Origin of the sequence: Paenibacillus sp. UMB4589-SE434 (assembly GCF_030226685.1) — a bacterium.
In the GTDB taxonomy this organism is placed as follows: Bacteria; Bacillota; Bacilli; order Paenibacillales; family Paenibacillaceae; genus Paenibacillus_B.
The window spans coordinates 1-57,671 of sequence record NZ_JASOYK010000004.1 but is presented as its reverse complement, the minus strand read 5'-3'; the positions used below and the strand labels follow the sequence as shown (position 1 = coordinate 57,671).

At 44.8% G+C, this 57,671-nt stretch carries 51 protein-coding genes, 1 riboswitch and 1 other annotated feature (1 of these 53 running past the window's edge); of the genes, 16 read left to right on the top strand and 35 right to left on the bottom strand.

Annotated features, from left to right (window positions below; translation table 11 throughout):
* On the bottom strand, positions 1-132 hold the start of the coding sequence (gene sufC / locus QP775_RS15540) for a Fe-S cluster assembly ATPase SufC (protein WP_239326237.1). 651 nt of this gene lie to the left of the window's left edge; only the first 132 of its 783 coding nucleotides appear in the window; the start codon lies at positions 130-132; its stop codon lies beyond the left edge, outside the window.
* Between the two features lie 405 nt (positions 133-537).
* Complete coding sequence (locus QP775_RS15535) at positions 538-978, bottom strand: Dps family protein (RefSeq protein WP_239326235.1); 441 nt, start codon at positions 976-978, stop codon at positions 538-540.
* A 347-nt stretch (positions 979-1,325) separates the two neighbouring features.
* Between QP775_RS15535 and mtnK the strand changes: the two genes are divergently transcribed.
* Both mtnK and mtnA read left to right on the top strand, forming a co-directional pair.
* A complete protein-coding gene (mtnK, locus tag QP775_RS15530) occupies positions 1,326-2,567 on the top strand; it encodes an S-methyl-5-thioribose kinase (RefSeq protein WP_285107376.1) in 1,242 nt (413 codons plus the stop codon).
* Positions 2,564-3,685 (top strand): S-methyl-5-thioribose-1-phosphate isomerase, encoded by a 1,122-nt coding sequence (gene mtnA / locus QP775_RS15525; protein ID WP_285107374.1) that lies wholly within the window; start codon positions 2,564-2,566, stop codon positions 3,683-3,685. Before mtnK ends, mtnA begins: the two co-directional genes overlap by 4 nt.
* A 36-nt stretch (positions 3,686-3,721) precedes the next feature.
* Here mtnA and QP775_RS15520 read toward each other — a convergent pair whose 3' ends face one another.
* Positions 3,722-4,024, bottom strand: a complete 303-nt coding sequence (locus QP775_RS15520; RefSeq protein WP_239326229.1) for a YunC family protein — start codon at positions 4,022-4,024, stop codon at positions 3,722-3,724.
* A gap of 182 nt (positions 4,025-4,206) precedes the next feature.
* On the opposite strand from QP775_RS15520, the gene QP775_RS15515 reads away from it, so the two are divergent.
* Positions 4,207-4,803, top strand: a complete 597-nt coding sequence (locus QP775_RS15515) for a hypothetical protein (protein ID WP_285107372.1) — start codon at positions 4,207-4,209, stop codon at positions 4,801-4,803.
* Positions 4,804-4,935: 132 nt separating this feature from the next.
* On the opposite strand, the gene QP775_RS15510 is transcribed toward QP775_RS15515, so the two are convergent.
* From QP775_RS15510 to QP775_RS15475, 8 genes are all read right to left on the bottom strand, one after another.
* Positions 4,936-6,909, bottom strand: a complete 1,974-nt coding sequence (locus QP775_RS15510; RefSeq protein ID WP_239326225.1) for a putative bifunctional diguanylate cyclase/phosphodiesterase — start codon at positions 6,907-6,909, stop codon at positions 4,936-4,938.
* 35 nt (positions 6,910-6,944) lie between these two features.
* Positions 6,945-7,319, bottom strand: a complete 375-nt coding sequence (locus tag QP775_RS15505; RefSeq protein WP_239326223.1) for a DUF423 domain-containing protein — start codon at positions 7,317-7,319, stop codon at positions 6,945-6,947.
* A 215-nt stretch (positions 7,320-7,534) separates the two neighbouring features.
* The gene (locus QP775_RS15500; RefSeq protein WP_239326221.1) at positions 7,535-8,221 is read right to left on the bottom strand and encodes a response regulator; all 687 of its coding nucleotides are present in this window, start codon (positions 8,219-8,221) and stop codon (positions 7,535-7,537) included.
* Positions 8,218-9,828, bottom strand: coding sequence for an ATP-binding protein (locus QP775_RS15495; protein WP_239326219.1), 1,611 nt, complete (start codon positions 9,826-9,828; stop codon positions 8,218-8,220). The genes QP775_RS15500 and QP775_RS15495 overlap by 4 nt, the downstream gene beginning before the upstream one ends.
* A 581-nt stretch (positions 9,829-10,409) precedes the next feature.
* The gene (locus QP775_RS15490; protein WP_285107370.1) at positions 10,410-12,014 is read right to left on the bottom strand and encodes a bifunctional metallophosphatase/5'-nucleotidase; all 1,605 of its coding nucleotides are present in this window, start codon (positions 12,012-12,014) and stop codon (positions 10,410-10,412) included.
* Between the two features lie 148 nt (positions 12,015-12,162).
* Entirely contained in the window at positions 12,163-13,731 is a 1,569-nt protein-coding gene (locus QP775_RS15485; RefSeq protein ID WP_285107368.1) for a motility-associated ABC transporter substrate-binding family protein, read from the bottom strand.
* Between the two features lie 294 nt (positions 13,732-14,025).
* The gene (locus tag QP775_RS15480; RefSeq protein WP_239326214.1) at positions 14,026-14,775 is read right to left on the bottom strand and encodes a CAP domain-containing protein; all 750 of its coding nucleotides are present in this window, start codon (positions 14,773-14,775) and stop codon (positions 14,026-14,028) included.
* Positions 14,771-14,899, bottom strand: a riboswitch (cyclic di-AMP (ydaO/yuaA leader). (Overlaps the previous gene by 5 nt.)
* A 127-nt stretch (positions 14,900-15,026) precedes the next feature.
* A complete protein-coding gene (locus QP775_RS15475) occupies positions 15,027-16,007 on the bottom strand; it encodes a phosphotransferase family protein (protein ID WP_285107365.1) in 981 nt (326 codons plus the stop codon).
* A gap of 192 nt (positions 16,008-16,199) precedes the next feature.
* Here QP775_RS15475 and yhbH point away from each other — a divergent pair, with 192 nt between their 5' ends.
* The 6 genes from yhbH (at position 16,200) to QP775_RS15445 (ending at position 27,498) form a co-directional block, all read left to right on the top strand.
* Complete coding sequence (yhbH, locus tag QP775_RS15470) at positions 16,200-17,348, top strand: sporulation protein YhbH (protein ID WP_285107363.1); 1,149 nt, start codon at positions 16,200-16,202, stop codon at positions 17,346-17,348.
* A gap of 310 nt (positions 17,349-17,658) precedes the next feature.
* Entirely contained in the window at positions 17,659-19,725 is a 2,067-nt protein-coding gene (locus QP775_RS15465) for a S9 family peptidase (protein WP_285107361.1), read from the top strand.
* Between the two features lie 534 nt (positions 19,726-20,259).
* Positions 20,260-20,946, top strand: a complete 687-nt coding sequence (locus QP775_RS15460; RefSeq protein WP_285107359.1) for a DNA-binding response regulator — start codon at positions 20,260-20,262, stop codon at positions 20,944-20,946.
* Between the two features lie 1,549 nt (positions 20,947-22,495).
* Positions 22,496-23,944 carry a SpoVR family protein gene (locus QP775_RS15455; protein WP_285107357.1) on the top strand — a complete coding sequence of 483 codons (1,449 nt, stop codon included), beginning with the start codon at positions 22,496-22,498 and terminating at the stop codon, positions 23,942-23,944.
* A gap of 647 nt (positions 23,945-24,591) precedes the next feature.
* Complete coding sequence (locus QP775_RS15450; protein ID WP_285107355.1) at positions 24,592-26,340, top strand: CotS family spore coat protein; 1,749 nt, start codon at positions 24,592-24,594, stop codon at positions 26,338-26,340.
* 21 nt (positions 26,341-26,361) lie between these two features.
* A complete protein-coding gene (locus QP775_RS15445) occupies positions 26,362-27,498 on the top strand; it encodes a glycosyltransferase family 4 protein (RefSeq protein WP_285107353.1) in 1,137 nt (378 codons plus the stop codon).
* 182 nt (positions 27,499-27,680) lie between these two features.
* Here QP775_RS15445 and QP775_RS15440 read toward each other — a convergent pair whose 3' ends face one another.
* The 3 genes from QP775_RS15440 to QP775_RS15430 are packed head-to-tail and all read right to left on the bottom strand — an operon-like array spanning position 27,681 to position 30,912.
* Positions 27,681-28,682, bottom strand: a complete 1,002-nt coding sequence (locus QP775_RS15440; RefSeq protein WP_285107351.1) for an NAD-dependent epimerase/dehydratase family protein — start codon at positions 28,680-28,682, stop codon at positions 27,681-27,683.
* Positions 28,646-29,938: a UDP-glucose dehydrogenase family protein gene (locus QP775_RS15435; RefSeq protein ID WP_285107349.1), complete on the bottom strand. Its 1,293-nt coding sequence runs from the start codon at positions 29,936-29,938 to the stop codon at positions 28,646-28,648. Before QP775_RS15435 ends, QP775_RS15440 begins: the two co-directional genes overlap by 37 nt.
* 2 nt (positions 29,939-29,940) lie before the next feature.
* Positions 29,941-30,912: a sugar phosphate nucleotidyltransferase gene (locus QP775_RS15430; protein WP_239326193.1), complete on the bottom strand. Its 972-nt coding sequence runs from the start codon at positions 30,910-30,912 to the stop codon at positions 29,941-29,943.
* A 192-nt stretch (positions 30,913-31,104) separates the two neighbouring features.
* Between QP775_RS15430 and QP775_RS15425 the strand changes: the two genes are divergently transcribed.
* Positions 31,105-31,860 (top strand): hypothetical protein, encoded by a 756-nt coding sequence (locus tag QP775_RS15425; RefSeq protein ID WP_285107346.1) that lies wholly within the window; start codon positions 31,105-31,107, stop codon positions 31,858-31,860.
* A gap of 94 nt (positions 31,861-31,954) precedes the next feature.
* On the opposite strand, the gene QP775_RS15420 is transcribed toward QP775_RS15425, so the two are convergent.
* The 7 genes from QP775_RS15420 to QP775_RS15390 form a co-directional block, all read right to left on the bottom strand.
* A complete protein-coding gene (locus QP775_RS15420) occupies positions 31,955-33,280 on the bottom strand; it encodes a D-arabinono-1,4-lactone oxidase (RefSeq protein ID WP_483312019.1) in 1,326 nt (441 codons plus the stop codon).
* Positions 33,268-34,470 (bottom strand): amino acid deaminase/aldolase, encoded by a 1,203-nt coding sequence (locus QP775_RS15415; RefSeq protein ID WP_285107342.1) that lies wholly within the window; start codon positions 34,468-34,470, stop codon positions 33,268-33,270. The genes QP775_RS15420 and QP775_RS15415 overlap by 13 nt, the downstream gene beginning before the upstream one ends.
* A gap of 187 nt (positions 34,471-34,657) precedes the next feature.
* Complete coding sequence (locus tag QP775_RS15410; protein ID WP_285107340.1) at positions 34,658-34,996, bottom strand: antibiotic biosynthesis monooxygenase family protein; 339 nt, start codon at positions 34,994-34,996, stop codon at positions 34,658-34,660.
* 144 nt (positions 34,997-35,140) lie between these two features.
* Positions 35,141-35,890, bottom strand: a complete 750-nt coding sequence (locus tag QP775_RS15405; protein WP_285107338.1) for an amino acid ABC transporter ATP-binding protein — start codon at positions 35,888-35,890, stop codon at positions 35,141-35,143.
* A gap of 52 nt (positions 35,891-35,942) precedes the next feature.
* The gene (locus tag QP775_RS15400) at positions 35,943-36,596 is read right to left on the bottom strand and encodes an amino acid ABC transporter permease (protein ID WP_239326181.1); all 654 of its coding nucleotides are present in this window, start codon (positions 36,594-36,596) and stop codon (positions 35,943-35,945) included.
* 73 nt (positions 36,597-36,669) lie between these two features.
* The gene (locus tag QP775_RS15395; protein ID WP_481857207.1) at positions 36,670-37,494 is read right to left on the bottom strand and encodes a transporter substrate-binding domain-containing protein; all 825 of its coding nucleotides are present in this window, start codon (positions 37,492-37,494) and stop codon (positions 36,670-36,672) included.
* Positions 37,495-37,702: 208 nt separating this feature from the next.
* Positions 37,703-38,218 carry a DUF5381 family protein gene (locus QP775_RS15390; RefSeq protein ID WP_285107335.1) on the bottom strand — a complete coding sequence of 172 codons (516 nt, stop codon included), beginning with the start codon at positions 38,216-38,218 and terminating at the stop codon, positions 37,703-37,705.
* A gap of 358 nt (positions 38,219-38,576) precedes the next feature.
* Between QP775_RS15390 and QP775_RS15385 the strand changes: the two genes are divergently transcribed.
* The gene (locus QP775_RS15385; RefSeq protein WP_285107333.1) at positions 38,577-39,242 is read left to right on the top strand and encodes a 3'-5' exonuclease; all 666 of its coding nucleotides are present in this window, start codon (positions 38,577-38,579) and stop codon (positions 39,240-39,242) included.
* A 78-nt stretch (positions 39,243-39,320) separates the two neighbouring features.
* Here QP775_RS15385 and QP775_RS15380 read toward each other — a convergent pair whose 3' ends face one another.
* On the bottom strand, positions 39,321-40,670 hold the full coding sequence (locus tag QP775_RS15380; RefSeq protein WP_285107331.1) for a sodium-dependent transporter: 1,350 nt from the start codon (positions 40,668-40,670) through the stop codon (positions 39,321-39,323).
* A gap of 131 nt (positions 40,671-40,801) precedes the next feature.
* Positions 40,802-41,061, bottom strand: a binding site (T-box leader).
* Between the two features lie 100 nt (positions 41,062-41,161).
* Positions 41,162-41,986 (bottom strand): aldo/keto reductase, encoded by an 825-nt coding sequence (locus QP775_RS15375; protein ID WP_239326171.1) that lies wholly within the window; start codon positions 41,984-41,986, stop codon positions 41,162-41,164.
* A gap of 367 nt (positions 41,987-42,353) precedes the next feature.
* Here QP775_RS15375 and QP775_RS15370 point away from each other — a divergent pair, with 367 nt between their 5' ends.
* The 4 genes from QP775_RS15370 (at position 42,354) to cysW (ending at position 45,558) form a co-directional block, all read left to right on the top strand.
* Positions 42,354-42,605, top strand: a complete 252-nt coding sequence (locus QP775_RS15370) for a YezD family protein (RefSeq protein ID WP_239326169.1) — start codon at positions 42,354-42,356, stop codon at positions 42,603-42,605.
* Complete coding sequence (locus QP775_RS15365; RefSeq protein WP_285107327.1) at positions 42,586-43,665, top strand: sulfate ABC transporter substrate-binding protein; 1,080 nt, start codon at positions 42,586-42,588, stop codon at positions 43,663-43,665. Before QP775_RS15370 ends, QP775_RS15365 begins: the two co-directional genes overlap by 20 nt.
* Positions 43,666-43,753: 88 nt before the next feature.
* Entirely contained in the window at positions 43,754-44,605 is an 852-nt protein-coding gene (cysT, locus tag QP775_RS15360) for a sulfate ABC transporter permease subunit CysT (RefSeq protein WP_239326167.1), read from the top strand.
* A 41-nt stretch (positions 44,606-44,646) separates the two neighbouring features.
* Complete coding sequence (gene cysW, locus QP775_RS15355; protein ID WP_285107323.1) at positions 44,647-45,558, top strand: sulfate ABC transporter permease subunit CysW; 912 nt, start codon at positions 44,647-44,649, stop codon at positions 45,556-45,558.
* A gap of 151 nt (positions 45,559-45,709) precedes the next feature.
* On the opposite strand, the gene QP775_RS15350 is transcribed toward cysW, so the two are convergent.
* The 3 genes from QP775_RS15350 to QP775_RS15340 all read right to left on the bottom strand — a co-directional run bounded on the left by QP775_RS15350 (position 45,710) and on the right by QP775_RS15340 (position 48,040).
* A complete protein-coding gene (locus tag QP775_RS15350; protein WP_239326125.1) occupies positions 45,710-46,846 on the bottom strand; it encodes an MGDG synthase family glycosyltransferase in 1,137 nt (378 codons plus the stop codon).
* Between the two features lie 141 nt (positions 46,847-46,987).
* Positions 46,988-47,368: a spore coat protein GerQ gene (gene gerQ / locus QP775_RS15345; protein ID WP_239327700.1), complete on the bottom strand. Its 381-nt coding sequence runs from the start codon at positions 47,366-47,368 to the stop codon at positions 46,988-46,990.
* Positions 47,369-47,614: 246 nt separating this feature from the next.
* Positions 47,615-48,040, bottom strand: coding sequence for a cell wall hydrolase (locus QP775_RS15340; protein ID WP_239331941.1), 426 nt, complete (start codon positions 48,038-48,040; stop codon positions 47,615-47,617).
* A gap of 172 nt (positions 48,041-48,212) precedes the next feature.
* Between QP775_RS15340 and QP775_RS15335 the strand changes: the two genes are divergently transcribed.
* Positions 48,213-49,310 carry a foldase protein PrsA gene (locus QP775_RS15335; RefSeq protein WP_239331943.1) on the top strand — a complete coding sequence of 366 codons (1,098 nt, stop codon included), beginning with the start codon at positions 48,213-48,215 and terminating at the stop codon, positions 49,308-49,310.
* 92 nt (positions 49,311-49,402) lie between these two features.
* On the opposite strand, the gene QP775_RS15330 is transcribed toward QP775_RS15335, so the two are convergent.
* From QP775_RS15330 to QP775_RS15290, 9 genes are all read right to left on the bottom strand, one after another.
* Positions 49,403-49,930: a hypothetical protein gene (locus QP775_RS15330; RefSeq protein WP_350338978.1), complete on the bottom strand. Its 528-nt coding sequence runs from the start codon at positions 49,928-49,930 to the stop codon at positions 49,403-49,405.
* A 131-nt stretch (positions 49,931-50,061) separates the two neighbouring features.
* The gene (gene pstA, locus QP775_RS15325) at positions 50,062-50,946 is read right to left on the bottom strand and encodes a phosphate ABC transporter permease PstA (protein ID WP_239331945.1); all 885 of its coding nucleotides are present in this window, start codon (positions 50,944-50,946) and stop codon (positions 50,062-50,064) included.
* Positions 50,943-51,896, bottom strand: a complete 954-nt coding sequence (gene pstC / locus QP775_RS15320; protein WP_239332379.1) for a phosphate ABC transporter permease subunit PstC — start codon at positions 51,894-51,896, stop codon at positions 50,943-50,945. Before pstC ends, pstA begins: the two co-directional genes overlap by 4 nt.
* Before the next feature lie 88 nt (positions 51,897-51,984).
* Complete coding sequence (locus QP775_RS15315; RefSeq protein ID WP_239331947.1) at positions 51,985-52,845, bottom strand: phosphate ABC transporter substrate-binding protein; 861 nt, start codon at positions 52,843-52,845, stop codon at positions 51,985-51,987.
* Between the two features lie 45 nt (positions 52,846-52,890).
* Positions 52,891-54,375, bottom strand: a complete 1,485-nt coding sequence (locus tag QP775_RS15310) for a hypothetical protein (RefSeq protein WP_285107316.1) — start codon at positions 54,373-54,375, stop codon at positions 52,891-52,893.
* A gap of 314 nt (positions 54,376-54,689) precedes the next feature.
* Positions 54,690-55,319 carry an NAD(P)H-dependent oxidoreductase gene (locus QP775_RS15305; RefSeq protein WP_239331951.1) on the bottom strand — a complete coding sequence of 210 codons (630 nt, stop codon included), beginning with the start codon at positions 55,317-55,319 and terminating at the stop codon, positions 54,690-54,692.
* Between the two features lie 125 nt (positions 55,320-55,444).
* A complete protein-coding gene (locus tag QP775_RS15300) occupies positions 55,445-56,662 on the bottom strand; it encodes an MFS transporter (RefSeq protein ID WP_285107312.1) in 1,218 nt (405 codons plus the stop codon).
* Between the two features lie 20 nt (positions 56,663-56,682).
* A complete protein-coding gene (locus tag QP775_RS15295; RefSeq protein WP_239331955.1) occupies positions 56,683-57,141 on the bottom strand; it encodes a MarR family winged helix-turn-helix transcriptional regulator in 459 nt (152 codons plus the stop codon).
* 128 nt (positions 57,142-57,269) lie between these two features.
* Positions 57,270-57,671, bottom strand: a 402-nt coding sequence (locus QP775_RS15290; protein ID WP_285107309.1) for a hypothetical protein, incomplete at its 5' end; no start/stop codon positions are given.

The following is a 57,671-nucleotide window of genomic DNA, read 5'->3' as shown; positions in this document are numbered from 1 at the left end:
ACTTTTACCAGTACCGTTTGGTCCCATGATAGCGTGAACCTCGCCACCCTTCATTTCCAAATTGATACCTTTTAAAATTTCTTTTCCTTCAATGGTCGCTTTCAGACCATCAATGACGAATTGAGTTGCCATGTGTCCTGTACCTCCAAATGTTCATGGTTTGATAGTTGCTTATAAATAACTTGAAGTGAATATGCGGTTCTTAAAACAGCCAAGCGTGAATTCTATAAAATTTATCACATTATAGTTATTATAAAGTGATTCTCAATGATTCTCAATATGATTTTAATTGTTTCAACTTACCATTTCAACCTCACTCCCCTATCATGACCCTTATAACACCAGTATTATCACGTTTTCGGCATTTACAATCTCTTTCCAAAATAAATAGTATTTATTTTATAAAGGCTAAAAATTTAAATTCTCGAAATAAAAGCGCATCCTTATACGGATGCGCTTGCTGATGTTGACTAAATTCTTAGTATTTTGATTGGAATTATATACTACCGAGTTGTATCCGTATGCTGTGAATTAAAATTAACCCATGTATGCATCAAGCATCCACACATGTTTTTCGAAGTCGGACTTAATGCCCAAGAACATATCACTTGTCGCCTCGTCTCCTGCTTCTTCTGCAGCAGCCATAGCTTCTTCAAACTCTTTATTTAATTGGTTAAAATCTGCAATCAACTGCTTAACCATCTTGTCTGCTGGAATAGCACTGTCACCTTCACCCAGTGTTGTATGTGCCAAATATTCTTTCATTGTTGCGTAAGGCTTACCACCAATGGTTAAAAGACGTTCTGCTACTTCATCCATTTTCAACGTAACATCGTTGTAGAGCTCTTCAAATTTCTCATGCAGGGTAAAGAACAAATGTCCTTTAACAAACCAATGGTAATTATGCAGCTTCACATACAGTACGTTCAAATTCGCTACCTCTTGATTTAATAATTTCTGAAGATTTTCTTTAGCCATGGGAAAAGCCTCCTATAAATTAAAGTGTGTGAAAATTAAATTTAATAACTACTTGTTGATAATTATTCTAATCTAATAATTACTTTTTATCAAGCGATTCCCGAAACTCGTTATGTAGTAATATTTTACACTTCCATAATCGCTTAATGGATCGCCACTGCCACTGTTACTGCATATTTTGCCAGCTGGCTTATATCATTATTTACCCTGTCTGCGTCTCATGAAACATCACTTTCAAAATTAGTATTTAAATAGGCAAAAAAATACTTTATACTATTCCGCAAGCATATAACATGTAAAACCTTCTATTGAAGGAATATTGTAACTCGGGAGGTGTCTTTTCGCCTATGATAAAAGCTACAACTTACCATCCCTTGTCCGTTGAAGACGCAATCGAAGTAGCGCGCAACCTAAAAGGGTTCTTCACCCCTGGTTCAGAACTGCGATGTGAAGAAATCGGCGACGGAAATCTGAATCTAGTGTTCCGAATTCAAGCCTTACACGCAAACGGAGACCTTAACAAAAGTATTATTATCAAGCAAGCTCTTCCTTATGCAAAAGTTGTAGGAGAATCTTGGCCGCTGACGATAGATCGTGCACGGATTGAAAGCGAAGCGCTCCTCTTGCAAGGAAAGTCAGTCCCAGAGCTTGTGCCGCAAGTCTATCTGTTTGATGCAGATATGGCGATGACTGTTATGGAAGACCTAAGTGATCATGTCATTATGCGCCAAGGACTTATAGCAGGTACCAAATATCCGCTGTTTGCAGAGCATATTTCGGAGTTTCTCGCCCAGACGCTGTTCAGTACGTCCGATCTCGGCATGAATCAGCAGGACAAGAAACGGCAAGTTGAAAAGTTCATTAACCCGGAGTTATGTAAGATTACCGAAGATCTCATTTTTGATGATCCCTATACGAACTCAAGTAATAATAATATAGATTCCGCCATATTGGACGAGCATGCCGCATTATGCAGCAATCAATCGCTTCAGTTCGAGGTCATGCTGTTAAGACAAAAGTTCTTGTCACAGTCACAGGCGCTGCTGCACGGTGATTTACATACCGGCAGCATCTTTATTACGCCTGCATCAACTAAAGTAATTGACCCTGAATTTGCGTACTACGGTCCGATGGGCTTTGATATCGGCGCAGTCATCGGCAATCTGCTCTTGAATGCGGCAGGTCAACAATACTGGATTCAAGATGTAACCAAGCGCGAGCAATATCGAGATTATTTGCTGACAACGATTCGAGACATTTGGAATCTGTTCGAAATGAAGTTCCGCACGCTTTGGAATCAACACGGCGTTGATCGCCTGTCAACGGCCCATGGCTATCAGGACCATTATTTGCTGGAAGTGTTAAGGGACACAGCAGGTTATGCTGGTTGCAAGATGATTCGCAGAATCGTAGGATTGGCGCATGTAGCTGACATTGACACGATTCCGGATACGTCCTCAAAAGAACAAGCTCAGCGTACAGCACTTTCTATCGGTAAGGCATTGGTAACATCTAATCGCAGCATCCATTCCATCGATGAGTTGATTGATGCTGCGAATCAAGCATTTAAAGGAGTACATGCATCATGAGCAACCAACAGGATCATACACTTGACCTATCCATAGAGCGTTATGAACCACTTGTATCCGTCCGTTGGACAGAACATTACGAGTTAGAGCTGCTAGACCAACGGCTCCTGCCTACTCAGATCGTGATGGAGCGACTGACTGAAGTCAGTCAGGTTTGGCATGCTATTCATGATATGGTCGTACGCGGCGCACCTGCGATTGGCATCGCTGCGGCATACGGCGTCGTGCTTGGCGCTCTTAATGACAAAGCAGCAAGCCCACTTGAGTGGCTTAAATCTGTAAATACACATGCAGACTACTTGGCGACATCCCGGCCTACAGCTGTAAATTTGTTCTGGGCATTGGATCGCATGCGCAATCGAGCCTCGCAATTAATGACAGTGAGCAACATTGCTGTGGCCTCACTGAATGAACTGCTGCTTGAAGAAGCGGTATTGATTCATCAGGAGGATGAGGAAGTATGCCGTCAAATCGGTGAGCATGCCCTCTCTTTATTCCATGATGGAATGGGTGTTCTTACCCACTGCAATGCAGGGGGACTTGCGACAGCCAAGTATGGCACAGCACTTGCACCTATGTATTTGGCTCAAGAGCGGGGCATACAATTAAAAGTATTTGCAGATGAGACCAGACCTGTCCTGCAAGGCGCACGCCTGACCGCATTTGAACTCCAGCAGGCCGGCATCGATGTAACTTTGATCTGTGACAACATGGCCGCCATGGTGATGCAGAAAGGTTGGGTTCAAGCCGTAATAGTCGGTACAGATCGGGTTGCAGCAAACGGCGATGTAGCTAACAAGATCGGTACTTACGGACTCGCTGTGCTCGCCAAGGCTCACGGGATTCCATTCTACGTTGCTTGTCCAACGTCTACGATCGATCTGAACACCTCTTCTGGCGAACTGATTCCGATTGAAGAACGGCATGAACGCGAGATTACTGAAGCATTTGGCTCACGCACAGCGCCTGAGAACATTAAGGTATACAATCCAGCATTTGATGTGACACCAAATGAGTATGTGACAGCTATTATTACGGAGCACGGCATCGTAGAGCCTGATTATGTAACCTCCCTTCAAGACATCATGAAGCGAGCAGCATTGCCGATTGCAGATTAATGTAAACTTTCAGGCTGCCTCACTGGCAGCCTGTTGTTATATCATGCGAAGCAGTGCTTCCTTACCTGGCATGCCAGCATGAATTCCAAGTTGCTCAGCTTCTAGCGTGACGGATTCGAGAGGTGCTTCCAGCAATTGTTCAAGTGTACGAACGCCAACAGCCCGCCCCGCTATAATTTGACGGTCTTTCAAGCGTTCATTCAACAGTGTCACGTCCAAGGCACCACACATAATGTAGCCGCGGTCAGTTGAGATGGAGAGCAGCGTCGTCTTTGGCAGCTGAACCTCTACCCCAACAACCGTATAACCTTCGATTTGAATAGGAACGATTTGAATCAAATCTCATCCCCCCTCACATAAGATTGCCGTATCATTTTATGCCGCTCTGTTGACGGAGTGCATACCGCTTTTATGCATTTTTTTCTATTTTTAATAAATAGTTCTTTAGAACTACTTTTATTGCGCGATGAGTCATAATATAATGATACTTAAATAGGTATAATGACTAGGTGGGGGATTAAATGACTATGCTTAACAATAACAACATGAATCGGTCTGCATACAAATTCAGTCTCGATATCCTAATTGAAAGCAGTTCCAACGCTGCAGCGTTAGAGAAGATTCTTCGGTTGTTGCAAAATGATCCTGATGTGCTGGATCTGCGCGTACAATCCGGCTCCCAGCTAGGCTCCATGCTGCAGCTTTTGGAATCTATGCAGAAGCAAGCACATACGACAACCCCCTTTGGTTCCGTATTGGTGTCTCGCCAATCCGCCCAAGCTAACGTTAACGGCAACAAGCAGCAGCCTCCTGTTCAGCCAGGTGCTGCAGCACCTAGCATACAATCGCCACAAGGACACGCTGCCACGAATAAATCAAATACGTCTGCTCCATCGTCAACCGGTCCGACATTGGTCATCGAGAAGCAGATCGAACAATATATTCAGCATCAGACGTTAACCCGCTTATCAATTAACAAAGGCAAAGGAATCAAAATGAGCTTGCCATGTCGTATTTTAAATTATGATTCTACTTCTCAGCTGCTCAATGTATATCACGTTGATGAGAAGCAGGTTTATGCTTTTCATCTGTATGAAATTGAAGAAATGACGACATAACTGACCAAACCAATACACATATTGGATAGCAAAAAGCCGTAGCTCAGCGCATTTAGCTGGTCTACGGCCTATTTGTGTATGTACATGGATAAATGGACGTATGTAGAGGTCATTTTATAGTATCAAATACTATCAAGCACTTTGCTTGCGCAGCATAACCTCAAAAGATTCCACTGGCAATGGCGGACTAAAGAAATAACCTTGAATTTCATCACAAGCATGATCTTGTAAAAATTGCAGTTGATCTGAATTCTCAACACCTTCAGCGATTACCTGCATGTTCATCGTATGTCCCAACGCAATAATTGCGGAAACAATCGCAGCATCGTTTGGATCCTGCTGTAAATCTCGCACGAATGAGCGATCAATCTTTAGTCGATGAATTGGGAAGTTCTTCAAGTAATGGAGCGAACTATAGCCGGTACCAAAGTCATCAATGCTAATACCGACTCCCATTTCTTTTAATTCGTTAAGTACATGTGTAGCTCGGGATACATCAAGCGTCATACTTTCGGTAATTTCCAGATCTAGATATTGCGGCATTAAACCGGTAAAAGCTAATACTTGCTCTACTGTTTTGGTCAGATTGTGCTGTTCGAACTGACGCACTGACAAGTTCACCGATACTGGGATTTGCGGCAATCCTTCATCCTGCCATCGTTTATTTTGATGACAAGCCTCCTCCAACACCCATTCACCGAGCGCAACAATAAATCCATTTTCCTCAGCCAACGGAATGAATTCTCCAGGTAATATTACCCCACGTTCAGGATGCATCCAACGGACAAGAGCCTCTACCCCTACGATCCGCTTCGTTCGCATATCCACTTGAGGCTGATAATACAACTGAAACTGGCCTTCAGACAACGCTTTTCTCATTTCGTGCTCTAGCGTCAGCCGTTCAAGCGGGCGATTGTTCATCTCGGGTGCATAGAATAAATAACCGTTTTTTCCCTTTTCTTTCACTCGGGACAAGGCTGTATCGGCTTGTTTTACCATCATGATGGCGCTATCAAGCGTCGCTTCGTTTACGCCGCTCAGGAACACGCCGACACTCATTGTCACATGTACAGGAACCTCGTTCAGCACAAACGGCTCCTCCATCGCGCTCATAAGTGCCTCTACACGTTCAGATGCTTCTACAGGCGAAGCGACATGCGTCATAAAACAGGCGAATTCATCACCTTCCATTCGGGCAAGCATATCGTTCTCAGTCATCACGCGCAGCAATCGTTCTGCAATCAGCATGAGCAGCATATCGCCAAAATCAGATCCAAAAGTATCATTAATCCGCTTAAAGCGATCCAGATCCATATAAACAACAGCCAGTGACGTAGGTACTGTCATGTTCATACGAGCTGATTCTTCCAGACGCTGCATAAACATACGTCGGTTCGGCAGACCTGTCATATCGTCGTAATAGGACATATAGTGAATCTTTTCTGCCATATGCCGATTCGAATTTGTGTCCTGTAAATAAACAATTACATAATCATTCTGGGTGCTAAATCCAACAGGACAAGGTACGAGTCTCGCCAGCCAATCTTGACGAAATCCTTCCTTATGATAGGCCGTTAACTCCAATTGCATATCTATCCGCTTGGAAGAGACGTTGTAAATCGCTCCCACCAAAGGAGAGAGATATCGATCCTCCAGCAACTCGGCCCAAGTTAAACCGTTATAATTAAACGATAATCCTATATGGTCTCGAAACGCCTTGTTTACGGTGACAATAACGCCATCAGCACGTGTCAGAACAGCCGACATCGGCAATTGTTCGTATAAAAGGTTCCACGATGAATAATCATAGGAAGCTGCCTGAGCAAACGGAGAGCTTCTTTCGGACTGCACAATATCCAGTTCTGTCTTAGTCTCATTAGTCGTACTCCAGGTTCTTCCACGCATCATCTGAGCCACGTAAATGAGTATTAATAAGGTCAATATTACAACAATTATTTCCTTAAAAGCCCCTGTCAACTGCCATAATACGAGGCATAGTATTGCAACGGTACCTATGAACGCTATCGACCACGCATTGGATTTATGAATAACCGCACTCCGTTGCGGCTTATGAGTACTCTGTCCATCCTTGGCTTTCAAACTCATCTTCCTTCCGGCATCGTAATCGCTCTTCTAATCCATTAGGAAGAACGTCGCGCAGCTAATGCGAGCATCACCCAGCCGGCAATAAATGCTACTCCACCAATCGGTGTGATCGCACCTAGAACCCCTTTACCTGATAAGCAAAGAATGTACAAACTACCCGAGAAAATAATTATGCCAATCCAGATAAGCCTTGCAGCCCATAATAGCTTCGCCGGGCTGTTCAAACGATCAGCCATTATGGCAATCAATAGCAGGGCAAGCGCATGAAACATGTGATACTGAACGGCGGTCTCCCATGTTGCCATTCTTTCGGGGGTCAATAAGGATTTCAGCAAATGTGCACCAAAAGCCCCCAACGCTACTGACAATCCAGCATTAATACTGCCCAACATAACATAACGTCGTAACATGATGTTAGCTCCTCCAGCATCTATTTCGACAATATTTTCTATACTGATTTTACGATTCTATCTTACTATGAACTGGCTTCGATTTACCATATGTTATTCCTGATTTCGGTCCTTAATTCATAATAACTCAACATTCCTTTCACAACTTCTTCTATAATACGTCAAATCAGTAAATAATCGAATATTTTTAGGTTCCATTTTCCACTGTTTCCTGCTCAAATTATACGATACACCCGCTCCGGACGCCCCACCGATCCATACTGCACATCGGCTCTTAACGCCCCTTCAGATACCAAGTATTCCAAATACCTCCGGGCTGTAGATCGACTAATACCAATACTCTGCCCCAATCGTTCGGCAGACAAGCCTTCGTCCAAATAACGCACATACGTTAATACCTTATCCAACGTCAGCTTATCGATTCCTTTCGGATAATAAGGGTCTTTCATCGCCAGCTCTATTCTGCCTCGCATCAAGGCATCAATTTGCTGTTGACTGACGTTGCTGTTGTGCTGACTCAACATCTTAATGTCATGCTGGTATTGCTTATACTTTTGGAGCGTTTCGAACATCCGCTCATAAATGACCGGTTTCATAATAAAGTCGAATACACCGCTTTGAATGGCTTCACGCACAGATTTCATATCTTTGGCTGCTGTAATCATTATGACATCAATATAACTTTGGCGCTGCTTCAGATAACGGAGAAAATCCATTCCCGACATATCAGGAAAATAAATATCAAGCAGCACAAGGTCAGGCATTAAAATTTGAAGCTGTTCCTTCGCCTGCTGCTCATCCGTAGCAATTCCTACCACTGAGTAGCCAGCTACTTTTTCCACCAAACGCCGATTAATTTCAGCAATTCGAACATCGTCCTCAATAATCAAGACTCGAATCAAGCAGATCCCCCCGCATCATCAGCTTTATAGTCCATTTTCGGGATAACAACGGTAAAAACAGTACCTGGTGCATCTTCTCGAGCGTGATGCATAAGCATCCCCCTTAACTCTTCTACCGCCTGCTTTACCAATATCAGGCCGAATCCTCGGTGTTCCCCTGCCTTTGTCGTAAATCCCAAGTGGTAAATCTGTTCTCCTACGCCGTTCGGAATCCCTACCCCCGAATCTTCCACCTCAATGATAACTTCTTGGCCCCAGTCGGTAATCATGACGTGTACAACTTTATCTTCACGCTCGTCCTGAAGCACCGCTTCAAGCGCGTTATCAATCAGGTTCCCAATAATAGTTACCAGCTTGAAGCGATCAATCTGCGCCGGAACATCCTTAAAACAGCTAGCAGGGTCCATAACCAGATTTACACCCACTTCATGCGCGCGATTAAACTTGCCAATCAACAATCCGCCAAGTATCGGATCTGGCAGTTCACTCATTATAAATTGTGTAAAACTTTCATGAATATCCGATTCCTTCGAGATGACATCCAGCGCCTCTTGATAGGATTCTAACTGTATAAGACCGGCAATAAGATGCAGCTTGTTTGAATACTCATGCGTCTGCGCTCTTAAACCGTCTGCGTAATTGCGCAGTTGGGATAATTGCTCCGTAAGATCATATAGATCTGACTTGCTTCTGAAACTGGATACGGCCCCAATCACTTGATTATTCGTATCGATAATCGGCACACGGTTAGCAACCAATACCCTGTCGGCAATCTTCATATCCACGTTGTACTGCGATTGTCCAGATTGAATGACATTCATTAAGCAGGTCTGTGGAAACAGCTCGTATATATGTGAACCAATTAACCGCCGTTCACGCAGCCCCATCAGCTCGAAAGCTGCTTGATTAATGGTTGTAATTTTCCCTTCCTCATTTACTGCAATAATACCTTCCTTAATAGACTCGATTAAAGTTTCTTTCTCGCGATAGAGTCGTCCAATCGCAGCAGGCTCCAAGCCATGAATAGACCTCTTCACATTTCTTGTTATGTAGATAGAGCCTAGACTACCAAGAAGAATAGCAAGCAGCGCCAGAATAACCATATAGGTCTGATAGGCAACCGCATCTTGTGATATCTCCGCCATGAGGAAGCCGACTGACACAACGCCAACAAGCTTATGGTCCATATTGTAAATTGGAACTTTGCCGCGCAATGAACGACCCATACTGCCCCAAGCATCCGATATGATGGACTTGCCTTGGAACACCTCTTCATTGTCGCCGCCGACCATAGGTTTGCCAATCCTGTCCGCAAGTGGATGGGCAATGCGGATACCCTGTCGATCTCCAACGACGATAAATTCTGCCCCTGTCTCCATACGTATGCGTTCAACAATCGGAAGTACAATCGAGGTAGGATTGTCGGAATCAAAAGCTTGGCGAATGTCATCGAGACTAGCTATCGTCTTCGCTAAATGAATGGCTTCTGTTCCGATCTTATTTTTAAGCGAGGAGGTCCATAAATGATGAAAGGTCCCGGTAAGAGCAATGATAACGATAATAAGCAGGGTGCAAATAAGCAGCATCAACTTCGTTTGTAAGCGCATTCCACTCTTCCTTCCATAAACCAAGCAAACAACAATTACTGCAGTACACTCTAATATAACTATATCATTTGTGTCGTTTTTGTGAATCAGTTAATTGTGTGAACTTTATGATTAATCTAAGTACAAAGTCCAGCAAGCGTAATATGTCCCTAAGCGATTTATCTGCCAGAATTACACGCTAGAATTCCAATTGAAAGCGTTGTCATAGTTTGACGGGAGAGGTTGTGATATGAGAAAGTCTTGGTAATTCACCCCGTAGATGACTTTCTACTCGCCTCGCTTATGCTTTGACTTGTGCTCGGATCGATGGTCAAAATTAATCTAAGGCGTGCGTTTACGGCATCGAATGGAGATTTTACAATATTGTGGCTGCACTATTTCTAGCCTAGGCCGTACTATGTCTCCTAATATCTCCTTTTCTTAAGAGGGGGAAGCAGGAAGATCATTGTTCAAGATGAAGGTTCGTGTTAATGAGGAAAAGCCGCTCACCCTCCTAAGCTGCTGTTATCTGGGGTTGTGACGGCTTCATCCTTTAGTGATACGGGACGTTACTGGCTTATTCCAAATGAGCAATTCTAATATCAGGTCACTACCCGCCAGTTATGATTTAGCGTCGAATATATAGTTCCTCGCTGCATAATATAATCCGCTATCAGCTCTGCAATATCTGTGGGCACATCCAACACTGTGAGCTTATTTGCAAACATGGCGTAATTGCCTCCGCCAGCAGCGCGATAATGGTTCATAGCGACGTCATAAGTACCGTGCACATCGATCTGTTGTCCACTACTGCTTACTAGAAGCTTCGTAATCCGCTCTCCCACTGCACGTGAGATGTCGATTTCATACTCAATGCCCTCCCACATGTCATAATTATAGTGCTGAGGCTTAGGATACAAATACGCTTCATTAATACGAATATGTTCACTGCCTTGTTCAGTACAATCAAAGTAAGACGCTGTCTGTTCAAGCGCATCCCAAATGTCTTGTCCTGTCACTCGAATCACCTTTAATGTATTCGCATAAATATAGTTCGCTAGTACTTGACGCATCGTAATACGCCCAACAAAGCCCGGTGCCGTATCATCAAACAGCGCCGTGTTGGAAATCGTTGTCTGGCCGTATTCCATCTGTACCCGATTAATAAATTCAATTAACGGATGATCTGATAATCGAACTTGGCCGGCATCTGTAACTGTCATATCACCTTCCACTTGACCGATCGACTGATCAAGCCACACCTGCACTTCGGCTTCGATCGGCGCTACCTGATCGATGATATGCTTGTCTGGGGTCATACCGGCAACCTCAATCCATTTTGAACAAACAGCCCTCACTATCCACTTCTCGTCAACACGCTCCATCTGCACTTCGATACAGCCAACACCTTGTCCGTGTGAACCCGGCTGTGCAATTACTACGCCCTGAATGCGTTCGTTTACAATAACCCGGTGCTGATGTCCAGTCAGCAATATATCAATGCCCTGCACTTCTGCAGCCAGCTTATAACCTTCGTTTTCACCCGTATCTGGTTCTGTTAACTCTCCGCTGTTCATATCACGCTCCAGACCCCCATGATACGACACGACAACCAGATCTACATGTTCTTCTTCACGCAATACCTTAACCCACCGTTGTGCAGCTCGTACAACACACTCAAAATCAATGCCCACAATATGCTGCGGCAGTTCCCAATTCGGGATATAGGATGTCGTCAATCCCAGCACTCCAACCTTTAATCCCGCGGAGAGTTCTTTAATCATATAAGGAACACCAAATATCGGTTCACCATTCGTCTCATCAAGCAAATTAGCGCTTAACCACGGAAATTTGGATTCTTTCATTGCTTGCCTCAAATAGGTAATTCCATAGTTAAATTCGTGATTGCCTACCACAGCAGCATCAGGCTGCAGCAAGTTCATACACGCTATTAATGGATTAGGCAGACTGGATTTCATACGTGCGTGATAATAGGTTAACGGAGTACCTTGCAGCAGATCTCCATTATCAACATATATCGTTTCTTCATATTGACGTCTTAATTGCTTAATCGCAGTAGATATTTTGGCAATACCTGCTTCTATCGGCATTTGATCCGCATATCGGTACGGCAGCACCGTCCCATGGATATCACTGGTGTGAAGAATTGCAAGCTTACCAGACTCATGATGTGGAATGTTAGACATGTAATAACTCCTTACTATATTAAAATAACTTCTCCTCACTAAGAATCCTCTTTACGAAGAAGCATCGACGTATGGTTGAATCTAAGTCGAAACAGCTGAAAGCCCTTATGGCCGCAGCAATAAGGGCTTTTCATGAGCTTCCGTTTAATCAGTTAATCGTTATGGAATCTGTTTGATATACTTTACTGCTGTCTTTGCGTAAACGTATGCTCGCAGCTCCCGTTTTTCCGCTTTGCGTCCGTACTTTAATAATTTGTGCTACGTTACCGCTGCTATCAGCCGTGAAAGTTCTTGCCGTATAGCCGTAGCCGCTTGGCCATGAGCCATCCGCATTTTGCACCTGACCAACTTGAACACCACCAACCAAATATACGCCAGTCTGAAGTGTTACCGAACTATTAGGTGCAAGACCTGTCACCGTAATCGTCACATCAAACGGCACACCTGCTTGCACCGTTGCAGGATGTGTCATCGAAGGTGTGCCTGTTGGTATTTCGCCTCCGTTATTACCTTGAGCACCATATGAGCCAGTTTTGAATGTGGTAGCATCCCACCACTTGTAACCTGCTGCTGGTGCAGCCCATGGTTCAGCTTGCGGTTCCGTACTGTTAGCAGGTGTCTCAAATGGATGCAAGCTTGTTGCTGTATCCAGTTGGAAGCCTGGAACTTGCGTAAAGCTTGTATACGTCTCCTTATTAGCTAACCAATCAATGACGTTCATCAACAGTACAGCATCGTCCTGCTCTTTATATCCGTCATACGTTTTTTTAGTCTGTCCGTTCTCTTCCCTTTTGTATTTAGGTGATACGTCTTCCACTGGAGAAGAATCTCCGATGACAACCGCTTTTCCTTGTCCAACCTTGGAAATCGTTACATATGCACCTTCCGCAATACCGCCGCCGTTGTATACGCCTTGATCAACCGCATTCGGCCATTTTTGGCTGCTTGAGAGGGTTGGGACATATACAATTCCTTTTGCAATGTTCGGATTGGTGATGGCAATCGTAGATCCCGCATGCATCGCCACACTGGCTACTTGATTTGTGATGCCAAACGATTGGCTTAAAGGTACGATCTGAGTAGCATTAACATCACCAAGCGCATTGTAACGAAGGCGAACACCAAAGTTGTCGGAAAGCCAGTCAGAGCTGGCAACGCCCTGCATAGCAGCAGAGCCTGCTTCTTCTGCACTCATTCCTTGGGCTGGATTGCTCCAAGCACCACGGCGATAGCCGTTAAACACTTCGGAAGCATCCCATCTGTTTTTGTTACGATCTGCATTATAGTGATCCGATACAAAGAAGATGCTGCCTCCACCTTGCACATATTGCAGCAGCGCGGCTTGCTCTGTTGTTTTAAATGGAATGTTTGCTTCAGGAATTACAAATACATCATAATCTTTGAGATCATTGTATGTAATCGCGGTTGACTTGCGCAGTTCCTTTACATCATAACCTTTATTCGCAATGCCGTTTGCAAAATCGGAAAACCCACCATCAATAACCCAGTCTGCAGCTCCAGCAGTTTGCGCATGTGTATTGTCAAACAACACTTTTTTGCCATTAGGCGTGCCTTTTGCATTAATGTAAGGTGCTGGATCGGATGGCCCCTCTGCATACACGGGCGGATTTGTTCCAAAGGAGAATACAGGTAATGTAATCGCGACTGCCAATACTAACTTGAACCAATGACGTTTCCATTTTGTCCGTACATTCATTATTCATCGCCTCCTCATCAATTATCAATCATTCCATATGCAGAACAGTTCATTCATGATAGAAGATATCCTGGGCCAGCTCCTGCATGCAGCAGCCTCTCGTGTGTTCTCTGACTATTTTATTATGAAAAACATTTGTTAATAGAACCGCATTATTATGAAAAGGTTATGTGAAGACCTCATGGAAATTGTGTAAATCGAAGAAAAAGGCTGCCCTATCCGCGACAAAATCGCAGTAGATGCAGCCTTTCTTATATCATACAGGAGGAGTGTAAAAGGTATTTAAAAGTAAGCTTAGCCCGTAAATTGCTGTACCCATTCACCATTATAATAGGCCACACCAATTGTAGTGAAACTTGAGTTCATAATGTTTTTGCGATGTCCGTCGCTGTTCATCCAAGCGTTCATGACCTCTTCTGGCGTACGTTGGCCTTTAGCGATATTCTCGCCGGCAGTACTATACTGGATTCCATTAGCTTTCATCATGTCAAATGGCGAACCATAAGTTGGCGATTGATGATCAAAGTAATTGTTATCATACATATCCTTTGCTTTCTTCATCGCAACTTCAGACAACTTATTGTCCAGCTTAAGTGGAGCTAGTCCTGCTGCAGCACGTTCCTTGTTCACGAGCTCAGCTACCTGCTTTGCAAACTCGGATACATTTGCAGCTTGCTCCTGCTTGTTCTGTTCTGTGCTGCCGTTAGGCGACTGCTGCTGGCCCTTATTTTCAGTTCCCCCTTGCTTAGGTTGTTCAACCTTCACTTGGCCGGAATTGTTATTGTTCCCTTGCTGTTGACCGTCTTGCTTGAACTGTGGGAACCACTTGGACAGTAGTGCAGACCAATCTTGTCCGTTGATGTTCCACTTCATCGTGTTCTGCGTACCCTGCTGCGAATTGCTATTAACCTTAATATTGTTATTAACGTTGCAATCTGCATTACTAGCTGGTGCAGCCATTACCGAGCCTGCGGATAATACTGGAGCAAGTGCAAGTGCACCCACGATTACGACTTTCTGCATCTGTTTCTTCAAAGATGTCATCTCCCTTTGCAGCCTACGAGGTTAGCTGACGGGTTCGGGTTAAGAGATTCCCCTATCGCATGTGCGATTTCACCCCAATGTTGGTTCCCCCGTGCTCATTCATGAGCTTCGGCTTTCGTTTTTTAATTCTTACAAATCGTAACATGTTCCACACCTGAATTCATTTAAAACTTAATGTAAACAGATGAATATTATTACAAATTCGTCATAATTAAAAAAACGTACCCGCTCAGTAACGGGTACGTTCTTGTTTACTTTCGAGATGAAGACCATGCTTCAAGACGGCCAAGCACATCCTCTCTTGCGTCTAGATAAGCTGGACTATTGTTGTATTCAACCTTAAATACATAAGCATTCATAACAGCAAGCAGCAGCTTGTAGCTTTCTCTTCGTGTTTGTGCAGCGATAGACATATCCAACGGTTTACCGTATCCCTCCATAAAGTCAGCATTATTGTCCCATAATACAAATTCATATTCAGGATCGGCATACATCGAGCGATCCGCATCAATAATCGCGGCAATCTCCCACACATTATGTTGTTCACTCACCAGAACATTGGGATCCCATAGGTCATTATGAACAAGCACAGGAGTTGTGATCTCATCAAAAATGCGCTCATTTGATCGGAAAAGGTTTAATAATACGTCCATTTCCTGTTGTTCAAACACCCCATGAACAATTGACTTTCCTGCTAACTCATTTACAAACTGCAAGATGACTTGTGACCAGCTCTCACTACCTCTAATACCTTGTCTTGAAGTTGGCCAACCGAATTTTTCCCCTGTGAGTTCATGAATTCGTGATGTGTACTGACCCAAGCTGCGACGTAACGCTGCTTTTACATCCTCAGGAACAGTGGGGTCATTCATGGGCACACTCGGAATATATTCCATGACCATGTACACTCGTGGTATCACTTCACAAGACTCATCACAGATTATTACTTTAGGAACGGGAACTCCCTTCGTCGCCAGAAGGTTATAAATATGTGTCTCTGCGCCCATCATCGTCTTCTCAAAGTCTAGAAGCAGCTCATGGTGAATCGGGGCTACACGCAGCACGACTGCAGTTTCTGGCCGTATCGTATGAATTAAATAAGTCGTATTAAACAATCCTCCACTTAGCAATGAACAAGATAACACCTCCGTGTGGAGGTCGAAAGTTTCCGTCATTATTTTTGTAATCTGCTCTAATGTGAGCTCTTCATATATCCGTGAAGTTGGATTCATCTGTGTGCTCCTTTGAACTATGTAATAATGCTGTACCTAACCTTAATCCTAGCACTTATTAATTGGTGTGACTCCTTTATACATCACACTTTCTCCTGCTGCCCTTCATAACTCCCCTGTTCGTGAATATATTGTGTAACAAGAACTTACAGCAGGGATTCATCCTGTTGCTAATCTGGAAGGGGGAGCATCATGACTGAACCGTTATTTATCGTATCCCGTGAAGACTGGTCGCTCCATCGTAAAGGATATCAAGATCAAGCGCGCCATCAGCAGAAGGTGCGCGAAGCGATAAAGCAGAATTTGCCAGACCTGGTCACCGAGGAAAATATTATTTTGTCGGATGGCAAGCAAATTATTAAAGTTCCAATCCGCAGCCTGGATGAATTTCGTTTTATGTACAATTTTAACAAGAAGAAACATGTAGGCCAAGGAGATGGCGACAGTAAAGTAGGCGACGTGCTTGGAACTGATAAAGAACAAGGGCCCGGCAAAGGGCAGCAAGCGGGTGATCAGCCTGGAGCAGATGTAGTTGAAGCGGAGATCAGCATTGCAGAGCTTGAAGGCATGTTATTTGATGAACTGGAACTTCCCCATTTGCGTCCTAAGGACAAAGAGCAGATTGAAGTGAAAGAGATTCGCTTTAACGATATTCGCAAAAAAGGGATTATGTCCAACATTGACAAGAAGCGTACGATTCTTGAAAATATGCGGCGCAATGCTTTATCCGGTCAGCCTGGTATACATGGTATTAATCCAGATGACCTGCGATTTAAGACGTGGGAAGAAATTATTAAGCCACAATCAAATGCAGTCATCATTGCGATGATGGATACATCAGGAAGTATGGGCTCCTTCGAAAAATACTGTGCGCGCAGCTTCTTCTTTTGGATGACCCGCTTCTTGCGCAAACAGTATGAAAAGGTAGACATCGTGTTTATAGCCCATCATACAGAGGCAAAGGAAGTCACCGAGGAAGAGTTCTTTACTCGCGGAGAAAGTGGTGGCACGATCTGTTCCTCCGCATACATTAAGGCGCTTGATATAATCGATCGCCGCTATCCACCTGCCAGCTACAACATTTATCCTTTTCATTTCTCAGACGGCGACAACTTGACAAGCGACAATGAACGCTGCGTGAAGCTAATCGGTGAACTGTTAAAGCGCACGAATATGTTCGGTTACGGCGAAGTGAACCAATATAACCGCAGCAGTACACTCATGTCTGCGTATCGGAATATCAACATTCCGAACTTTATGTACTACGTCATTAAAGAAAAAACAGAGGTATACAAAGCATTGAAGCACTTTTTCAAAAAACAGCCCGCGGCTGTCCGATAACGTCCAACTTTACACGGCTAACTAGATATGAACGGGGCATCTGCGATCTGACGACCGATGGATTGCTCCATTCATGTCTTGCGCCTTTAATTGTTGTCTTATGATAAAGAACGGTTGCTAATTCTTAAGCTATTCGTTCAATCACTATGCTGCTGATGCCATGGTTTTAATGAAATTGAAAAAGATATCAACTGCCACAGTACCTTGCTGCTCGCTGTTTCTTGGGATACTATGGTTAGAGAGCAGTATTCTACCTTAGGAAACTTCCATTTACTTCATTTTACAAGATTAGATCAAAGGAGATGTGTCAATGCAGAACAAGCGAGGTATGCTTTCAGAAGATTTATATCGATTAACATGGTTAAGCGATCCTGTTATTAGCTCTTTTAATGGACGTATTGCCTACGTGTCGAAGTCTGTAAATGAAGAGAATAGCGGTTATCGCTCGCATATACGTCTCATGGAACAGGATGGCAGCGGCGATATTCCCTTTACTTCTGGAGATAAGGATCATTCGCCAGCGTGGTCTCCTGATGGTACACAGTTGGCTTTTCTGCGTCAATATGAGGACAAGCCGCAGATATGGATAATTGCCGCATTAGGTGGCGAAGCGCAACGTTTGACTGATCTTGCCCACGGTGTGAACTCCTTCGTCTGGTCTCCTGATGGACAACGTATACTTATCCGTTCATCTGTAGAACATACAGATGTAGAACATACTGAGGATAATGCCCTTTCAACCACTGTCCGCGCAGACAACGCGTCGACAAGCGGAAAGGACGAGCAGCCAGCTAACGGCGGCAAAGCTGGCTTACAGGCAGCAATATTTAACCGGCTGAATTACAAATCCGATGCCGGCGGTTTATGGAACAATAAGCGATCTCATCTGTTTGTGTACAACATAGGACATATCGGCACCGATCTACTTCAACTTACTTCCGGTCATTACGATATCGGAGAATTTGCCTGGTCTCCCGATGGGAATGAGATCGCTTTTACAGCTAAAATAATGGATGATCACGATATAGATCCGGATCTCATCCTATCTAACAATCTGTACGTCATAGATGCAGCAGGACACAATCGGCGCAAACTTACGACTTGTGAATGGGGGATCTATGATCTTGCTTATTCCCCAGATGGAGGCTGCATCGCCTTCTTTGCGAGCGACCGCTCCTACTATAACGCTACGATTGTACGCTTATACTCAATTCCTGCCGCAGGCGGCTCAATTACTTGCCTCAGCGCAGACTTGGATCGTCCACTTGGCCATGGTGCGATCAGCGACATGAGATCCAATATCGCATCTACGGGTCCAATTTTTACTGCTGATGGTTCCAGCATTTATTCGTTATTTACATCCGAAGGCAATGTGCACATTGCCCGCTTCGCTGCTGATGCTTCCAGCTATGAAGTCATTACAGCCGGTGATCGCGAAATTTACCAATTTGCCGATGCTCGCAACGGCAAGCTAATCGTTGCGTCTGCCGATCTCACTCACCCTGGCGATTTATTTGCATGGGATATAGAAGCAAAGATGGAAACTCGGTTAACCAACTGCAACGAAGCTCTTTTTAGCGAAGTCGAGATCAGCTTGCCTGAAACATTCTGGTTTAAAGCTGGTGACGGATGGGACATTCAAGGATGGATTTTAAAGCCAATTGGATATACAGCAGGCACTAAGGTGCCAACTGTGCTCGAGATTCACGGTGGTCCGCACGCCATGTATGCCAACACCTTTATGCATGAGTTCCAACTACTCGCCGCAAATGGATATGCTGTGGTATACACGAATCCGCGAGGTGGGCATGGTTACGGCCAGACATTTGTCAATGCATGCCGCGGCGATTATGGCGGCAAGGATTATTCAGACTTGATGGAAGCGGTAGATTATGCGGTATCCACTTATGACTTTATTGACTCGTCAAGATTGGGAGTCACAGGAGGCAGTTATGGCGGGTTTATGACCAACTGGATCGTGGGCCATACGGATCGTTTTCAAGCAGCCGTTACGCAGCGTTCTATCTCCAACTGGATCTCGTTCTACGGTGTAAGCGACATCGGTCATTTCTTCACAGAAGACCAGATTGGTGGTAATCCGTGGAACGATTTGGAGAGGCTGTGGAAGCATTCCCCGCTTGCTTATGTGGAACAAGTTCAGACTCCACTGCTAATCTTACATGGCGAGAATGACCTGCGCTGCCCGATCGAACAAGCAGAACAGTTGTTTATTGCACTTAAGCGCCTTGGCAAGAAGACTCAATTTATTCGCTTCCCATCCTCCAATCACGAGCTGTCACGTGGTGGCAACCCTGGCTTGAGGGTGCAGCGCCTTAACCATATTGTGCGTTGGTTCGATGAGCATATTGAAAAGTAAGTAACTTTGCTCATACATGGATGGTTAAATTTACCCGAAAAGATGCGGTGGTCTATGGACCTGTTTAGGTGCTATTTAACTCGCAAACTGGTTCTATAGTTCAGTTCTACAGTTCAGTTCTGTAGTCCAGTTCTATAGCTAAGTTCTACAGTATAGTTCTATAGCTCAGTTCTATAGCAAAGTTCTATAGCTCTGTTCTGTAGCTCAGTTCAGTTTTGCAGTTCAGTTCTACATCTTAGTTCTATAGCTAAGTTCTACAGTATAGTTCTATAATTCAGTTCTATAGTTCAGTTCTATAGTACTTTTCTACAGTATAGTTCTACAGCTCAGTTCTACAAGCAATATTTGGTTTCCAAGTTCTGCTTGGCATAGCCGGTGAATTTAATGATATATCGTTTTGATAACCTGAGTATAATGAACCTAACATAAAAGTATTCTTGGTTGTGAAGTACACACCGTTTCCCTGTTGATGGATATGTTTCCATTGATCTGGGTGACGGTGTTTTTTATTTCTATTAAGGGGACGTGAAATCTATGACATATGAATCGATGTATGAAAAATGGTTCGCTGATGCACTCGAAAAAAGCAGCGGTAATCGGAAAATGAGGCTAATGCAAGGGCACGGATACGCAGAACAATTATTTCTTGAAAAAGCGTGGTATCCTGCCTTTAAAAGCTTAGAACATTTATATCCTGAATATGAGGTTGAAGATTATCGGGATGGGAGCAGGTTTCTTGACTTTGCTTACATACGTTTCCCACTGCGATTAGCGATTGAAATTGATGGTTATGGTCCTCATCATGCTAAAGTAACACGGTGGCAGTTTTCCGATTCACTTATCAGACAAAACCATCTGATCATTGACGGATGGCGTATTTTACGGTTCTCCTATGACGATATTCACGATAAACCTCGCATGTGTGAGCAACTCCTTCAACAATTCATGGGAACCTGGTACCAAGGATATGATACTGGTCATTCTAGCTCCCATGAAGTTTTGGAAAATGAAATTTTGCATTATGCGGCCCATTTGGATCGAGATTTACTCCCGCAGGATGTATGTCATTTTCTAAATGTCGGAAAAGAAAAAGCTCGCTCCCTCCTAAAAAGGATGGTGGTAAAGCAAATGCTCCTGCCGCATAAAGGTGGAAAGATGCGAATTCGCTCCTATACAGTGAATCGAAATTATATGGAGAAAAGACGCGACCTATTCCTCTAGCTATCATCGTACGATGAGCACTGGCATAAGGATGATATCCCGGCTTATCTTGCTTATTTCATCGCTTCGAGGGTCACTTAAGGCTGGTTTTACGCTTAAGTTACCCTCTTCGGCTTTATTGTCCGCTCGGAAGTGGCTTGGAAGACTCATTGCTACTTCCTTTTCCCTTTGCTATCATCGTACGATGAGCACCGGCATAAGGATGATTTTCCGGCTTATCTTGCTTATTTTGCCGCTTTGAGGGTCACTTAAGGCTGGTTTTACGCTTTGTTTTACCCTCTTCGGCTTTATTGCCCGCTCGGAAGTGGCTTGGAAGACTCATTGCTGCTTCCTTTTCCCTTAGCTATCATCTACGATGAGCACCGGCATAAGGATGATATTCCGGCTTATCCTGCTTATTTCGTCGCTTTGAGGGTCACTTAAGACGGGTTTTACGCCTTAAATGACCCTCATCGGCTTTATTGCCCGCTTGGAAGTGGCTTGGAAGCCTCATTGCTGCTTCCTTTTCCCTTAGCTATCATCTTACGATGAGCAACGGCATAAGGATGATATCCCGGCTTATCTTGCTTATTTCGCCGCTTTGAGGGTCACTTAAGGCGGGTTTTACGCCTTATCAAATATTTTAGCCTGGAGATCCTTTTCTTTTTTCTGTAATTACGGCTCTGTCTGGGACTTTAGATCTCCAAAGATCCCAGATTTAATAACTTCAGATACCTTTGTGGCGTTGGATCATTGTCTCACTTTGGGGCGTTATGTCACCTTCGTTCACTGCCTGACTCTAGCTCATTGAGTCGCCTTCGATCTTTACCTGACTTTCGCTCGTTGTGTCACCTTCGTTCTTTGCCTGACTTTCGCTCGTTGTGCCACCTTCGTTCATTGTCTAACTTTAGCTCGTTGTGCCACCTTCGTTCATTGCTTGACTCTAGCTCATTGAGTCGCCTTCGATCTTTACCTGACTTTCGCTCGTTGTGTCATCTTCGATCATTGTCTAGCTCTAGCTCGCTGGGACAACTTCGATCTTTACCTAACTTTGACTCATTGGGTCACCTCCATCATTGCCTGACTCTAGCTCATTGGGTCGCCTCCGATCATTGTCTAACTTTAGCTCGTTGCGCCACCTTCGATCATTGCCTAACCTTAGCTCCTTGTGTAACTTTAGTTTATTTTCCAGCATTAGATTGCCGTGTGTGTGATCTTAGTTCGCTGTCTGACTTGGGACCGTATTGCGAGTTGGATCGCAGTGAGACTTTAGAGCACCTTAACCCTATTTTCCGTTTGCATCTGCGAACCCTACACTCATCCAACATCCTACATTTCTAATATGGCGTATACACAACTATGATCAACATATCTATTATCAGGAGCTCTGTCCCGTCCCTCTCGGGCCGTAGTAACTGCGTAATCCAAAAAAATGACCAATTAGGTTATTGCGGGCGGCAAATTTGATTGCCGAATCACTAAAAGATATCATCTCAACCTGCACATATCCCCCCTACTTCCGCCATACATATGGTATGAAACGTAATTTAGAGCTCGGAGGGATCGCGACATGAAACAAGACGATACTCGCCAGCTGGAGCGGGCGATTGCTGAAATAACAGAAATTGCTACCGGCTTTGGACTGGACTTCTATCCGATGCGGTACGAGATATGCCCGGCTGATATTATTTACACGTTCGGTGCTTACGGGATGCCTACCCGCTTTCATCACTGGAGCTTCGGCAAGACATTTAACAAAATGAAGATGCAATATGACTTCGGTCTAAGCAAAATTTATGAACTCGTTATCAACTCCAATCCCTGTTATGCGTTCCTGTTGGACGGCAACTCCCTCATCCAGAACAAACTCATCGTCGCCCACGTACTCGCCCATTGCGACTTTTTTAAAAACAATGCACGATTCTCCACCTCCAATCGTAATATGGTGGAAAGCATGTCCGCTACCGCTGAACGTGTCTCGAATTACGAATTAGAATTCGGCACACAAGCTGTAGAGAGCTTTATTGATGCCGTGTTGGCTATTCAAGAACATGTTGATCCACAAATTATTCGCCCGCAGAAGCTTGACAAGCAGCGCTACATGGAGCTTAAGATGAAAGAACAAAAAGACAAAGAACCACCGAAGCAGCCCGGACAATATGACGATCTTTGGTCGCTCGAAGACAAAGCTAATGGAACAAAAACCAACGGGCGTACGGACAGCCCAGAGCAAATATTCCCGCCTGAGCCTGAGAAGGACATCGTCTGGTTTATTCAGGAGTTCTCGCCCGTATTGGAAGATTGGCAGCGTGACATTATGTCCATGTTGCGCGACGAGATGCTTTATTTCTGGCCACAGATGGAGACTAAGATCATGAATGAAGGCTGGGCGTCCTACTGGCATCAACGTATTTTGCGTGAGCTGGATCTGACAACGGAAGAATCTTTCGAATATGCCAAGCTTAACTCATCAGTTGTACAGCCCTCCAAACACAGCTTGAATCCCTATTATTTAGGTCTTAAAATTTTCGAAGATATCGAACATCGATGGGATAATCCAACCTCCATCGAACAAGAAAAGCTCGGTCGAGAACCCGGTCAAGGACGTGCCAAAATATTCGAAGTACGCGAGGTCGATTCCGACCAATCGTTTATCCGTAACTATTTAACCAAGAAATTGACAGACGATCTGGATTTATATGTGTTTGAAAAGAAAGGCCCTGATTGGAAAATAACAGATAAATCATGGGAAAACATTCGTGATCAACTGGTTTATTCACGTGTCAACGGTGGTTTTCCTTACTTAGTCGTACAAGACGGAGATTACCAGCGAACAGGAGAATTATATATCAAGCACCAATACGAAACTGTGGAGCTTGATCTCAAATACTTAGAACGAACGCTTCCCTACGTTTATACGTTATGGGGCAAATCCGTCCATATTGAGACCAAAGTCGAGGAGAAGACGGTGTTGTTTACTTACGACGGCAAAAAAGTATCGCGCAAGTTTATCCCCTAATATACGATCCGCCGATTTTTATATCCCCCATCTGCCTTGCAGATGAGGGGTTTTCTTTTGTGGGTATTATAGATATTGTAGATATTGTATATATATAATTATTATGGATATTATAATTCTGTACCCCGAATGTTGAGCCTTCATTTTTCGTGTTCCTCGCCAATTTCGGGTAGCATTCCATTTACCCAGATCGTCCAAGCTCCAATTCCAGCACTGAATGTAGGCACATAAGAGCATCCTCTGCAATAAAGTTGACAAGCACTCATCATGTGTCACCAAGAAAATGTGTCAGCTACCTTTATAAATTCCACGAATGTACATTTCAACCCTAATCAAATGGTCATATGTATATAAATAAAGATTTACGCCTGTGAAGAGGATATAAACACCTTCTCATCTGGCATCAAGCTCAAACTTAGGTTGAATGGGGTGAAAACACTAATTTTTAAGCATACCGTTACGTTTCTTAGCTTTTCGGGGAAACGGTAAGGAGCGGAACGACTATGCGAACATTGATCGGTTCAAGAATCCATGTCCTATTTATCCGGAACCCAAACTCTTTCATCCATTAGTAGAATTATTAAATTTATTTATGCAACTCCAAAAAGCTCTTTCCGATTAACGATGTCGGGATAGGAGGTAAAATGTTGGAACAGTATCAAATTGAACCTTGGGATCATATTACTACCGTCTCGCCTGGCACAGTGTTGGAACAGTATGTGCCCCCTGAGCTTGAAGCACTAGGCAGACAGGTAATGGAACAATACGATATGAAAGTATCCAGTATGGTGCTGATCACTTCTAAGCCAGACAAGGGTGGCGCAATCTGGAAAATTGAAACAGATAAAGGTCCTCGCAGCATCAAAGTTCTCCATCGTCATCCGCAAAGAAGCCTGTTCAGCGTAGGTGCCCAGGAATATCTGGTTCAAGTAGGAGCAAGAGTGCCTGCACTCATTCCAACGATAGATGGACGGCTGTATGTTGAGGCTGGTGGCAAAAGTTGGATTGTTACCGACTGGATCGAAACGTTGGTGCCAGCATCCAAAATTGATCTGGAAGGTGCTGCTCAGCTTTGCCAAGGACTTGGCGAATTCCATACATGGACAAAAGGATATAAACCGCCTGCAGGCGCCTCTAAATCCTCAAGATTACACGGATGGATCAAATATTATCAAAAAATAATAGCAAAGATCGGCTGGTTTCGTCATATTGCCGAGGCATATAACGAAACAGCGGGAAGTGGGCCGCTGCTGCAAGTCGTTGATGATTTTGAACGACAAGCTGTAGAAGCGTTAGAACGTCTGAATAACTCAGAATATGCCAATATGGTCGCCATGGGCGAACCACACTGGGGCCTTGCCCATCAGGATTACGGCTGGTCAAATGGCCAAATGGGCCCTGGTGGCATCTGGGTTATCGACCTCGACGGCGTTTCTTATGATCTCCCATTCCGTGACCTTCGTAAAATTATTACGAGCACAATGGATGATATGGGAGTCTGGGATATTACCTGGATTCGCGGAATGATCGAGGCCTATCATCTCGGCAATCCATTTGATCAGCAAATGTTTGAAATTCTGTGGATCGATATGGCATTTCCGAATGAATTTTATAAACACGTCAAGGAAATGGTATTTGATCCTGTCAACTTCCTCAATTTAGAATTGATGCCAATCTTACAACGAGTATTGGCAACCGAATCCACCAAGTGGCAAGTGCTGCAGGAGCTGTATGCAGACAAGGAAAAGTATCCGTTAGGAACTTACGAGCCGCAATACGTTCCAGAACAATGGAGCCTCGCACTTCCTAGTGAAGATGGAAGCTTTGTCGCCACAGACCAATCTCCATTCTTTGATTTTACTAACGTTAGCGATAATCCTGTATCGCCTCCATTTGTTGCAGCAGAGGCACCAGCAGCCGCTCTTCCACCACATGAACAACAGCCAATTCAGCTACAAGTGCCTGTAAATGAAGCAGCCAATGCACCTTCGCTGGCCAGTACACTTATTGCGGGCAGCGAGTTATCAGAAGTGCCCCCTGTCGGTCTTTCAGAGGTGCCTGTTGCCCAAGGTCTAATTACCCTAGCCCCGATAAGGCCAATCATTGCTGCCCCTATTAAATTATTAGTCCGTTCTAAGAAAAGACGGCGCAAATCCTCACGAAATTCAACTACGATATTCCGGCGTTCAGGATCAAAGAAAAAGAGTGCTTCCCGAAAAAAATCGGCACTGAGCCTAATCATCAAGCGACGAAAAGCAACAAAAGCGTCCCCGTCCAAAAAAAATATCGGTCGCTTGCAAAAACAAAGAAAAAAATCACTCCCCTCCAAACGCCCTGCATCTCCCTATAGAACCACGCTTCAGAAAACCAAACGAAACACTCGAAAGACCGCTTAACGAAAGGAGGAAACAGCCCGCATGAACGTGCTGATCATATGCACTGAGAAGCTCCCTGTCCCGAATATTAGGGGCGGTGCTATTCAGACTTATATAGGCGGTGTCGCTCAGAAAATAAGTGCTCATCACCGGTTGACGATCCTTGGTAGATCAGATCCTGAACTGCTCCCTGATGAGGTTGTCAATGGCATTCGCTATGTACGAGTACCGTCAGATGGAATATTTGACAAGTATGCAGAAGGTGTCGTTCAATTTTTGAATCAACGCACTGAGCATTACGACCTCATTCACATTTTTAATCGGCCACGATTGGTACTCCCCGTTCGTAACACATCACCCCAATCCCGTATCGTACTCAGCATGCACAATGACATGTTTAATCCGGCCAAAATTCACCCAGAGGAAGCTCAGGCGGTGATCACTACCCTAGAGCGCATTGTTACAATCAGTAATTTTATTGGCAATGAAATTCTACGCTACTATCCGCAAGCACAACCCAAGCTCAGAACGATATACTCAGGGGTAGACTTGGATCGTTTTGCCCCATGGATGGAATCACAAACAGCCCTCCATGAACGCCAAGTATTACGCGCTCAGCATCAACTTGAATCCAAGAAGGTAATTCTGTTCGTAGGTAGATTGTCAAGAAATAAAGGGCCGCATGTGCTTGTACGTGCGATGTCCCAGTTGAAGCACTCTGACGCTGTGCTCGTCGTCGTTGGCGGAGCTTGGTACAGCGATAATCGTGTCAGCGACTACATCGCCTATATTCGCTCATTAGCTGAACGAGCATCGCTGCCTGTTGTGACAACTGGATATGTGGAAGCACACGATGTGCACCGCTGGTTCTGCGCCGCAGATGTGTTCGTATGCACCTCAATCTGGGATGAACCTCTGGCACGCGTGCACTATGAAGCAATGGCAGCAGGCCTTCCGTTTCTAACAACTGCTCGCGGCGGTAATCCTGAAGTTATCATTAATGATAATGGCCTGTTAATTACGAACCCTGACAGTCCACTGGAGTATGCGGAGAAGTTAAATCAGCTGCTATCCAATATGGACCATGCACGGCAGATGGGCCTTCGTGGCAGAAGGCTCACAGAACAACGGTTCCATTGGGATCGGGTAGCTCAAGAAATATTGTCTGTATGGGGATAACTGGGATAGCTTACTAGCAACTATAAGCTCTTAGCATATCAGCCAGAGATAGAACCCAACAGCATTGAAGCCCTTGCAGCTCCAACAGAGCTGCGAGGGCTTCCTCTCCAACAAATTCGGACGATTGCACGCACTGTCTGTCAAGAAGTAGGATAACCCGCTAATCGCACTGCAATGCCAAGCTACTTTACATACTGATATAATTTCTTTAGATGCTCTATTTCAAGTAAAAGCCCTGTCTCCAGATCTATGGCAGGGGAATATCCAAGCAAGCGCTCTGCCTTTGTAATATCCGCCCAAGTGCTTGTCGGCTCCCCGTAAATGCCCCCAGCCACTTTAATCGATGCTTTATATTGAAAAAGATGTTCTAACAACGCAATACATTCATTAATAGTAGCTCGCTCTTTTCCCCCGATATTAATCGTTTCCCCGATAACTTCATCCGCAAAACCTGCAGCAACAACCGCTCTTACACAATCAGATATATAAGTGAAGTCTCTGCTTTGTGTGCCGTCTCCATACAACGTGATCTCTTCCCGATCAAACATTTGCTTGATGAACCGATGGAAAGCCATATCTGGACGCTGCCTTGGTCCATATACGGTAAAGAAACGCAAAATAACGACAGGCAGCCCATCATTTTCATAATAGACCCGGCAAAGATGCTCAGACGTTAATTTGGTAATGCCATAAGGCGACAATGGAAATGTTGTTGCGCTTTCGTCAACTTTCCCACTCTTCTCACCGTAAATCGATGAGGTTGAAGCGAACAGAAATCGCTTAATGCCATGTTGTTTGCATCCTTCGAGCAGCCGCTGCGTAGCCGTAATATTATGATCGGTATAGTGGACAAAATCAGGTCCCCAACTGGACCTAACGCCTGGCATTCCCGCCAGGTGATACACGACATCAGCTTCATGCAAAATTTGCTCCCATGGTACAGTGAGCAGATTATCTTCAAAGAAGGTAAATCGTGGGTTCTCAAGTAAATGCTGAAGGTTGCGCTTGCGTATCCACGTTGGTGTTGACAAATCAATAAAAGCATCTATCCCCACAACATCATGCTGATGATTACGAAGCAGTTCCTCACATAAATGAGAACCGATGAAACCAGCAGCTCCAGTTACTATGATCTTCGCCATGCCAATCACCCGTTCCCGATGCCGTAATAATGATAACCCCATGCTTTCATCTGTGTTCCATCCAACATGTTTCTGCCATCAAATACAGCTGTATTCCTCATCTCATACGCCAAATCCTGCCATGCTTCTGCAGCGTACTCAGGCCATTCTGTACAAATGACAACCGCATCAGCTCCGTGAATCGCGTCCTTCACCGACTTTACTTGCCGTACATGAGCTTGGCGAGCAGCTTCCGGCAGTCGGGCTACTGGGTCATGTACCTGGATGAGGGCCCCATCTTTCAATAACTGTGTGATAAGCTTCAGCGAAGGAGCTTCTCTCAGATCATCTGTACCAGGTTTAAACGCCAACCCAAGCACCGCAATTACCTTTTTATCGATGATGCCGAGGTGTGCCTTTATTTGCTCCATAAAATACTGATGCTGCGTCTCATTTACTTGAACAACTTGCTGCAGCAGCCCTAGACTGCTGCCATGATTGTTAGCGATGTGCAAGAGCGACTTTACATCTTTAGGAAAACAAGAACCACCGTAACCGATACCCGCCTGTAAAAATGACTTTCCTATCCGAGCATCGTATCCGATCCCTGCTGCAATATCCGTAATAGATACGTTGAGCTGGTCACAGAGCCGGGCTAATTCATTCATATATGAAATTTTAGTTGCCAGAAAAGCATTAGCCGCATATTTGATCATTTCTGCAGTTGCTGGCGTGGTCACAAGATAGGGGCTATCAATATCCCGATACAGCATTCTTACTTGCTGGGCAGCTGCGCTAGAATCAGTGCCGATGACGATTCGATCAGGATGAAACGCATCATATACAGCGTTACCCTCCCTCAGAAATTCAGGATTAGAAACGACATCAAATGGAAGCGGGCTCTTTTGAGCCTCTGAAATCCATTGTGTCACCAGATTCTGAGTACCTACAGGCACCGTGCTCTTCATAATAAGCAGCTTATACTCCTGCATATAGGTACCGATCATAGTGACAGCGCTGCGGATATACTGTAAATCTGCGCTCCCATCTTCCTGTGAAGGAGTACCTACGCATATAAAAATCACTTGAGATTCCTGGATCGCTTGCACAGGGTCTGATATAAATCGGATATTGCCTTTATTAAGCTGCGTATGGAGTAATTTGTCCAAACCCGGCTCATAAAAGGGAAGCGTTCCACTTGAAAGAGTGGACACCTTGGACTTATCCGTATCAAAGCCTATCACATTCCATCCCAGCTCAGCCAATAGCAATGCGGTTGTTGTACCGACATAACCAACACCTGCCACTAATATGTTCATGGTTACGCCTCCCGAGTGGACTGTGCCCAGTAATCTCGACTGACGATTGTGCCTTTCAAGCTCGCATTTTTTAAGGATACGCCTTCGAGTATAATACAATCTTCAATACGGCAATTTTCCAAATAAACGTGGGGACCTATCGTAGTAAAGGGGCCAATCTCACATTCTATCAATTTGCTTGAAGGATCAATCAGAACTAGCGGGCTCTGTGGATTTGCACTATCAACAATCTGCCCTGCCAGAAGTGCACCTTCACCAGCCATTTGCTGGAGAACCCATCGATTTGCTTCAAGCCATCTATCTATCGTACCTACATCAGTATGTGATTCGTAAGTGATATCATAGGAAATTGCATAATTGGCTTCGATTAACCATTGAATGGCATCCGTAATCTCATATTCCCCTCTCTTGGAGGGAACAATCGCATGCACAGCTTCAAATATTTTTGAAGTAAATGCGTAGGCCCCCATAATCGCAAGGTTTGATTTAGGTTGAAGGGGTTTCTCCTCCAAACGGATAATATGCTGCTCCTTAATCTCGGCGATGCCATAATCCTGAGGCTTCTCAACCTCTCCTAACAATAATGCTCCGTCATGCTGCTCCAATAGAATCGAATCGCGCAAGCCAGTAAGCGTCTGGTCAATTAAATTATCACCTAGAAGAAGAATAAAAGGATCAGAACCAATAAACCCTTCCGCCTGCTTGACTGCATCTGCTATTCCTAGTGCTTTGGCTTGATAGAGATAAGTAATCGATACTCCCCATCGTTCGCCATCTCCTATTATGCTCTTGAACAACGGTTCATGTGCCTGTTGGATAACGATACCGATCTCTTGAATGCCTAGCTCCAGCAGCTTTTCTATACTATAGAATAGTAGCGGTTTGTTAGCGATCGGAATCAACACTTTGGAAGTAACATTCGAAAAAGGTTGGAGCCTAGTGCCTTTACCTGCACAAAGAATCAATCCCTTCATAGAAGTTCGCTCCTTGTCTTTCGTCGATATGCATTAAAATATGATTTCGGATAACTATTAGGAAGGGCGATTGTGAATCAATAGGGAAAATATACTTCTGTACTTCACGTAATTTTACAAAAAAGCTGCAACATCCACGCTTATCTTCATGCATTAACCCAATCATATTATTATGAAAAACATACTATAAGAATGAAACTTACAAAGTTTCGATCTTCTAGCAGAGGGGAACTGATGGAATTGGCGAACTTAGATAAATTCGAAGCTGAGCTGTCCAAGTATGAATTAGATGATATTGATGAGATTGAAGTCGAATATACGGATGGCAGCACTTCCAAATACAGCTATGATGACTTGCTTGACAGCGGCGTAAATGCCGACAAGAGATCATCACTTCAGGAATGGATCGATGGTGTCGATTGGGACGATGTCGAGGAAGTAGAACTTGAACTCCAGAATGGCCAAAAGTATGAAATTGATTTGGAAGAACAAGATGAGGATGATCAAGAAGAAGACGAAGACGCGGATTCCGACTCTGATGATGAAGATGACGAAGACGAGTCCGACTCTGATGACGAGGATGAAGATGACGAAGACGAATCCGACTCTGATGACGAGGATGAAGATGACGAAGACGAGTCTGACTCAGATGACGAGGATGGCGACGAAGACAGCTCCTATTCCGATGACGGGGATGGCGACGAAGACAGCTCCTATTCCGATGATGAGGATGACGAAGACGGCTCCTATTCCGATGACGAGGATGACGAAGACGGCTCCTATTCCGATGACGAGGATGACGAAGACGGCTCCTATTCCGATGATGAGGATGACGAAGACGGTTCCTATTCCGATGACGAGGATGACGAAGACGGCTCCTACTCCGATGATGAGGATGACGAAGACGAAGACGATGATGAGGACAACGATGATGAGGATGACAATTAAAATTGTTCAATTGAAGCCAAAAACAAGGCCGCTCTAATCCTATTGGGGCATGAGCGGCCCTCTTGGTGAACTTTACGCTTACCCTATTCGTTATTTAGAGGCTATCTACTCCAAATACAGATTTTAAGTAAGGATTCAACAGTATTCCCTGCGGGTCTAGTTCTCTACGTACTTGCAAAAAGTCATCCCAGCGTGGATATAAGTTTTTCAGCTGTTTTGCTCTTAAATGATGTAGCTTTCCCCAATGTGGCCTACCTTCATAACGCAACAGTATACGCTCGACGTCGTCAAAATACGGGCCGAATGGCATACCCTTGTACATGTGTATAGCAATATAGGCGGAGTCCCTGCCAAAAGCAGGGCTCAGCCAGATATCATCCCCACGAACGTATCTGCATTCTATCGGAAAATGTACCGTATATTTCTTGCGCAAGATGCAGTCTCTGATCTCTTCCAAGGCTGGTTGCAGTGCGTCAGCAGGAATGCTGTACTCCATCTCGTTAAAACGGACAAGCCTCGGAGTGGCGAACAGTTTATGCGCAGCACCAACTTCTTCCCCCACTGGAACGCAAGCTGCTGATAATCGGCTTACAGACGCGCTTAATCGAGGAACTACACGGCACATCTCTGACATCGCCCAAAAGATTCCATTCTCGATTACCAGCTTATTAAACTGGTTCCAACCACCATTCTTCGTCACTTCTCTTTCTGTAGTGTTCATTACTTTGACTTGCACTTGATCCGTATAAGGGAACCAGTAAAATTCGAAATGGCGGTTAGTCGTACGCAGCGAATGCAAGGAATACAGACATTGCTCTAACGACATTCGTGAGCTTTGATAATGCATACGTTTTGCTGGAATCACCTGCAGACGCACATCGGTGATAACGCCTAAAGCACCTAATGACACCTGCAGCGCCTTGAACCATGCAGCATTGTCCCGCTCACTGCATTCAATGAGATCGCCTCTTCCCGTAACTACAGTAAGGCTTTCAATCTGTGTTGAAATAATACCAAAATCGATTCCTGTGCCATGGGTACCTGAGCTGAATGCACCAGCCAATGACTGTACATTAATATCACCTAGATTCTGCTGCGCATATCCAAGCTGTTCCAGCTCATCACCAAGTCTCTTCAGCTTTGTCCCTGCCTGAACATCAACGAGCAGCCGATCTGAATTTACACTCGTAATGCCCTGCATCTGATCTAGTGAGAGATGGACATAATCTGTCGCTACTAGCGGGGTGAAGGAGTGACTAGAACCGACCATTCGAATGGTCGAGCCTGAACGTCCTGCCTCTTTTAACGCATTCGCAATCTCTTCTCTTGTTTCCGGATACCACACTTCTTTCAAGCTGCTTCGCACAAGGCCAGACCAATTCCGCCACTCCCGTGGGCCTGCTCGCTTCACACGAAACACCACCCTTCTCCCCGATACGTCTTTATCTGGCCTGTTATTTGCCCATATTCATAACAATGAAGGGTTTTGAAGCGCTCACACAGTTCTCCTGCTTTGCTGTGTCGCATAAATACAGGATCGCCGAGCTGCAGACGTTCTTCTCCTTTGTACATAATCGGGGTCTGAACCTCTCCCGCTCCCTCCTGAGCTAGCAACCGACTGCCAAGCGGAAGATAAGGCTGCGGCAACTTATCCGTCCCGGTAGCCCCTGATCCTGTGTAACCCCCACCATGACAAGTAAATACACCTTCCTTCGGTAATCTTACGATTTCAATTGCGTATCCTGCTGCCGGAGCACATTGGAAATCCCTATAACTATCAAACAAGGCAGGCCCGTAAAAGCCTGAACCAACTGTCACCTCATTAATAACATCCTCTTTACAGGTGGAATGGAGACTGCCTGTTCCTCCTCCATTAAAAAATCTAAAATGAATATCTCGTTTCTTTAATTCATAAGCGAGCTCTAATCGTTTGTTTGCAATTTCTTCAATTGATCTTCGCTTCAAATAAGTTATGATCATATTTTTCAAAGCTTGTTTAGGAGTATGATCACCGACCCCAGCTATTTGCGCCTCGTAACCCATCAGACCTTCGAGTCGGATGAAAGGTTGGCTCAAGATGTACTCCGCCATTGTGACAGCTTCTCCAACACTTCGAACTGGAGAACGTCTGACACCAAAGTACAGACCATATAGCTGAGTGGACATATCGATGTCTAGACATATCGGCAGCACAACTTGCTCTTCCCTAGCAAAATAAGCTATCCGATCAACATGCTTAACGTCATCAACCATAAAAACAATTGTCTTCCCCTGTTTAATTAGACAGCATATTGCTCGAATCGACTCCTCATTCCATACGGGATAACCGATAAGAAGATCATCGAGTCCACGCTCTGCCAAACATACAGCTTCCTGTGCAGAGTAACACATCACTCCACTAAAGCGACAATCTCTTTCTAGAATATAACGTAATACGGATACTGAACGTATAGATTTACTTGCGATCCTTACCTGTTTCTGTCCACTTCTGTTGAGTATATCCGTGATGTTATACCTTAAATATTCCAGATCCAAATACGCGTACGGCATTGGCAACTGTGAAAAAGCATTGGCATATTGACGATATGTACGTTTGTCACCGTAACTCATACCCTATTTCTCCTCTACCCAAGCTTTCGATCACCACAATTGTTAGCGCTTACCACAATGAGAACTGTTCCTATACTAATAAGTAATGTACGTCCATCGTGAATATGACTATTAAATGAAAGTCTCCATTAAAAGTGAAATAGGCACAAAAAAGCCGACCCATGATCTGAATAGGTCGGCTATCATGTTATACGGTTGCTTTGGATTCTACATAAGGTCCTTTGGAAGACCTCACTTCATATATCCCATGCGTTGAACTGATGACGTGATCTGGCTTCGGCTTGCCTCGGCTCTGACGGTGACCTTCGATATGCGCCTCACTTGTCTCCCACTTCTTCCAGCTTTCCTCAGAGTCCCAGCGTATCATCACGATAACTTCCTCGTCGCCTCTTCTGACCTTCTTTACTAGTACACTGAGATCGATAAACCCTTCTGATTTCTCAATGATACCTTCACCTGTAAAATGTTTGACTACAAGATCCGAAGTTCCTTCTTTAACTGTAATCGTCTTCGTCTCAATAAACATCTCTTCACGTCCTTTATCACTGCATTCTCATATAACTTCATATTATTGATAGGGATTATCATTGTCAACATTTGATTATCCATACTTATACAAAAGTCCTTGTCCACCACGAAGAGGCAGACAAGGACTTAACAATCTATCTTTTTAATCTTCTTGAGCCAATTGTCGCAAAAATCGCTGGGCGCGTTCTGTCTTCGGAGCCGTAAAAAATTGTTCCGGCTTACCTTCCTCAACGATGTGCCCGTCGCTCATGAAGATAACATGATTTGCAACTTCACGGGCAAACTTCATCTCATGCGTGACCACGATCATAGTCATGCCCTCATCAGCGAGCGACTTCATTACTTTCAGCACCTCGCCCACCAACTCAGGGTCAAGTGCCGATGTCGGCTCGTCGAACAGCATAATATCAGGCTGCATCGCCAAGGCACGGGCGATCGCAACACGCTGCTGTTGTCCGCCAGACAAACGAGCAGGATGCTCGTTCCTTTTCTCCAGCAACCCCACTTTGGCAAGCAAACTTTCTGCGATCGCTACTGCCGCATCATGTGTCATCCCTTTTACCGTCTTGGGCGCTTCGATGACATTCTCCAACACTGTCATATGAGGAAAGAGATTAAACTGCTGGAACACCATACCCGTATGGCTTCTCACCTGCTTCAGCACTTGTTTCATGTCACGCCGGGGCGTGTCTGCTCCCCACGTAATCGTGCCTACTCGGATGGACCCGCCATTCGGCTGTTCCAAGCCGTTCAAGCAGCGCAGCAGCGTACTCTTTCCCGATCCACTCGGTCCGATCAGAACTACGATCTCACCTGCATCAATCTTTGCATTAATATCCGCAAGCACTTCATGCTCACCATAACTTTTCTTAAGTCCAGTGATCTCAATCATATTATGTAACCCTCCTCCATACTATCAACTGGACACTGCTCCATCGCACGAATTAGTAGGCTTTTGCAAGCTTGGCCTCTACCCGGTTTAATATAGCGGTAAAGCTAATGCTCATAATCCAATACATAATTGCGATAGCAAGGTAAAACGGCAAAGCTACATAGTACTGGGCCACGAGCAGCTGCGCTGAACGCAGCAACTCCGTTGCCGTCACGACAGATACAAGTGACGTTTCCTTCAGCATACCGATTGCCGTATTCCCCATAGGCGGAATAGCAATACGGGCAGCCTGCGGCAGCACTACACGCCGCATCACCTGCCACGGCGACAGGCCTAACGAAGCTGCCGCCTCCCATTGACCACGTGGGACAGCCAAAATCGCACCGCGAAATGTCTCTGACAAATACGCGCTGACATTAATGCTGAGTACAATGCAGGCAGCCATAAACGGGCTGAAGGACACCCCAATATCGGGAAGACCATAATACACAATAAAAATCTGAACCAAAATCGGCGTTCCCCGAATAATAGAAACATAAAATTGAGCAAGTATTTGAAGCGGCTTAGGTCCTTTCAGGCGAACAACAGCAACAGCCAGTCCGATAAAGAAGCCAACAAACAAAGCAATAAGCGTAAGTTGCAGCGTTAAATAAGCTCCTTTTAACAAATATGGAATGTTTCCTTGCTCAAACAATAAATTAAACACCGTCTGTTCCCCCTGTTGTTACGGTACCCTTAATGCCCATTTACCTATACCGCTTCTAAATACGTTATTACAATTACAAAGTCGGTTCTACGTCAAACCATTTCTTGTGAATAGCAGCGTAAGTGCCGTCCTTCTTCATCTCATCAAATGCTTTGTTAATCGCTTCAAGCAGTTCCGGCTGGCCCTTCTTAATCGCAACACCGGCTACATCTTCTTTAATAGGCTCACCGACAGCCTTAATTTTCAAATTGTTCTTGTCCACAATCGGCTTTAAAGCAAACACATTGTTAATTGTTGCATCTATACGTCCTGTGTTCAAGTCCATTAATGATGTAATGACATCATTATAAGTTGCAATCTCGAAATCTCCAACTTTAGGGAGCACTTGCTCGCGCAAATATTTTTCATCGTTTGTGCCAAGTCCTACGCCTATTTTCTTACCTTTGAAATCTTCAACAGATTTAATGGTATTGTTATCTGCCTTCACCACTACGTTTACCGCATTTTTAATGTAGGGAGCAGAGAAATCGATGGTCTTCTTCCGGTCATCTGTAATCGTTACCTGACTAATAAGCGCATCAAATTTGGTTTTCTGCAAACCTTCAATCAATCCTGAGAACTCACCTGTTACGATCTCAGCCTGTATGCCCATACGCTTGGCAATCTCACGAGCCATATCGGCATCAAAGCCATCAACCTCTTTTTTCTCATTTAAAAAGTTGTATGGAGGATAGGTTCCCATCATTCCGATTACGATCTTACCTTCGCTTTTGATCCGCTCCAACGCGTTCGTGCTTGCCTCTTCCTTCTTTGGCGTGTTGCAGCCCACAGCTATGATAGCGATAACTGATAGTATAGTGATAAACAGTGTAGTACGTTTCCAAGTTGTCATTTTCATGATGAATCCCCTCTTAGCTTTCATTTTTAATTCCGACTAGCATAGTCAGGATTATAGAGCATACACGTCCTAATTACAATACTCTGTGCAGAAAAAAGAAAAATAATCCTCCCAGCACCCAATAAGAAAAGCCATGACAAAGCATGGCTTCATAACACTTACTAATATATAGTTTATATAAATTAAATAATAATGTCCAGTCCTTCAGTTAACTTGTAGCAGAAGTTTGCTCCTGCATCCTCACTTCATCGTTGCTATGAACACTTCTGTTCTGCTTTACCTCAAGCTGCAAGGCCTCCGTCCAACGTCTCATCTCTTGATGGCTTAACAAATACTGTGTATTCCACACCACCTGCTGACCATTTTTTAAAAGGAAGATAAACTTAGGGAAAATCGGTTGAAACAAAATACCAATCCGTGTATGCTCCACACGTACTTGTCGAATGTCTCCCCACAAAACGACTTTGTCACCTGCTAGGAGTCCTTCTTCCTTATAAGAGAACAATACTTGTTCCGAACTGATCAAAGCACGTATCCCTACGATTAGGAACTTGCCAAAGAAACTGAATCCCATCAGTGCGATGACTGCCGCCACAAACCGTCGTGTCAGCATCAAATCCATCATTAGAGCCGCATACGTCAAGCCTACACAACCACATACGGCAGCAAAAGCAAATAACCACTTCCACCCTACATTCGATTTCTGATAACGTATTTGAACCACAACTTTGGACCTCCTCATTCGACAATTAGAACTTCCGAGATCATACTATGTACCCATTTTAAGTCGAATTTTAATCGATATCGTAATCGTTTACAAGCCAAAATTTTACGTTTGAATGATTATGAAGTGCGAGAAAAACCGTGAATGCAGCTAGTAAAGTCGTTTTCGGCCTATGTTAAATTTTTGTTATCGTATCATAAATGGAAGGATCTCGTTTAGGACATCAATCACTTGTAACAAGCCACTTGCTGGCTTCCACTCATCAAAACTACTAGTGGATACCATCACCAATTGCTAACCACTCGTGATATGATACAATCTAATAATGAAAGTGAAGAGAGAAACGAGGGACATCAGCATGCTAGCTATCATCTATGATCTGGAAATGACCGTGACAAGAAGAAGGGGACAACCTTCTGAAATTATTGAAATTGGAGCCGTCAAAGTCGCTATCGAAGAAGATAAGCCCGTCATTGTCGATACGTTCCAGTCGTTTGTACGTCCGGTCTTGTCACCACAATTAACTAAAGATACGGTATCATTTACAGGGATTACCCAACAGGACGTCCATTCGGCCGAGACGCTGCAAAACGTGTTGGACCAATTTATTGCCTGGATCGATACTGATGATTATGCCCTGTGCTCATGGGGAGAAGATGATAAGGTCCAGTTTGTTAAGGAATGCCGACACAAAGAAATATCGCTGTACTGGCTGTTAAATCACACGAACTTGCAAAAGCAGGTTTCTACTTTAATGGGCAGGGGTCACAATCAGCAGATCGGCCTTAAACCAGCCTTGGAGTCGCTTGAAATCGCATTTGTTGGTTCACATCATCGTGCACTGGATGACGCTTATAATACAGCACTTATATATATGCATTATGCAGATCGCATTGAATTTCATCTCAATAAGACAGATGATCAAGCCAGCTATGAGAGCGAGCTAATTTATCAAGACCAGGCGGCGGATGATGACCAGGCGGATAATCCGTTTTTGGCGTTATCGAAGCTTAATTTATCCTAGCCATACTAACCGACTAACGTCCAAACAGCCAATCCCGAGTATTCAATACTAGGATTGGCTGTTTCTGTTGTGGTGACGCTAGCCAACAATGCCAAAGGCATTTAAGAACACGATAATGATTGCAACAGGCACCACGTATTTAAGTAGGAATATCCAGAGCGTAAACCATTTGCCTCCAGCCGGAGAGCCTGTGTTCAACTGATCGATGAGCAAGCTGCGTTCTAATCGATGAGCTACAAATACAGAAATCAGCAGCGCACCGATCGGCATGAGTACGTTACACGCCGTAAAGTCCATAAAGTCAAAGATGTTCTTGCCTGCAATGGTAATATGATCAAGCACTCCGAACGACAAAGCTGCCGGGACACCAAGTGCAAAGCTTGCGCCACCAATCATCCAACTCCAATGTTTTCGTTTGGCATGACCGTCTCGCATTGGAAGAGATGCCACGATATTTTCAAGCAAGGAAAAAGAGGAAGTCAAAGTTGCAAATGCAAATAACGCCAGAAACGCCGTTAAGAACAGGCCGCCAAATGGGATATGCTCAAATACCGAAGGCAATGCGATAAACAATAATCCGGGCCCAGCGGTTGGCTCAAGGCCTGCCGAGAATATCGCCGGGAATATCGCCAAACCCGCCAGCAGCGAGACAAGCAGGTTTAACCCTACAACCGTAAAGGCAGAACGAGACAGACTTTCCTTCCGATCGAGATAAGAGCTGTAAGTAACCATGATGGAGATCCCCACACTAATTGCAAAGAAGGACTGCCCAAGCGCAAACAAAATCCCCTCTGAGGTCAATTTAGAGAAATCGGGTCGCAAGAAAAATTCGACGCCCTTCATCGCATCTTGTAACGTTAAGGAACGAATAATGAGTACAACAAACAGTAAAAACAAACCTGGAAGTAAAAATTTGCTTACGGTCTCGATCCCTTTTTGCACACCTTTAGCTACAACCAAAATTGTAATCAATATAAAAGCAAATTGCCCAATTAATGAAGCAGTCGGATCAGCAATTGTCTGATCGAACAGCTTGCTGTAATCCGTACCTGCCCCTACAAACTGTCCCATAAGCGAACGGAATAAATAAACTAACGTCCATCCACCCACGACACTATAGAAACAAAGGATCATAAAGCTTGTAAACACACCCAGCCTGCCGATCCATTTCCAGCCAGACTTTGGCGCCAATACTTCATACGCTTCGACCGCGGTCTTCTGTGTGCTGCGACCAATTACGAATTCAGCTAACAAAAGCGGCAAACCAATAAGCAGTGTAAACATAATAAACAAGAGGAAAAAGGCTCCGCCTCCATTCGTTCCAGCTATGTATGGAAGCTTCCAGATCGCTCCGATCCCGATTGCTGAACCTGCTGCGGCCATTATAAAGCCGACTTTAGACGTCCATTTCTCTGATTGACTGTTCATGCTGTCTCACGCCTCTCCCCTGTTATCGCTAGCATTAGTTCTTCTTATTTCGCGGTACTATGCCTAGATGCACAATGACATTTCGTCATTTCTTGGCCTATGGCCAAACAAAAAAAGCCTAACATCTCTAAAAAAGAGACGTTAGGCCTGTAACCTTCGCGGTACCACTCTTATTGATCTGAAACTATATCAGATCCAACTCAGCTGCGTGCTTTAAGCAATCGCATACCCGATAACGGAGGCAAACCGTCAAGATATAATAGGATGCAATCATCCGTTCCACCTTGCCATTCCAGGACGAGTTCAGACACACTGTACGACTGCCTCTCACCAAACAGCAGCTCTCTGCGCATTACCGTGCGATCCTACTACTTCCATTCAACATGTTGACGCTTATAGGTTTGAAATGAATATATTGAATTATAGGGACATCCATTTCAACTGTCAACAATAGATTTTATATGGTAAAAATTCCTAACCTGTACTTCGACTTAGAATACGTTCATAGTGTCTGGATCGGGACCTACACGCTTGTCCTGATTCAACGCTGAAATGGCAGCGATCTCGTCTGACGACAACTCAAAGTCAAATACATTAAAGTTCTCTGCAATCCGAGAAGGTGTGATTGACTTCGGAATAACAATGTTGCCAATCTGTAAATGCCAACGAATAATCACTTGCGCCGCTGTTTTGTCATGCTGCTGTGCCAGCTTGAGTATAACCTCGTTGTCAAGAATATCCCCGCCTTGCATCAACGGACTCCACGCTTCCAGTCGAATATCATGCTGCTCACAGAATGCACGTAATTCGTGCTGCACGAGGCGTGGATGACATTCTACCTGATTGACTACAGGCTTGATCGTCGTCTCGCTTAACAATCGCTCTAAATGATGGATATTGAAATTGGACACGCCAATTGAACGAACACGTCCGTCTTCCAACAGTTTCTCTAACGCCTTGTATGTATCTACATATAGATCACGTTCAGGTACGGGCCAATGTACAAGATATAAGTCAACGTAATCCGTGCCTAGCTTTCTGAGGCTTTCTTCTAGGGCTTGGATCGTTGCATCGAAGCCTTGATCGGCATTCCATACCTTCGTTGTCAAAAAGATCTCTTCACGCGGAACACCAGATTGACGAATGGCTTCGCCTACACCTTCTTCATTCTTATAGATAGCGGCCGTATCAATATGTCGATAACCGACTTCAAGCGCCGTCTTTACTGCTGTTACGACTTGCTGTCCTTCTTCCACACGCCAAACACCCAGTCCAAGCTGCGGCATCTTGATGCCATTGTTTAAAGTAATAAGCATGGTAAACCTCCTTAGTAACGATGTTATAACATCGATTGTACATCCCATTTAGTATAGTATTAAATTGCAATTTGAAGCAAACTTTAAACATGTAAGCCGTAAATTCCAATTATTCCTCCTTAAATACTCAAATTTAACCCTCCCTTTTTTTGAAAATGACAATAAGTAGCATACTGGTCATGATATTGTTGACAGTGCCAAGAGCCACTGTTAACATACAAACATAACAAAGTAACTCAATCGGAATTATAAGATAATATCGTTTCAAGCACAAGTCGACCGGACAGCCGGAGATGCAACCTAGATGTCGTTTATTTGGGGGTATCTTCGGCTTTTTGATTTCACATTAAAAAGGGAGGAATTAACTATGAGCAGCTTGCCGTCTTTCCAAGGAGGACATCATAATCCAATTCAAAATTTGCAGACCGAGGAGCTGATTTGGCTGGAACGGATCGCCACTCACCTACGAGACCTACAATTTGGGACGATTCAAATCGTCGTTCACAATGGGCAAATTGTTCAGATCGAGAAAACCGAGCGACATCGCTATGATGTGCATGAATCGATTCCAGCCTATAAAGAGAAAGGGGCTACCACACATGCTAAACGCAAACGCTAAGTCCAAAATGACGTCCAAAACGATAGCCGTAATTGTCCTCGCGCTCCTCACTACAATTACTACTGCCGCTTGCGGAAGCAGCAAGGAATCAAATGTAGCAGCCGATAGTAAAGAAAGCAAAGAAAGTAAAACCATCGAAATTCAAAATGTGTCCTATGATCCGACACGCGAGTTGTACGCCGAGTACAATAAAGCATTTGCTGCATATTGGAAATCTAAAAATGGAGATACCGTTGTCGTCAAGCAGTCCCATGGGGGCAGCGGCAAACAAGCAAGATCCGTCATTGACGGGCAGAAAGCAGATGTTGTTACTTTGGCCTTAGGCTACGACATCGATGCCATTCAGCAGACTGGACTTATTAAGCCTGACTGGCAGAAACGCCTGAAAGATAACAGTTCCCCTTACTACTCCACGATTGTCTTCCTTGTTCGCAAAGGTAACCCGAAGCAGATTAAAGATTGGAATGATCTTATCCGAGAAGACGTATCCGTCATTACACCTAACCCTAAGACATCAGGCGGAGCCCGTTGGAACTATCTCGCAGCATGGGGATACGCGCTCAAGCACAACAATCAGGATGAAAGCAAAGCAACTGAATTCATCAAGCAATTGTTCACCCGTGTACCTGTGCTGGATTCCGGCGCTCGCGGCTCTACAACTACATTTGTAGAACGAGGGATCGGCGACGTCTTAATCTCTTGGGAGAATGAAGCTTTCCTCGCTGTTAATGAGCTTGGCAAAGATAAATTCGATATCATTGTACCATCGCTAAGTATTCTGGCTGAGCCTCCTGTAGCAGTAGTAGACTCCATCGTTGACAAGCAAGGAACTCGGGAAGTTGCCGAAGCATACTTGGAATACTTATATACGGAGGAAGCACAGGAAATTATCGCTAAAAATTACTACCGTCCTCGTCTGGAAGCAATAGCGAAAAAATATGAATCTACTTTTCCAACTATTGAATTACTAACGATTGATAAAGATTTTGGAGGCTGGGGAGAAGCACAGAAGAAACACTTTGCGGATGGCGGCCTGTTCGACAAGGTTTATGCAAAGTAAGATCACTGTGTTCGGTAGGTCATATGCGTCAAAAGGAACGCCAGTCTTGCAGCATAGCCATACTAATGACTAGGAAAGAGGAACTTCTATGAAACCAGCCCCAGACAAACCTCGTGTTCGACCTTTTCGAGTACTGCCCGGGTTTCGTTTGACACTCGGGTTTACCCTTATTTACCTGTCGTTGATTGTATTAATCCCCTTGTCCACGGTCGTACTACAATCGATGAACATGAGCTGGGATACGTTCTGGAGTCTGGTACTAGATAAACGGGTCATGGCAGCCTATCGGATCAGCTTCCTCACTTCATTGTTTGCAGCGCTCGTTAACGTTGTATTTGGTTTCCTGACAGCATGGGTACTTGTACGCTATCAATTCCCTGGAAAAAAGCTCATTAACGGAATTATCGATTTGCCGTTTGCACTGCCAACAGCTGTTGCAGGCATTTCGTTAACTGCCATCTATGCGGAAAATGGCTGGATGGGGCAGTGGTTCTATGCCTTGGGCATTCCCAGCGCCTATTCCGTGCTCGGGATCACGATCGCACTGATATTTATCGGTCTGCCCTTTGTCGTACGTACGGTTCAGCCTGTACTGGAACATTGGGATGTAGATGTCGAGGAAGCGGCCGCAATACTCGGTGCTCGGCGCTTTCAGACGTTCCGTCGGGTTGTGCTGCCGCAGCTTTTGCCAGCGATCATGACCGGTTTTACGCTTGCTTTTGCACGCGGCATTGGCGAATACGGCTCAGTTATATTTATCTCGGGCAATATGCCTTACAAGACCGAAATTGCCCCGCTTTTAATGATGACAAAGCTGGAACAGTTTGATTATGCAGGCGCTACCGCGATTGCATTAATGATGCTCATTATTGCCTTTGTCCTGCTTGTTATCATGAATGCAATTCAGTGGCGATATACACGCCGCTTCGGTTCACTCTAACACGTGTACACCAGATCGAGACTAAAAGAGAGGTATCGCCTATGCATCCAATGCGGCCCACCCCTGTTACACCAACAGCAGCATCAGCCCCACATATTGCCAAGCAAAACAAGCGCTCTGGGCATGCCGTTACAACGGAAAGTAAACGTGTTCAGCAGATACTCATCGGCGTGGTGCTTGTATTTATCACACTCGTACTCTTATTGCCGTTGGTATCTATTTTTGTTCAAGCATTTAAGCGTGGTGCGGATGTATTTTTTGCCGCACTAACGGACCCAGACGCTTGGTCCGCCATTCGCCTAACACTGCTCACTGCACTTGTTGTTGTGCCGCTTAATGCTCTATTTGGCGTAGCGGCAGCTTGGTGTATCACCAAGTTTACGTTTCGCGGCAAGCAACTGCTTATTTCTTTAATTGATGTTCCTTTCTCAGTATCCCCTGTCATTGCTGGGTTTGTGTTCGTTTTATTGTTTGGTGCACATGGCTGGTTTGGCACTTGGCTGTCCGATCAAGGCATTTCGATCATTTTTTCATGGCCTGGCATCGTACTCGGCACATTATTTGTTACCTTTCCCTTTGTCGCTAGAGAGCTGATCCCTCTTATGCAGTCACAGGGCATTCAGGAGGAGGAAGCTGCTATCACCTTGGGAGCGAACGGGTGGAAGCTGTTCTGGAGAGTAGCCTTGCCGAACATGAAATGGGGCTTATTGTACGGCATCGTAATCTGCAATGCACGTGCTATGGGTGAGTTTGGAGCAGTCTCTGTTGTATCTGGCCATATTCGAGGAGAAACCAATACGATGCCTTTGCATATTGAGATTTTGTACAATGAATATCAATTTTCTGCCGCATTTGCCGTCGCCACCCTGCTAGTCCTTGTAGCGTGCGGCACCCTTGTGCTGCAGCATTGGTTTGACCTGAAACGTCAACGACAGCAGCAGGCCACAGGGTAGCAATACCGTAAATTGCAGCGCCCACTCACACAGCTTCTTCCAGCCAAACAGGACAGCTGTGTGGGTTCATCAATTACGAGTAACAGCAGTAAGGGTTATAAATGGTACAGCGGCATTAAGAAGCTTGTAGGTCGTACATGCTGGACTTCGTTCAAGAACGGAACGATTGATGACGCTGCAGCGTCTCCAGCATATCGTGTACAACAGCAGCGGCTGCATGTGGACGCGACATGGAGACCATACTGTCACGCATGAACTGCAATTGAGTCGGCTGCTTATACGCCGCCTCCATCTGTTGGACGAGTTCTGCTTCGTGCTTCGCGACCTTCGCTACGCCCTGCGCAGCTAAAAACCGAGCATTCTCCAATTCCTGTCCTGGCTGCGGACGACAAATAAATAACGGCACCTGCAAAGACATGGCCTCACTAACGGTAACTCCACCCGCCTTCGTCACCACAGCATCCGCACATGACATCAATTGGGCGATATCTTCCACATATCTGAACAAATGAATATCTGGTGTCTGGTCATATTGCTGCTGCAGTTCTTGAAACAGCTTTTCATTTTTTCCGCAAACCACAAGCACTTGATGCTCCGGAATCCTTCTCAACAACCGAAGTCCTTTATCTACAGACCACCCAACCCCGTATCCACCAGACATTAACAGTGTTACCCGCTTATGTGGGTCCAAGCCAAGGGCAAGTCGATTCATATGGCGTTCTTGAGCAGAAGCAAACGGCTCGCGCAGTGGAATTCCACTCACCACAATCTGCTCCTCGCCAATATTTTGGGTAACCATGCCTTGCTTTAAAGCGTCCGAAGCGACATAATAGCGGTCTTCCGTGGACAAAATCCAGCGATGATGAAGATCATAATCTGTCATAACGGTAAACGTGGGAATATTCAAGCCTACGCCAGCACATAATTGGGCGACATCAAAATAAGGAAATGTGCTGATCACCCCAACAGGGCGCTCCTGAAGCAGCATCTTTCTTAATGTATTCATGCCTAACGTAAAGCCGGTCCGTACTAAAGGGTGGTTGCGCTTCATCGTCCTCGTTCCGTAATAGCTCCAACCATAGTAATTCACACCTAGCAGCGAAAGCTTGGAGCTTTGCAAAAATAAAAATCGGATGACCGCATCCCATACTGGATGTGCCTCTGCCATCAAATTTATAATGCGCACATGAACCCCTGCTTCAAGTAAGCGGTTCTTTAATGCTTGCGCCACCTGCCAGTGGCCATCCCCATAGGTTGCTGTTAAGACAAACATGGTGTCTTGCTGCATCGCTTATCCCCCGCTTCGATAAAGATACATAGCTATTCCTTATCGTAGCAACCAACTATCAACCACTTATCATTTTAATCTTAAAAGTTCGTAAAAAAGCAAAAAGCCGCAACTATAAAGTTCCGGCTCGCTCTAGCTTCATTATGCTTCTTCTTCCCTGCCTGTATTGCCAGTGACGCCAGGATATTGGTACACAAGCGGTTCGTCAAAAGTCACGTAATCCAGATTAACCATCAGCAAGATGATACGTTGTCCTGTCATTGGGTCGCTGATAATAATATGGTCTCTACCCGCTGCTTCCACAACGCCTCTGAATATTTTGGCATTCCATTCGGAATTGTTCTCATAAGTCATATAGAACGTGCCTACTTTGCCCAGGTTTAACCTTAAAATATTTTCAATGTAAGACTGTTCAAAGTTCGGATTCGGCAATACCGCACCTGTTGGTGTCATGAAGCCTCCACTAGATACTTGCGGCGGGACCATAGATTGTGGTGTGAAGCTAGGCTGTGGCTGAGTCATAGGAACGGAACCTACTCCTCCAACCGGTTGGCCATAAGGCATAGGAAGCAGGCCGCCTCCATACGAACCGTTTCGGGCTGGAGCCGATGAAAAACCAGGATGAACTGGTTGTTGCATAGGATGTACGGGATGTACAGGATAATAAGGCGTATATGCCATTTTGATGCTCTCTCCTTTTCAGCTATTCGCTGTCTCTTATAATAGTTGCTAACCTACGCTAATGTGCTTCGGGACAGGCTGGTTGTATTATCTAAATACTGCTGGACAATCGCTAGCTGTTGGTGCAAAGAAGCAGTGCGCTTTAAATCGCCCCGTATTTTGCTGATCGTACCATGTGTCCGGGCAGGCCCCGACAGGGCGAAAGAACCATAATGCGTTAGAGGCTGGCCAAGTTTTCTCACCGCCAATGTTTCTTCTTGCAAGTCGGATGTCCCTATCGCGCGCTTTTTGGTAAAAATAACTTTTTTGAACAGCTTCGAAACCACCCGGATTCTGGTACACCATATCGGGTATGCTTCTAATATTTCGGAAATCGAGACAATCTCCAAGCACACGATTCACACCAACATTACCGACCATCATCATGCCTTGCTCGCCTTCACCTTCGGCTTCCGAACGCATGAGACGGGCCAGCATTCGCTCGTGTTCCGAATTGGATTTAATTACTGCCATTCGGCGCTTTCCCTCCCTTCACACGTTACCATCATATGTGTTATCGCCTAATTGGTGACTTCTGTACGCTTGTCATTTTTAATCTAAAATTAACTTTTGATTAAGGCTGGCCTATACTAAGGCGTATATAGTAAAATTTAGATGTTCGAACTTAGAGGAGGAATAAACTGCAGTGAAAGATCAAGAGACGGAATTAGAAGAGAAGCAGAACAACACGCAGGACAAGCCAACACCTGAACAAACAAGCAACAAGGAGGGTCACGAGGAGCCCATAACAGAGCAGACGCTCCTTACTACACAAGAGACACCAGTAGCTGAATCATTAGTGAATGAGCAGCCGCGCGCAAAGGGAATCGGCACAGGATTCTGGATCGGGACAACCGTTATATTTGCATTGGCATTAGTAGCACTTATTTTGCCGATGTCCATCAAGAGTGACGCTTCCAGCTCTACGGTAGCAACCGTAAATGGAACGTCTATCAGCAAGGATAAATTGTATGATGAACTCGCTAAGCAGGGCGGGGCACAGACGCTGGACACCCTGATCACCAATGAGCTTATTCGTCAAGAGATGACGAAGGCAAACTTGACTATCTCAGATGCTGATATTAACAAAGAGATGGAAAAGGTTAAGAAAGGCTTTAATTCTGAAGATGAGCTGAACGCCGCACTGGCACAAGCAGGCATGACTACAGAGACATTGCGTCAACAGGTTGTGAAGCAATTAGAACTCACTAAACTTCTGTCCGTCAAAGTATCGGTTACAGACGATGAAGTGAAGCAAATGTTCGAGCAGAACAAAGCCAGCATGGACACGCCTGAGCAAGTTCGTGCATCTCATATTTTAGTGAAAACCAAAGAAGAAGCTGACGCCATTGTAAAACAGCTTAAAGAAGGCGCAGACTTTGCAGCACTAGCCAAAGAGAAGTCATCGGATGGTTCCAAAGACAAAGGAGGAGACCTCGGTTTCTTTGGAGCTGGAGCAATGGTGCCTGAATTCGAAAAAGCGGCCTTTGCTTTGAAGACGGGAGAGGTAAGTGAACCGGTCAAGAGTCAATTTGGCTACCATGTCATTAAGACGACTGATCGCAAGGCAGCCCATACTGCTACATTTGAAGAGAAGAAAGGCGACATCAAGGACGCGCTTATCGCTCAGAAAGTGTCTCAGTTGTATCCTTCCTGGATTGAAGAACTGAAGTCCAAGGCTACCATCACCAATTCTTTGGAAAAGAAAGCCGCTACACCGACTGAAGGAGAATCTCACTCCTAATATGAATTGGGGTCAGCCGCTCCTATGCAGTTGACCGCAATGCCAAAGACTCCACTCAAGCTGATGCCTGACTGGAGTCTTTGTTTTATCCTTTATGTTGCATCTGTCCCTACCCAATCCCATCGCTGCCGATATTGTGTCAGCCGTGGATGAATGTGATCTGGTTCTGCTGACAGGAGTAATCTAACCTTAACGATCCAAGCCTCAAAGGACGCGTATGAAGCTAATAAGTTAGCCATGTCCGGCGTGACGTACAAGAAATAGGGTGCCCGATAGGTGTCCATTATGTGGTGGAGCGCCGTTTCTACTGGCGTATATTTCTTCCGTCTTCCCTCCCAGCTTTCAATGGCAACATCATGATAACCGCGATCGCGTTTCCATTCATGCAATCGATCTTCCCGCTTGTAATAAGCACTAACTGGTTCAGCATACATCCTTTTAGTGCTTTGCTCATGCAGCGGGTACAATACCAGCTTGGCAAAAGACCGCTGTTCAGCCTGCTGTACCGCCAGATCTAACTGTATGTCCGACGTGTGCTCAAACGAATCATAATAAATTAACGTGCCTTTGGATAAGGCTTCTGCCGGCTCATATCCATACGGTACCTTTATATTCCGCATGATGCATCCTCCCACGTATCATATTTTGGCTTAGTATCTCCAATTATACGTATTTGACCAAGCTATTGATACGCAAATAAGCGAGCCTATGTTAGACTCGCTCCGCTTGGTATGTGACTTAAACTTAAGTATTAGCGCTGCTTCATACGCCGATTGTTCAACCACAGCGGGATTCGGAATATCAGATTAATAAATAATACGACAAACACAAGGACCGCAGCGGACTTGTCTGCAATCGAAGCCGCATCCTCTACTATCGCTTCCGATTGGACGTACCATAGATGCACAGCCAACGTTTCTCCTGGCGAAAATAAATTAAAATCCCACATTTCACCAGACGTGCTTAATCCTGCCGTCAAAATAATAACCGCCGACTCACCAAATGCACGTCCTGCCACGAGGCAAATGCCTGTAATAATTCCCTGCAGCGCAACTGGAATAACAACTGTACGGATTACTTGGAACTTCGTTGTACCAAGCGCATATGAAGCATTGCGCAATTCTTCTGGCACTGCTCGAATCGCTTCTTCGGTCACACGAGCCAGCATTGGCAAGTTCAAAAATGCCAAACTGACAGCGCCACCCACAATCGTAAGTCCAACTTGAAAATATTCAGCAAATATAGCCAGACCAAGCAAGCCAAATACGATCGATGGTACAGATGACAACGTCTCTACAGCCATACGCAGTATCTCAGTAAAACGATTGTTCGGAGCATATTCGGCTAAGTAAATACCTGCCCCTACCCCAATAGGTACAGAAATAACAAGGGAGATTATTAAGATGTAAAAAGAGTTAAATAGAACCGGACCAATACCGCCACCCGCATCCATCTCCTCAGGAACCTTTGTCAAAAAGTCCAGCGTGATACTAGGCAGTCCTTTGCTCAAAATCGTGTACAGCATCCAGAAAATGAGCAGCAGCACGGCGCAGCCAAGCAAGTAGAACAACCCAGTGGCCGTATGATTGTAGAGTTTGGCCCGCTTGTTGCGATTCGTATTTACAAATGAATTCATGCTTCCTGCCTCCGTTTGCGGCTCATTAAGCGAATGATGAGAATCAGAATAAAGGAAATGATGAGCAAAAGGAACGCCATCATATGAAGCGCGTAGTTCCACGTTGATTCAAATTCAACGTTGCTGATCTGCATCACAATATTACTCGTCAGCACCGACGTTGGCATAAAGAGATCTGTCGCCAACTGGGCCGTATTACCGATTACCATCACAACCGCCATCGTCTCGCCGATGGCACGTGTCATACCAAGAATAATCGCAGCCACAATCCCTCTGCCTGCCGCTGGCAGCACTACACGCATCATTACCTGCAAACGCGTTGATCCAAGCGCATAAGCCGCTTCTCGATACTTCTTCGGCACCGCCGCAATAGCCTCATCGCTAACGCGGGCAATCGTCGGCAGAATCATCAGTGCCAGCACGAGCGCTGCTGCGAACAGGCCATCACCTAGATTCTCTCCACTCCATTCGCGGAGCAGCGGAATTAAGACAGTCAACCCCAGATAACCATATACAATTGAAGGTATACCTACCAGCAGGTCCAGAACAGGTCTTACAAATTGCTTAAACCATTCCGGTGCAATCTCGACCAACAAGAACGCCATTCCCACTGAAATCGGCACAGCAATTAGCAGTGTAATTCCAGTCAATGACAGCGTATTTAATATAAAAGCCAACGCTCCAAAATGCCCTTCCTCGGGTGTCCAATCCATGGATAAGAAGAAGTCTGCAAAGCTAATGTCCTTAAAGGTGAGGATGCCCGTCTTCCCAATAAAGAAAATAACTAATGCTAGTACCAAACATAACATTAGGATACTGAACAGAAAAATGTATTTAAATAGCTTATTTGTAAATTGAACTCGCGCGTAACGATTAAAACGGCGCCGATTGGATGTCTTTAACAAGCTGGCGCCCTCCATGGACGCGATTCTCTGCACTTCAGTGCTCATGCTCATCGTTGTTCCCCCATATAACGGCCAGCCTCTTTAGGTTGAGAGGCTGGCCGTTATGAACAATATGGAATCTAGTTCTAACCGATTATTTCATAGCAGAAAGCGGGATGAATTTTAACTTTTTCAACGAACCTTGTTGGAACTTGGAGCTTTGCACATATTCAATAAATGCCTTAGTCGCGCCAGTAGGCTGGCCTTTTGTCATATAATAGCCGTAAGACCACACTTTATATTTGCCATTAATGACGTTGTCTGTTGTTGGTTCTACGCCGTTAAATTTCACAGCCTTCACATCACTGTTTACATAAACAAGGTCGATATAACCAATAGCGTTAGGTGTTGTTGCGACTGCTGTTTTCATATCGCCGCTAGAGCCTACTTCTTTATAGTTCTCTTTCTTCTTTGTGATATCTCCGCCACCAAGTGCTTTCAGTTGATAGTTAACACGAGTACCGGAACCAAAAGCACGTGTAATTACAACGATATCCGAATCACTGCCGCCTACGTCTTTCCAGTTCGTAATCTTGCCGGAGTAAATCCCTTTTAATTGTTCTGTAGTCAGGTTGCTTACGCCCACATTTTTATTTACGATAGTCGCGAACGGAATTACTGCCACTTTGTTAGCAACTTGGCCGTCAAAGGCCTTAAAGCCTGGAACATCTATTGAGGCATCCCAGTCGCATGCGCCAATTTGAGCAATACCTTTCTTAACCGCTTGTGGTCCTGTAACAGATCCTTTACCGGAAGCTGCAATTTTAACTTTCGGATTCAGCTTCTGAAATTCCTTAGCTGCTTGTAAAGTCATCGGCAGCAAAGCTGTAGAACCGTTAATCGTAATGCGGCCTTTTAGTTCTTCTTTAGCAGAAGCAGCACCGCTAAATAAAGTTGTTACTGCAAATAAAGAAACAATAAGAGCCATCGAAAATGCGCGAACTCGTTTGTTCATTTTATATTTCTCCTCTCGTGCGTACACGTCATTGTAGTGGATCTGTTATTTACTTAGCTTTGTTGCTTTGCCTTCCGAAATGACAATGGCAGAACCGTCTTCGATTGCCGCAATGCTCGTTCCATTGGCTGATGGCGTCAGCTCGGTAATCGTACCGGATGTACTATACAGTACGTTTTTCTTACCATCCGCTTTGACTTCATATAACTTTGTGCTGCCATCTTTGGATGTACCCGCTACAAATAATTGTCCAGATGCAGACAACGCAGCTACTGTTACATCAATATCATCCACCAGGATTGTCGTTTTCTTGTCGCTAATCGTAATAGCGGACAGGTTAGCATTAGCTGTACCATCTGGATCGGCACTCACATATACAACTCGACCGTCATTCAGCAAGCTTGCATACAACTTGTTGTCTTTGCCAGTCGTTATTTGAACAGGTTTACCCTCTTTAACGCTTGTATCCAATATGTACAGTTGATCTCCTGCATTAGTATAATCGATAGTTAGAGAGTCTTCGGTGCTGTCTGCATCGTTTTTGGCAACACCTGTAATACTTACGGCATACAAGAGCGTCTTGCCATCGGCAGCGATTCGAATATTGGATTTGTTCTCTACCTTATCGTTAACGATTGTCTTGACCGTTCCTGCGTCCAAATTGATGGAAGCAATCTTCTCTTGCTTGTCACCTTGCGCAAAATATAACAGCTTGCTATCCGGTGACCAGCTCAAGTCCGTTTTCACGGAAGAGTCGCTGCCCCAAGTCTGAGTAGATCCACTTGCCAAATCGATCAGGTGGAGCTGGCTGTTGGCGTCCGTGTAGGCCCCCCACTTTCCATCAGGTGATACAGCAAGATCCGCAGCGTCTTCGTTAGCTGACAGCTGCTGATATTCAGCAGTAGTAGGGTTGAAAGCATAAACTTGAATGCCTGCATCAGATGTACGTGTTACAACCGCTTTTCCACTAGCGTTCCATCGTGGAGCGCTGAAATCACCATCAAGCTTCTTGTATCTTGCAAATTGCAATTCGCCTTTATCAGTTGTACGCTCACCGCCCAATGCCGTCACCAATGCATCCAGTTCTACATATAGAACCCCGTTTTTTGAAACAGGAGCTTGCGTGAACTCTAACGTAACACCATCTGCCTGATAAGACTTCACATTCGGCTGGAACTGTATCACATGCAAAGGTTGTCCGCCATATAAGTAGATATTGCCTTGCTCTGCTTCAAGTGCAACATGCAGCGCACTTGCCAGATCACGGACAGCGTATAAAGTAGTGCCGCCTGTTTGAAGCGCACGCACAGTGCTTGCCTTACCGTCGACTACAATACTTACAGAAGATAATGCTGCTGCCTTCTGGGCAGACGCCAAGATCGTTACCTTGCTCTTGCCAACTTCTGCTGCACCTGAGACACCTGGTACGAGAAAAGTGGAGAGAATTATAGAGGTTGCTAATACGGCCAGCATGTTACGTTTCATATTTTCACCCTTTTGTATGTAGTAGGATTCTGGATTCATTTTCACATATGAATGTAAATTCAGTTTCAGCTTCTTGTGAAGATCATGTAAATATTAGATTTTTATAAAATATCGTTCTCAGTCATATGCACACACACGACCAGCCATTCACCTGCCACGTTTGCGACATTATCCCTTCTTTTCGCTGAAATGAGGATGAATGCTGGAAGATGAGAAGAAGCACTCTTTTTACACATCCTTTACCCGAAGAGCTGTAACGCCATAAGATTTGTCTCCAGCAGGACAAACACGATTGCATAAAAAAGAGGAATTCCCCAGTCGCTCTGACCAGGAAATTCCTCTTCTTGTTATCCGTTATCTTATACAGTTGCAAACAATCGTTTTACACTTGCTTCTGCGTTTACTTTAGCAGCTGCCAATAGTGCTTCCGCTTGGTCAGGAGCTGCGTTCATACCTTCAACAACGATATTTTCGAAGTCTGTGATGCCGACAAATCCCATAATCGCTTGCAGGTAGTTGTTAGCAAATTGATAAGCAGGAGCTTCCGCATATGCTCCACCACGCGCTTCGATGTGAACAACTTTCTTGCCGTTTAGCAAGCCTTGCGCGCCTTCTGCTGTGTAACGGAATGTACGGCCTGCAATACACAGGTTGTCGATGTATGCTTTAAGCAGCGGTGGATAGCTCAAATTCCACATAGGTGTTACGAATACAATCAGGTCTGCTGCAATGAATTGATCCAGGATCTCATTCATGCGGCCAAGTGTTTCTTGTTGACCTTGCGACAATTCCGCGCCTGCTGCCGCTTTGCCCCATGCATCAAGTACAACGCCGTCAATAAGCGGAATGTGTTCTTCATAAAGGTTCACTGTTGCAATTTCAACAGCGCCTGCTGCCTGCAGCTCAGACAAGAAATGATCGCTCAAGCGACGTGAGAAGGACATCTCAGTTGGTTTAGGATTCGAGTTCACGACAAGTACTTTTTTCATAAAAATAAAACCTCACTCTCAAAGTTTTGTTTAATGTAATTAAATTATTTACTAACTTATAGATAGTATGATATCTCGAATCCAAGCTAATGTCAAGTCATTTTTAAAAATAGGACCTTAACAAATCAGGCCGACACCGATTCATCCGAATTCACAGCAGACACCCGCCGTGTCTTCCATAAATAGCCTCCATAGACAAGCAGCATGCAAATCGCACTTAATGCGGATATACGATACATCATCGCGTAATTGGTCATCATAGCCACTGCGCCTAACAACAATGAGCCTACTGCTACGCCGAGGTCAACCGAGTTATAAAAAGCGCCTGTAGCCGCCGCTCGACGTTCGACCGCCACTCGCTGAACCGTCCAGGCTTGAAGGGCAGGCTGCAAAGCTCCATACCCTAGCCCATACACACATGCCGCCATAATGAGCATGCTTGTCGAATGACTCCATGACAGGAGCAGAAGCCCCGTCCCGAACAGCACACAACCAGCAGGCACGATAGCAAGATGACCAAATCTGTCATACAACTTGCCTGAGAATATACGTACAACCAAAATCGCAAGTGCGTTAAATAAAAAGAACATCCCTACATTCCCAATTCCCGCTTCTTTGCCAAACATCGTAATAAACGTTAAAATGCCCCCGTACGTAATCGTCATCAGCCAATTCAGTAAACAAGGAAGCAGTGCTTTACGATCCATCCATGGACCACTGCTTCCGCTTTTAGTCGGTTTGGGGCTGCCTACTGGCTCAGAACTTTTTAAGTTGAGCAAAAGAGGAAATACAATAATAACGAGAATAAATGCAGTAACAATTAACGTTTGGTAACCAAATTGACCTAACAGCCACAAACCGACAATAGGACCTAATGCCATCGCCAGACTATTCGCCAAGCCAAAGAAACCCATCCCCTCTCCCATACGTAGCGGCGGAATGACACGGGTGACTAACGTCCCAACGGCAGTACTCGTCATCCCAAATCCTATCCCATAAATAATTCTCACGCCCATAAACAACAACAAGGACGGTACAATACCATAGGCTCCGGTTGATAACGAATAGATAGCTAACCCTATCCAAAGAAATGTCATCGGCTTAAACCGTTCAAAGCTTCTCCCCGCAAACAGCCTTGTCACGATAGCCGATAGAGCAAATAAACTGACCACCAGACTGACGGTTAAACTGCCAGCTTGATATGTATCTGCCACATAAGCAGGCAGAGACGGTGTGATCATTAACAAGTTTAAAGATAATAAGAAATTGGACATCGTCATGATCATAAAAGATTTAGTCCACAGCTTTGGCTCCGCTGTGACTGTATGGATTGTATTGCTCACTTTCTGTCTCCCACTTTCATTTATGCTCGATTTTGCTGGTCTGTTGATCGTACATTGCGCTGAACATGCAGCATATCCTGTACAAGCCGCTCTTCCTCCGCGGACGAGAATCCGGCCATCAGTTCGGCAATAAAAGCCTGCTCTATCGGAATCAACTGTTCGATCAACGCCTCGCCTGCTGCAGTTAATCTGATTTCATAGGCGCGCTTGTCCCGCGCAGACTGCATACGCTGTATGAATCCTTTCCGAACAAGATGCTGTATGATACGCGTCACCGTTGGCTGATCTTTATCACATCGTTCGGCCAACTCCACCTGGGTGATTCCATTTTCATCTATGAGGCGGCTTAATACAGCCCACTGTTCTCGTGTAATATCATACGGTCGAATTCGAGCAGATAACTCCATTGAAACTTGGCGATAGGTTTGTGCGAGCAAATATCCAAACTTCCGTTCAAATGAAGGCAAAATTTCAATCACTTCCTTTCCAAAGTCTCTGTAAACCCATTTAACCTATTTACTTAGCATAACAATGATTATATAAGTAATTAATGTCATATGCAAAGAAAAACAGAGTGACTCCCGAAGAAGTCGCTCTGTCCTTAGTGTTATACCAAATGAGATTGTGAAGTGTAGCTCTTTAAGTAACCACCTGGTGCATAACTGCTAGCTGAATAGCTTTGATTGTTATCCCCGCTATAGGTTTGTCCTGTGATGTTTTGAGCTTGTCCCGCAGCCGAATAATTGCTCGACACGAAATTGGATTGCTCACCATAGCCTTGTCCGTTCACACTATTGGTTTGACCATACGATTGATACCCGCTAGATACTCCATTTTGTTGTGCACCCTGTGTCTGCGCCGTGATGCTTTGTACTTGGCCATACGGCTGGAAGCTTTGTGGAACTACATTTTGGTGCGCACCATGTGTTTGCGCCGTGATGCTTTGCACTTGGCCGTACGGCTGGAAGCTTTGCGGCACTACATTTTGGTGCGCGCCATGTGTCTGTGC

What these genes read in the sequence shown, in the direction of transcription:
- QP775_RS15330 (WP_350338978.1), bottom strand. Translation starts at nt 49,930, where the DNA reads ATGCGGAATATAAAGGTACCGTATGGATATGAGCCGGCAGAAGCCTTA.
- QP775_RS15365 (WP_285107327.1), top strand. Translation starts at nt 42,586, where the DNA reads ATGCTAAACGCAAACGCTAAGTCCAAAATGACGTCCAAAACGATAGCC.
- QP775_RS15515 (WP_285107372.1), top strand. Translation starts at nt 4,207, where the DNA reads ATGACTATGCTTAACAATAACAACATGAATCGGTCTGCATACAAATTC.
- QP775_RS15445 (WP_285107353.1), top strand. Translation starts at nt 26,362, where the DNA reads ATGAACGTGCTGATCATATGCACTGAGAAGCTCCCTGTCCCGAATATT.
- QP775_RS15475 (WP_285107365.1), bottom strand. Translation starts at nt 16,007, where the DNA reads ATGAATCCAACTTCACGGATATATGAAGAGCTCACATTAGAGCAGATT.
- cysT (WP_239326167.1), top strand. Translation starts at nt 43,754, where the DNA reads ATGAAACCAGCCCCAGACAAACCTCGTGTTCGACCTTTTCGAGTACTG.
- QP775_RS15370 (WP_239326169.1), top strand. Translation starts at nt 42,354, where the DNA reads ATGAGCAGCTTGCCGTCTTTCCAAGGAGGACATCATAATCCAATTCAA.
- QP775_RS15340 (WP_239331941.1), bottom strand. Translation starts at nt 48,040, where the DNA reads ATGGCAGTAATTAAATCCAATTCGGAACACGAGCGAATGCTGGCCCGT.
- QP775_RS15375 (WP_239326171.1), bottom strand. Translation starts at nt 41,986, where the DNA reads ATGCTTATTACTTTAAACAATGGCATCAAGATGCCGCAGCTTGGACTG.
- QP775_RS15380 (WP_285107331.1), bottom strand. Translation starts at nt 40,670, where the DNA reads ATGAACAGTCAATCAGAGAAATGGACGTCTAAAGTCGGCTTTATAATG.
- QP775_RS15510 (WP_239326225.1), bottom strand. Translation starts at nt 6,909, where the DNA reads ATGAGTTTGAAAGCCAAGGATGGACAGAGTACTCATAAGCCGCAACGG.
- cysW (WP_285107323.1), top strand. Translation starts at nt 44,647, where the DNA reads ATGCATCCAATGCGGCCCACCCCTGTTACACCAACAGCAGCATCAGCC.
- QP775_RS15385 (WP_285107333.1), top strand. Translation starts at nt 38,577, where the DNA reads ATGCTAGCTATCATCTATGATCTGGAAATGACCGTGACAAGAAGAAGG.
- QP775_RS15315 (WP_239331947.1), bottom strand. Translation starts at nt 52,845, where the DNA reads ATGAACAAACGAGTTCGCGCATTTTCGATGGCTCTTATTGTTTCTTTA.
- QP775_RS15305 (WP_239331951.1), bottom strand. Translation starts at nt 55,319, where the DNA reads ATGAAAAAAGTACTTGTCGTGAACTCGAATCCTAAACCAACTGAGATG.
- gerQ (WP_239327700.1), bottom strand. Translation starts at nt 47,368, where the DNA reads ATGACTCAGCCACAGCCTAGCTTCACACCACAATCTATGGTCCCGCCG.
- mtnA (WP_285107374.1), top strand. Translation starts at nt 2,564, where the DNA reads ATGAGCAACCAACAGGATCATACACTTGACCTATCCATAGAGCGTTAT.
- yhbH (WP_285107363.1), top strand. Translation starts at nt 16,200, where the DNA reads ATGACTGAACCGTTATTTATCGTATCCCGTGAAGACTGGTCGCTCCAT.
- QP775_RS15410 (WP_285107340.1), bottom strand. Translation starts at nt 34,996, where the DNA reads ATGTTTATTGAGACGAAGACGATTACAGTTAAAGAAGGAACTTCGGAT.
- QP775_RS15505 (WP_239326223.1), bottom strand. Translation starts at nt 7,319, where the DNA reads ATGTTACGACGTTATGTTATGTTGGGCAGTATTAATGCTGGATTGTCA.
- pstA (WP_239331945.1), bottom strand. Translation starts at nt 50,946, where the DNA reads ATGAATTCATTTGTAAATACGAATCGCAACAAGCGGGCCAAACTCTAC.
- QP775_RS15495 (WP_239326219.1), bottom strand. Translation starts at nt 9,828, where the DNA reads ATGCGCTTACAAACGAAGTTGATGCTGCTTATTTGCACCCTGCTTATT.
- QP775_RS15350 (WP_239326125.1), bottom strand. Translation starts at nt 46,846, where the DNA reads ATGCAGCAAGACACCATGTTTGTCTTAACAGCAACCTATGGGGATGGC.
- mtnK (WP_285107376.1), top strand. Translation starts at nt 1,326, where the DNA reads ATGATAAAAGCTACAACTTACCATCCCTTGTCCGTTGAAGACGCAATC.
- pstC (WP_239332379.1), bottom strand. Translation starts at nt 51,896, where the DNA reads ATGAGCACTGAAGTGCAGAGAATCGCGTCCATGGAGGGCGCCAGCTTG.
- QP775_RS15480 (WP_239326214.1), bottom strand. Translation starts at nt 14,775, where the DNA reads ATGACATCTTTGAAGAAACAGATGCAGAAAGTCGTAATCGTGGGTGCA.
- QP775_RS15485 (WP_285107368.1), bottom strand. Translation starts at nt 13,731, where the DNA reads ATGAATGTACGGACAAAATGGAAACGTCATTGGTTCAAGTTAGTATTG.
- QP775_RS15405 (WP_285107338.1), bottom strand. Translation starts at nt 35,890, where the DNA reads ATGATTGAGATCACTGGACTTAAGAAAAGTTATGGTGAGCATGAAGTG.
- QP775_RS15430 (WP_239326193.1), bottom strand. Translation starts at nt 30,912, where the DNA reads ATGAAGGGATTGATTCTTTGTGCAGGTAAAGGCACTAGGCTCCAACCT.
- QP775_RS15395 (WP_481857207.1), bottom strand. Translation starts at nt 37,494, where the DNA reads ATGAAAATGACAACTTGGAAACGTACTACACTGTTTATCACTATACTA.
- QP775_RS15440 (WP_285107351.1), bottom strand. Translation starts at nt 28,682, where the DNA reads ATGGGGTTATCATTATTACGGCATCGGGAACGGGTGATTGGCATGGCG.
- QP775_RS15535 (WP_239326235.1), bottom strand. Translation starts at nt 978, where the DNA reads ATGGCTAAAGAAAATCTTCAGAAATTATTAAATCAAGAGGTAGCGAAT.
- QP775_RS15455 (WP_285107357.1), top strand. Translation starts at nt 22,496, where the DNA reads ATGAAACAAGACGATACTCGCCAGCTGGAGCGGGCGATTGCTGAAATA.
- QP775_RS15415 (WP_285107342.1), bottom strand. Translation starts at nt 34,470, where the DNA reads ATGAGTTACGGTGACAAACGTACATATCGTCAATATGCCAATGCTTTT.
- QP775_RS15465 (WP_285107361.1), top strand. Translation starts at nt 17,659, where the DNA reads ATGCAGAACAAGCGAGGTATGCTTTCAGAAGATTTATATCGATTAACA.
- QP775_RS15425 (WP_285107346.1), top strand. Translation starts at nt 31,105, where the DNA reads ATGAAACTTACAAAGTTTCGATCTTCTAGCAGAGGGGAACTGATGGAA.
- QP775_RS15435 (WP_285107349.1), bottom strand. Translation starts at nt 29,938, where the DNA reads ATGAACATATTAGTGGCAGGTGTTGGTTATGTCGGTACAACAACCGCA.
- QP775_RS15460 (WP_285107359.1), top strand. Translation starts at nt 20,260, where the DNA reads ATGACATATGAATCGATGTATGAAAAATGGTTCGCTGATGCACTCGAA.
- QP775_RS15490 (WP_285107370.1), bottom strand. Translation starts at nt 12,014, where the DNA reads ATGTCTAACATTCCACATCATGAGTCTGGTAAGCTTGCAATTCTTCAC.